Source organism: bacterium, assembly GCA_024226335.1.
Taxonomy (GTDB): domain Bacteria; phylum Myxococcota_A; class UBA9160; order SZUA-336; family SZUA-336; genus JAAELY01.
Genome location: JAAELY010000054.1, coordinates 1 through 54,461, shown reverse-complemented (window position 1 = coordinate 54,461; position 54,461 = coordinate 1). Strand labels below are relative to the sequence as shown.

Genomic DNA, 54,461 nt, shown 5'->3' with positions numbered 1-54,461 from the left:
GCCGAGCGCGCACCGATCGCGATCGGCACACTGCCCTCGCGGATGCGCCGCCACTGGTCGAAACGCTCGCCCGCCGAGAGCCCACTGTGCAAGACGGCGACGCGATCGCCGAAGCGCGCGCGGAAGCGATCCACCAGTTGATGGGTCAGTGAGATCTCCGGCACCAGGATGATCGACTGACGCTCGGATTCCAGCGCCTTCTGAGTGGCGCGCAGATACACCTCGGTCTTTCCGCTGCCCGTGATGCCGTACAGAAGGAAGGTGTCGTCCATGCGCTCGTCGATCGCGGTGACGATCTCGGCGACGGCTTCGCGCTGGTGTGGGGTCAACTCGGGAATCTCTTCGGGCGCCGTCATCGGAGACGATTGTTCGCCGCGCATCACCTCGCGTTCGTCGAAGCTGACCAGCGAATCCTCGCGCAACGCGCGCAGTGCCGCACTCGCGCGCAGAGGTGCGGGTTGGGCGAGCAACTGTTCGAAAATCTCCAGCCGTCGGGGTGCGCGGAGCAGATTTTCGCGCGCGGCCTCGACGTCGACTCCGTCGGCGATCCGGTAGACGCGCTCGGTGCGCATCTTCACACGCGGGGGCTCGGTCGCCAGTTCGCGCGAGACCCAACCCACACGCTCCAGGTGATCGAGCGCCGGCACGGCCGCGGGAAATCGCGAGCGCAGTGTCGACTCCGGCAGGGGTCGCTTGCCCAGCGCCCAGAGCACCTTGCCCAGGGTTCCGCGCGCCTCGCCGCGTTCCAGCGCGCGCCGCCCCGGAGACTCGAGCTGTACGCGCCGACCCGGACGCGGCGCCGTTCCCGGAGGAATCGCGGCGGCCAGCGCAGTGCCCGGCGGGCAGAGCGCGTCCCGGGCAGCCCGCAGAATGATCTCGATCAGCGGCGCGGGCAGGACCGGCTCGGCGTCCAGGATCTGCAGCACCGATTTGAGCTTGCGACCGCCAAACGCCAGTGGCTCGACGCCTGCCACGACCACCCCGACCAGGCGCCGGCTGCCGTAGGGAACCAGCACGCGCACGCCGGGCTCGGCCGAGGTTCCCTCGGGCAGCGCGTAGCGGAACGTCTGCTCGACGGGAACGGGGATCGCAACTTCGACGGCGCGGGCACTCACCCGATCTTTGTACTCCCCACCGAGCCTTCCGGCCAGCGACGCTTGCCGAGTCGGCTGGTTCCGACTACCTCCTCGGCATGCGCGATATCGCGGTCGTCGGCAGCCTGAATGTCGATATATCGATGGAACTGCCCCGCCTGGCCCGGCCCGGCGAGACGATCCGAGGGCAGAGCCTGGAGATCGGCCCCGGGGGCAAGGGTCTCAACCAGGCCGTGGCGGCGGCCCGCCTGGGTGGACGGGTGCACATGATCGGCTGCATTGGAGACGATGTCTTCGCCGATGTGCCGCTTGGCGCATTGCGCGAGGCCGGAATCGATACCGATCACGTGACGGCACTGGACGGTGAGCGCTGCGGCGTCGCCATGATCTGGGTGGATGCAAAGAGCGGCGAGAACATGATCGGCACGATTGGCGGCGCCAATCACCGGGTTTCGCCCGCGCACGTCGAGGATGCCGTGGCGATCTTCCGCGCTTCAGGCGTGCTTCTGGTGCAGCTCGAACTCCCGCTCGAGGCGGTCGATCGCGCCCTGGACCTGGCCGCGCAACACCGCGTCACGACCGTGCTCGATCCCGCACCAGCGCGCGAACTCGACGACGCCCTGCTGCGCAAGGTCGACGTGCTGACGCCCAATGAAAGCGAAGCCCAGGCCCTGTCGGGCATCGAAGTGGTCGACATCGAATCCGCTGCGCGGGCCGGGGCCGAGTTGCGCGAGCGAACTCAGGGCGATGTGATCGTGACGCTGGGCGAGAACGGTTGCGTGTGGAGCTACGCGACGGGCTTTGAGCACATCCCGGCTCCACGGGTTCGAGCGGTCGACACCACGGGCGCGGGCGATGCCTTCAACGGCGGTCTGGCGCTGGGCCTGGCGCGCGGCGAAAACCTGGGCAGTGCGTTGCATCTCGCGCTGCGTGCGGGTTCGGCCGCCACGCTGGCGCGCGGAGCGGCCGCGGCCATGCCTCGACCCGAAGACCTGAATCACCTGCCGGGCTGAAAATCAGGAGAACTGACCGGAGACGAAGCGACTGATCAGCCGGTTCACGCGCGGTGCCAGCTCGGCGACCACCAGGTGTCCGGCTTCTGGAATCGGCACCAGGTGGGAGTCGGGAATGCCATCGGCGAGTTCCCGAGCCTGCGAGACAGGAGTCAGGATGTCCTGCTCCCCGCAGACCACCAGCGTAGGCGCCTGGATACTCTCCAGGCGCTCCAGTGCATCGTGCTGAATACAAGCCTGAGCCTGACGCGCGTAGACCTTGTCGTCGAGATGCGTTTCCTCGATGAAGTGGCGCCGGAGACGGTCGATCAGATCCGTCTGTTCCATGGTGGTGTTCGAGACCGTCCAGCACAGCAGGTTCTTGACGCGCAGCTCGGCCGGAACACCGAACTCGGCCATGCTCTTCCACAGATCGAGGATCGCCCGGCGGCGCGCGTCGGGCCGGGCATACGTACCGATCAGGATCAGATGATCGACGCGATCCGGATGCGCGATCGCGAGTTCCTGGGCGACCATCCCACCGAGAAAGCCCCCCATCACGTGGGCCTTGGCGATGCCCAGTTCGTCGAGCACCGAGAGCGCGTCCTCGGCCAGGTCGGCGGTCGAAAAATCCCCACCGGGATCGCCCGATCGACCCGCACCGCGATTGTCCAAGATCACACAGGGGCGTTCCTTGGAAAGCTCGGGAACCGTGACCACATTCCAGCCCTGACAGGTTCCGCCGAGCCCCATGATCATCAGCAACGGAGTGGCAGCGCCATCGCCGTGCTTTTCGTAGTAGATGGGGAATCCGCGTTTTTCGGTGGTCGGCATTCGCGGGATTCTACTCCTCGGCTCAAATTGATGCCAAAGAGCTCCGAACGCCCCCGGAGCAGCAAATAACGAGCGTCGAAGGAAAGGGGAAAGACCCGGTCGGTCCTAGCGGCCGCCCTTGCGCAGTTCCTGAAGCACTAGCTTGGCCAGTGCTTTCAGGGTTTCGAAGACTCCCTGGCCCGACTGGGCCGCCGCTTCGAAATCCAGGATCTTGCCGTCGGGGTTGAGAACTTCGCGGAGTTCTTCGACCGAGACGGCGTTGGGCAGATCCCGTTTGTTGTACTGGATCACCCAGGGAATCTTGTTGATGTCGAAGCCCTGCTCGGTGAGGTTGGCCTTCATGTTCTCGAGTGATTCGATATTGGCTTCGAAACGCTCTTCCTGGCTATCGGCCACGAAGACCAGACCGTCGGCGCCCTTCAGGATGAGCTTGCGACTGGCGTCGTAGAACACCTGTCCGGGAACGGTGTAGAGGTGGAAGCGCGTCTTGAAACCGCGAATCTCACCGAGGGCGAGCGGCAGGAAGTCGAAGAACAGGGTTCGTTCGGTTTCCGTCGCGAGCGAAATCATCTTGCCCTTGGCGTCCGGGCTGGTCTTTTCGTAGATCGCCTTCAGATTGGTGGTCTTCCCGCAAAGGCCGGGACCGTAGTACACCAGCTTGCAGTTGATCTCACGCGCGGAATAATTGATAAACGCCATGGGTTATTCAGTCCGAGAACAAATTGTCAATGTCGTCGTCACTGATCTCGGTCAGAGGCGATGCTGGGCCGTCATCTGCGAACTCGGCTTCAGCCCTCTTGAAGACTTCGTCAAAGATCTGTGAAAGCTTTTGACCCGCGCGTCTGACGCGTAAGCGCACCAGACCCAGCGAGCTGCGGTCGTCAAAAATCACCACCAGGATCACGCGCTGCGCGACCGTGGTCATGTGCATATTGTCGCGTTCGCCCTGGTGAAAATGGATCGGGAACTCGGGCTCGCCGATAATCTTCGCCAGCCCGCACGTCGCGGCGACATTGCCCGCCACCAGCGACGCGAGAGACACGGTATCGATGCCCGTGAGTTCGCCGGACTCACCTACGAGCTGTCCGTTCTTGTCGACCAGAAAGACGGCCTTGGCGTTGGCGTCCTCGACCAGACGGTCGGTCACCTCGAGGAGCCGGTTCTGGTCTTCCTCGTAGAGAACTAATTGTGGCAGCATGGACATCCGGTCCGTTCCCCCAAACAACCGCGTATTGCGCAGTCGGAATCAACCCCGGGGCCCCGAGCTTTTCCCATCCGTCGTCCAGCGACCGACAGAGTTCTGCCGGACGTCCGTAAGACTTCGAGAATGCTCTGGAAATCCCCCCCCTGGCAGCGATGCTAGCAGAGGTCTTTCCAAGGGCACAAGAGCCGATTCGCCATGCCTGATCGGCGCTCCGGTCGGGATCTTGAGCGTCGGGGGTCTGTCTGGCAGTTGATGGGCGCGAGAGTCGCCCGCTGACGCTCAACTGCTGAACTGGCGGCGATTCTCGAGTGATTTTCTCACGGTGACCGAATCGACGTACTCCAGATCGCCGCCGATCGGCATGCCGTAGCCGATGCGCGTGACCTGCACGCCAAAGCGGCGCAGTTGCTCGGCCACGTAGAGCGCCGTGGCCTCGCCTTCCGGATTGGGATTGGTGGCGAGGATGACCTCTTCGACGTCCCCGCGTTCGACGCGCTCGATCAGGGGTTGAATGCGCAGCGCCTCCGGACCAATGCCGTCCATGGGCGAGATCGTTCCACCCAGCACGTGAAAGCGCCCGCGAAACACCCCGGAGCTTTCGATCGATGCCAGGTCCGCCGGCTCCTCGACCACGCAGATCTCGTGAGAGGAGCGCGACACGTCACTGCAGATGCCACAAGGGGACTTCGCAGTCAGATTGAAGCACTCCTCGCATAACATCACTTCGCTGCGCAGTCGCAAGATGGCGGAGCCGAGTTCTTCGGGAACGTTCGCGGGAGCCGAAAGCAGAAAATACGCGAGTCGCGTCGCCGTCTTCTCGCCGACACCCGGAAGACGTCGAAAGGCCTTGACCAGGCGCTCGATCGGACCGGGCTGGCGATCGCTCACTCGCCGCCACCCATACCCGGGAGCACGCCGTCGAGCATACCGGGAGGCATGCCCGTCAACTGTTGCATCTCCTGCTGCATCATCTCTTTCGCGCGCACCATGCCCTGATTGACCGCGGCGCGGATCAGGTCCTGCAACATCTCGACATCGCGCGGATCCACGGCCTGGGGATCGATGCGCAGGTTCACGAGTTCCATTGCACCGTTGACGGTCGCTTCGACCATTCCGCCGCCGACGGTCACGTCGACGCTCCGGTGCTTGAGCTCTTCCTGCAGGCGCTTGAGCTTTCCGCCCATCTCCTGGGCCTGTTTCATGACCTGATTCATATCGAACGGCGGCTGACTCACGACGGATCTCCACTTATAGGCGCGCGCGGTGTGCGGATTTCGCGCAGCTCCGCGTCGAGTGACTCAATCATCTGCAATACGAGAGGATGGCTCTTCGATTCCTGGCGCAGGCGTCTTTCGAACTCGGGATCGCGACGCGGAAGGGGGGGGGCAATCGGCACGGGCTCCGCGTACGTGTCCGGCGGCGGTTCCTGCGGAATCGGTATCTCTTCGATTTCGGGCTCTGCGATTTCCGCCTTTACGGCTCCGGACTCTGCGGCTCCGGACTTTGCAGTTTTGAACTCTGCGATTTCGGTAGTTGAGATTCCGGACGAAGCGCTCGCGCGAGGCGGCTCGGGCACGGCTCGGGCGCTGGGCGGCGGGTTCGCCGGCTTCGCCGATGCGGAAGCCCCGCTGCGTCGCGGGCCTGGGCCGCCGCGCCTGGGAGCACCGCCGCGCGTATCCAGACCCGCGGGATCCGAGCCACCGGACCCGCCATTCTCGAGCGCTTCGAGCCTCTGGATGAGCGAGCCCAGGGCCTGGGCACTCGGCAGGGTTGCGAGTCGCACGATCGCCATCTCGAGCACCTGCTCGGGCCGCGGTGCGAAATTCAAATCCTGGTTGCGCGAAAGCAGTACGCGGAACAGACGCTGGAGCGTCTCGGGTTCGTGAGGTCTGGCGCGGGTGCGGAGTTCTTCCAGTTCGTCGGGAGCCACGTCGATCAGCGGCTGCGAATCGTCGACGAGACGCGCCACCAGCAGGTCGCGCAACGAGGCCAGAAGATCGGCCGCCAGACGCGCCGGCTCGATCCCCTTGTCGAAGGCACGCCGCACCGCGAGCAGTGCCGCAGCGGGATCCTGTTGCAGGACCGGATCGAGGATGTCGGCCAGGATGCGTCGATCGATCAGATCGAGAATCGCCATGGCGTCCGCCTCGTCGATCTGATTGCCGAGCGCACTCGACAGACGGTCGAGCAGTGTGAGCGCGTCGCGCAGACTGCCGTCGCCCTCGCGCACGAGCGCGCGCAGAACCGACTCGGGAATCTGGATGGCGTCGGTCGTGACGATCTCGGTCAGGCGTTCGAGGACTTCGGCGGGGCCGATGCGCTTGAGGTCGAAGCGCTGCACGCGCGAGAGCACGGTCGCGGGAATCTTCTGGGGGTCGGTGGTCGCGAGCACGAACAGGCTGCCGGGCGGCGGCTCCTCGAGCGTCTTCAACAGGGCGTTGAAGGCCGCAGTCGAGAGCATATGCACCTCGTCGATCACGTAGATGCGGTGCTTGCCGGGCGCGGCGGCGTAGCGGATCGACTCGCGCACCTCGCGGACGCTGTCGACACCGGTATTGCTGGCGGCGTCGATTTCCTGCACGTCGAGCGAGGTACCGGCGGCGATCTCCTTGCACGGCGTGCACTCGCCGCAGGGTTTTTCGGTCGGTCCCTGGTCGCAGTTCAGGGCGCGCGCCAGAATGCGCGCCAGCGTCGTCTTGCCCACGCCACGCGGTCCGCACAGCAAAAGGGCATGGGGCATGCGACCCAGACGGATCGCATTGGCCAGGGCCGTGGTGACGTGCTTCTGACCGTAGACCTCGTCAAAGGTCTGCGGCCGCCAGCGTCGTGCGAGAACCTCGTAACTCATCGGGGGGCATACTCCAAGGCTGCGTCCATCTCCGTCGGTGATCGCTGGGCCGATCCGACTACCTGAAGCGAAACGCTGCCGTTGCTTCCTTCCGGACCTGGCGGATTCACGATCTCCCCACCAGCCGGGACCCAGCGATCACCGCCGGAGACGGACACGAAACTTTACCGCTCGCTCCCATCCAGGTAAAGCAGGCGCCGGAAGAGCAGTGCCGCGAGCGCCGCCCGCTCGGGCAGACTGCTCAGGATCACGAATTCCCGGTCCGTGTGGGCGAAACCACCGCGCGAGCCCATCGAATCGAGTACGGCCAGTCCGACGCCCGCCATCAGCGAGCCGTCGGTGCCTCCCCCGGCGTGGATCGCCCGTGCGGTGGGCGCGCCGAGGTCTTCGGCCACCTGCTCGTGGGCGCTGAGCAGGCGGCGCACGGCCTCTGTTTCGATCTTGGGCGGGCGGTGCAGGGTCCCCCAGATCTCGGCCCGGGTTCCCTCCACCGTCGTCTGAGAGGTGATTTCCTCGAGGCGCTCGCGCACCTGCTCGCCGAGATCGGGCGCGTCGTAGCGCACGTCGACCCAGGCCGTGGCCCGCTCGGGAACGATATTGCGCTTGGAGCCGCCGTTGGCCGTACCGATGTTCAAGGTGACGCCACGGTCGTAGTCGGTGAGCGCCTCGATGGCCAGGATCTCGTGGGCGAGTTCCCGGATTGCGCTGCGACCTTCGGCGTGCGCACTGCCGGCGTGCGAGGCACGCCCCTCCACCGTGATGAAGAACTGGCCCAGGCCGCGGCGCGAACGGACCATGGCGCCGCTCTCGCGCGAACTCTCGAAAACGAATCCGTAGTCGGCGCTGCGCGCCATTTCTTCGATGATCGGGCGCGAGGCCAGCGAACCGATTTCCTCGTCGCCGACCAGAAGCACCGTCCAGCGGATGCGCTCCAGATCGCCGCTATCGGCCAGCGCGCGCAACGTGTGCATCAGGACGACCAGCCCGCCCTTCATGTCCGACACGCCGGGACCCATCGCGCGGTCTGCGCGCCGCTCGTCGATGCGATAGCCGGTAAACGCCGAGTCGGGTTCGAAGACCGTATCGTAGTGGCCGTTGAGCAGGAGGTGGAGCGCTTCGGGATCGCTCGATCCGCGCCGCGCCAGCACGATCGGCGCGGTCTGCAGTTTGCCGCGTCCGGGATAGTCGATCTCCGGACCCGGCCGGATCTCGACTTCAAAGCCCAGGTCGACCAGGGGTTGCTCCAGTTCGCGCGAAAACTGCTCGAGTCCGGCGAGATTGAAGCTGCCCGTGTTCAGACCGACCCAATGCCGAAGCTGTGACTGCATCTCCGCGCTGCGCTCCTGCAGCGACGCGCGAATCTGCTCTTCCGGAGCATCCAGATCGGCGTAGGCGCTTCCCGTGCACAAGCCGACAAACAGCCCGACATACAGCCGGGCACTCAACCCCAGAACTCCGAAGCCCGATCTCGCGAAGGGTCTCAACTCGAACACCTCCTCAGCCACCAGCCTACGCCAAAGCGCCCGCCAAAACCGCATCGCCGCTGCGCCCGGGCACCCGCCTGCCCTGCTCAGCCCTCCGGAAGAGTGTCTGGCAGTCGGGAGGCCTCACGTCGTACACTATGCGCGCATGGCCGCTCCACGTGTTTCCGTCCCGATCTGGCTGACCGTCGGACTCGTCGCGATCACCATCTCACTCACCGTGGGCTGGCAGATCCTGGTCGCGCGGGAATCCGCGGCCTTCACGGGCGGTTTCACGGCGATCCACTGGTTTCTGATCATCCTGGGTTCGCTGTTTTTCATCGCGATCATCACGACCGTCATCCTTCAGACCGTGTGGCTGGTTCGCGAGATGCGCACCAACCAACGCCAACAGAACTTCATCGATGCGGTCACGCACGAACTGCATACGCCCCTGGCTTCACTTCAGCTCTACCTGGACACTCTGCGCCAGCGCTCGATCGACGAAGAGAAGCGCGAAGAATTCCTGGGCGTGATGAGCGAAGACCTCGACCGACTCCAACGTACGATCAACCAGATCCTGGGTGCGGCGCGTTCCGAAGTGCGACGCGTGAAGCGCAAGCAGGTCGACCTGACGCAACTCCTGGCTGAGTGCGCGGCCGACGCGCGCGAGCGCTACGGACTCGAAGAACAAGCCGTGCGTCTACATATTCCCAAAGGTGCGCAGGTGCGCGGAGACGTCGAGCAGTTGCGTTTCGCATTCCGAAACCTGATCGACAACGCGATCCGCCACGCGGGCGAGGAAACGCGTGTCGATGTGCGCGTGCGCACGTTTTCTTCGCGCAAGCTCGAGATCGAAGTCGAAGACCAGGGACTCGGGATCCCCGCCTCAGCGCTCGGTCGCATCTTTTTGCGCTTCCAGCGACTCTCGCAGGATGCGGTGCGCAATCCGCGCGGCCTGGGACTCGGTCTGTACATCGTGCGCAACGTGATGCGCTCGCACGGCGGCAATGTGCGCGCCGAAAGTGAGGGCGAAGGCCTGGGCAGCCGCTTCATCGTCACCTTGCCAGGACAGTTGAATGGACGCGCGCATCCTGCTGGTTGAAGATGAGGAGCACCTCGCCCGGGTGCTCACCTTCAACCTGGAAGCCGAGGGCTATCAGGTCGAGAGCTTCGACCGGGGCGAACCCGCCCTCGAACGCGTGGGCGAAGACCCGCCCGTCGATCTGCTACTGCTCGATATCATGCTCCCGGGCATCTCGGGCTTCGAAGTGCTCGAGCGCTTGCGCGCCAGCGAAAACCAGGTCCCGGTGCTCATGCTGACGGCGCGCGATGCGGAAGCCGACGTCGTCCAGGGTCTGGATCTGGGCGCCGACGACTATCTGACCAAGCCGTTCTCGCTGCCGGTCCTGCTGGCGCGCGTGCGCACCCTGATGCGCCGGGCCGCCCGCAGCGATGACAGCGTCGGCGAAAGCCCGTTCACGATCGGCGATGTGACGATTCACCCCGATCGCTTCGAACTGGAACGGCACGGACAACGAAGCAATCTGACGGCCAAGGAACTCGCCCTGATCTCCCTGCTCTGGGCCCGCCGCGGCAACGCCGTGAGTCGGGGAGACATCCTTCAGGAAGTCTGGGAACTACACCGGGAAACGAAGACCCGAGTGGTCGACACCTTCGTACTCCGGCTGCGAAAACTCCTGGAACCCGATCCCTCCGAACCCCGCTACCTGCTGGCCGTCCGCTCCTTCGGCTACAAACTGGTGGAGTGATCTGGCTGGTTAGGAACAGTCGGGCCACGACTCAAGCTTTTCGCCCAGCTGCAAACAACACGACGAGTGCCAGAGCCATCCCACTGGCGAAAGCCATCGGGAAGGACCAGCTGGTGAGCCAGATCGAGGGCAGGTAGCCGGCGAGCAGGGCCAGGACGGCGACGGTCAGTGCGTAGGGGAGTTGGGTACGCACGTGGTCGATGTGGTCGCTTCCGCTTGCGATCGAGGAGAGTACAGTCGTGTCGGAGATCGGTGAGCAGTGGTCTCCGAAGATCGAGCCTTCCAGGACCGCTCCGATGCAGATCGTGACCATGCCGAGTGAACCGAGGGCGTGCTGCTCGCCGGCTGCGGCGGCCAATGCGACCACATTGGGGAGCAGGATCGACATGGTTCCCCAGGACGTTCCAGTCGAGAAGGCGACCACACAGGCGACAAAGAACAGCAGGACGGGAATCAGTCCGGGTGCGACGTTTCCCGAGGTGAGTGCGACCAGATAGTCCGCGGTGCCGATTTCGACGCAGACGGCTCCGATCATCCAGGCCAGGAACAGGATCGCGATCGCGAAGCCCAGCGCGCTGGTGCTCGAAAGCGCGGCGGCGCGGATTTCGCCCCAGGCCAGATGGGGGCCCGGTGTCGTCAGGCCGCGGGCCGCGAAGGCTGTGGCGGTCGCGGCAATTCCGAAGATCAAGCCGTGCGCGGCGTAGCTCGCCAGCCCCTCCGGTAGCAAAACCGAGAGCCGGGTTTCGAGAGCCCCCGCCCCGAGCGCGGCAGCCAGTACAGCGAGCGCGACCGACACACGCAGAACGCGACTGCCCACCAGGCAGGCGCCGACCACGAGCGCGACACTGGCCGCGCGAAACAGCGGACCGGCTCCTCCTCCGGCAAAGAGAATCTGCGTCCAGCCCTCGAGTGTGGCGAGTTGGCCGGGCTCGCTGGCCAGGACGGCGAATCCTCCGCCCGCGCGAAAGATCTCTTCGAATGTCAGCACGATCACCAGGGCGATCGGGATCAACGCATTGCGCGAGCGCGGACGCAGCGCGGGACTGGGTTCGATCTGGGCGACGCTCTCGCTGACCAGCGGCTTGCCGCCAGGGCGCACCAGCTGTCCGGTCGTACGCGCGCGCCGCTCGGCCGTAAGCATCGGCCCGAAATCGCGCCCGGTCCAGATCACCAGTGCCACGAAGCTCAGCGCGAAGATCGAGTAGAAGCGAAACGGCAGCGAGAGAAAGAAGATCGCGTACGCGCTCTCGTGAATACCGGCACCCGGAAGCTGGGCCGCGTAGGTCGAAACTTCAAACGCGATCCAGGTGGAGAGCAGGCTCAGCCCGGCGACGGGGGCCGCCGTACTGTCGACGATATAGGCCAGCTTCTCGCGCGAAATGCGCATGCGATCGGTGACGGGCCTCATGGCATTGCCCACCACCAGGCAGTTCGCATAGTCGTCGAAGAACAGCGAGAGACCCATCGCAAAGGACACGGCCAACGTCGAGCGCACGGAGTGGGCGAAGTGAAGCACGCGTTCGACCAGCCCCTGGATTCCACCGGCGCGCGTCGCGATCCCGACGATGCTCAACAAGGCCAGCACGAAGCCGATCACCTCGATGCGAAACGAATCAACCAGTTCGTTGACGAAGAACTTCGCGAACACGTCCCAGAAGCCGAGTGGCAGGCTTGCGGCGAGTGCCGAACCGGCACTCACGCGCAATAGAACCGCTCCCAACCAGACTCCGGCGAAAAGCGAGACCAGAACTCGCCGCAAGGCGAGGGCCAGGACGATTGCCAGCAGAGGCGGTAGAAGCGCGCGGGCGTCTGGTAGTACTTGCGGGCCGTTGCGCAGACTGCGCAGCACCCGACCTCCATCCCGGAGCTCAGCCGATAGTTCCAGCGCACCGTCACTTTCAGCCAGGCTGATGGCCAGGCTGATTTTCGCGCTTCCCGATTCCAGAAGCTCGAGTGGGCGAAGCCCGCGCGCGCGACGCGCAGCGTTGTGCACGTTCAACTGGGTGCGAAAACCGCGCTTCGCGCGCGAATCCAAGTCTTCCGCAAGTGCGAAGCGTTCCTGCTCGGCGAGTTCGTCGAGTGCGACGAATAGCGAGTCCGGCGCCTCGCGAGCGCGTTCGAGCAGGCGCGACGCGGCCTGTGCGATCAGCGCGTCGCGATCCGGCGTCGGATAGAGCACCACCAGCGCGATCAACGCACCGGCGAGCAAGCGAATTATCAAGCGAGCGTTCCTGGCCGGCTTAGAAGAGGTACCACGGCCAGATTGCGTTGATCACCAGACCGGCGACGAACAGGCCGCCCGCGGTGCGCGTGAGCAGGAACGCCCACGCCACGTACCACAGTGGCCAGATGGGATAGTCCTCGGGCGGCGAGTCGGGCCTGGGCTTCGAGAAGGTCTCGAGCACTTCGCGCAGCTTTGGGATGCCGAGCAATACCACCAGACCCCAGACGCCGAAGACACCCAGGAGCACGAGCCCCGTCGTGAGCACGAAAAACGCGATCATCAGGCCGCGTGTCCAGGCGAGCGCCTTTTGCTTGCCCAATACGACCGGCAGGGTGTGGATGCCCTTGGCTTTATCCGCATCGAACTTGTCGACGTGTTTGCCCAGGAGCACGGCCATCACGAGCAACGAGTAGGGAAGGCTCGCGAGCAGAACCCAGAGAGGAAACTCGCCGACGGTCGCAAAATAGGTACCGCCGATCATCAGCGGTCCCCAGACGATCGCCACGCCGGGTTCGCCCAGACCGCGATGCTTGAGCTTGAGTGGAGGCGCCACGTAGAACACGCTGATGAACAGACCGGCGAGCGAGAATACAACGATCGGCCAGCCGCGGGCGCTGTACAGGTACAGCATGATGGCGAGATCCAGAAGATTGACGACCGCTATGGCCAGCAACAAACCCTTCTTGCTGAGAAGGCCCGAGAGGACCGGATGGGGTGCGTACTGGCCGCGCACGTAGTCTTCGGAATCGACCCCCTGCTCCAGGTCGAAATAGTCGTTGATCATATTATTGGCCGCGTGGGCCAGGACGATGCCGATCAGCGCGACGCTGAAGTAGAAGAAGCTGGCATCGCCGGTGCCACTCGAAACCGCCAGGAGTCCACCGATCGCGCCAGAAATGAACGTCATGGGAAAGACGCTTGCGCGCGTGATCAGCAGCCACTTGCTGACCGGGTCCATCTGACGCTCTGAGCTGAGGTTTTGGGTCTTGAGGATTTCTCCCCAGTTCTCCAGCGACGAAGCCATGTTCTTCCTCCGGTTCGGGTCGTTCGAGAGCCTAACCGAGACGGGTCACTAGAAGCCAGCGGGCCCGATCGGAGTCTCCTCTGCCCGCACTCGCCGAGCAGATAGCCTCGGTCTGCTGGAATTTCATACTGATTTCAGAGAGGTCTGCCGATTCGTCAGGTGGATGATTCCGATTGTTCTAAAAGACGAAATTCCGCGCCAGCTGGCCTATCCGATCGGTGAGGGCTACCTCAGCAGCCAGCTCCTGGGCGATGCGGAGGAAGAGGACTTCGGCCTCTTCTATCTGTTCACCTCCGGCATCCAGCTGGATTACTACGATCCGCTCACGAGTCGCGAAAGCGTGTACCCGGTACTCGCACTCGATCGCAACCCGCCGCCACTCGTCGGGCATGCCCAGGCGCGCCTGGGGGAAGCCCAGCGCCGGCGCGCGGAACTCGCGGGACTGGTTCACGCCTCCCACGACGGCAAGTGCAAGAAAGCCCGCGTCGAAGAGGCCAAGGCCATCGCTGAATCGACCTTCAAGGTTTCATTGGTCATCTTCCCGGTGAAAGCGCGCATACGCCAACGGGTAACCGACGCGATCGAAGACAACGGCATGGCGCCGATCCGCAACTGGCTCAACGCCGCTCTCGAGGGACAAGAAAACCAGAAGCCGTTGGTATTGCTGTTCGACGAGATCACCTGCAAGCTGACCGCGACCTTCGCCAAGCAGACCGGACCCAGGCGCCTCTACACCTGAACTGCTGTGCGGATCGTCTGTCGCACTCGCGGAGGCGAGGCTCAGCCCAGCGGGTACAGCTCCTGGCGTTCGACCTGATCGCAGGCCAGCAGCACTTCGTCCGAGAGCTTCACGTCGCCCGCAGAAAGCGTGTCTTCGAGCTGCTCCGTATGCGTCGCGCCGATGATCGTCGAGCCCACGAAGTCGTGGGCGAGCGACCAGGCCACCGCGAGTTTGGCGACCGACATTCCGGCATCGGAGGCGATCTTCGCATAGCGTTCGGTCGAAGCCAGCGTCTTGGGATTGATGAAGCGCGCCGTCATGGCCTTGGTGCGCGCGTCGTTGTCCCGGTAGCGCGAGAAACGCGCGCCCTCGGGGAATTCGCCGTTCAGGTATTTGCCCGATAGCACGCCACCGGCGATCGGGCTGTAGGGCAGAAGACTGACCTGCTCGGCGCGACACACCGCTGCGAGTTCATCGCTGAAGCGTCGATTGAGCAGGCTGAAGTTGTTCTGGATGGTCTCGTAGCGGGCGAAGCCGTTGAGGTCGGAGGTCCACAGGGACTTGGTCAATCCATAGGCGTTCTGATTGCTACAGCCCACGTAGCGCACCTTGCCGGACTGGACGAGGCGGTCCAACGCTTCCATCGTCACCTCGAGCGGTAGCTCGGGATCGGGCCAGTGCGTCTGGTAGAGATCGATGTAATCGGTCTTCAGGCGTTTCAGACTGCCTTCGAGCGCGCTCTCGATCGCATGGCGATCCAGCCCGGTCAGTCCACCGCGCACCGGAGCGCGAAACCAGCCACCCGTCGGTCCCGCGGCCTTCGTGGCCACGAACACCGAATCGCGCCGGCGACCCTCGAGCCACTTGCCCAGGATCTCCTCGCTGCGTCCCCAGTGCTTCTGATCGGGCGGTACCGGGTAGATCTCGGCGGTATCGAAGAAATCGACCCCCGCTTCATCCGCTCGATCCAGAATCTGCAGACTGGTCTTCTCATCGGCCATGCTGCCGAGAGTCATGGTTCCCATACAGATTTCAGAAACCGTGAGCGCGGTCTTGCCGAGGCGTCGAGACTTCAATGGGGGCTCCTTGGAAGTTCAGCCCCGAGGATACAAGCTGACGGCCCCGTCTGCTGAGTGCTCAGGAACGCTCGCCGGACCCCGAACCTCCGGGACCTCCCGGTCGTCGCCGTCGCCGTCGGCGCCGCCGCGGAGCTTCGCCATCGTCGGAATCGGCTCGCGGTGCGCCATCGCTCGAGTCGCTTCGGGCGCGGTTTTCCTGCCCACCTCTTGCTTGACGCGGTTCGCGCTCTTGTTTCGGTTGCGCGGCGACCTCTTCTTCTTTCGGCGCGGAAACGTGTTTCTTCTCCAGATAGGCGGAGATGATTGCCGCCAGGTCACGCTGACCTTCGTCGGTGGCCGACAAGTGTTTGACGACCGGCAGGTGTTCGTCCATGCGCATGCGCTTCTCGCGGTCGGACAGATCCCGCAGACTGTGCTCGACCTCGACCTGGATCCGTTGCGCCAGGCGCTCCGCCAGGTCTTCCTCACTGGGAAGTGCGCGCTCGGGAATGGTCATGCGATTGACCTTCATGATCGAGCGGAAGTTCCCGATGTCGAGACCGGAAACCAGCGAGATGGCCGTACCACTCTTGCCGGCGCGTCCCGTTCGACCGGTGCGATGCACATAGCTTTCGGGCGAGTCTGGCGACGTGTACGAAATGACGTGTGAGAGATCGCTGATGTCGATGCCGCGCGCCGCAACATCCGTCGCCACCAGCAGACGCAGATCACCGGCCTTGATGCGCTTCATGACGGATTCGCGAGCCGCCTGGGTCATCTCACCCTGGATCATATCGGCGTCGAGTTTGTTGCGTTGCAAGAAAGCGGTGACGAAACGCGTGTCGTCGCGCGTATTGCAGAAGATGATCGCGGAGTCGGGATCTTCGTACTTCAGGATGCGCAACAGCGCCTTCTCTTTCTGATTCGCCTGCACGATGTAGTGCAGGTGCTCGATCTCCTCGGGTGCGCGCACGCCCCCCTCGGTCAACGATACGAACTCGGGCTCGTCCAGGAAGACACGCGCAAGCGACATCACACGCTGCGGCATGGTCGCAGAGAACAGACCGCAGAGGCGCTGCTTGGGTACGTAGCTGTTGATCTCCTTCATATCGGGCCAGAAACCCAGCGAGAGCAGCTCGTCGGCTTCGTCGAAGATCAGCGCGCGCAACTCGTTGAGCTTGAGACGGCCCGATTTCAGATGATCGAGCAGGCGCCCCGGTGTTCCGACCACGACCTGGGCACCGCGTTCGAAAGCGTCGAGTTGCGGACCGTAGGCAGTTCCGCCGTAGACCGGAACGGCTTCGACATCGCAGTACTTACCCATCAGGGTGACTTCGCTGCAGATCTGCTGAGCCAGTTCGCGCGTGGGCGCCATGATCAGGACCTGGGCGGCCGCTAGTTCGGCGTCGATGATCTCGAGGATCGGCAGGCCAAAGGCCCCCGTCTTGCCACTACCCGTCACCGCCTGCACGATGATGTCGCGTCCTCGACGCATGACCGGGGTGGCCCGACGTTGAACGGGCATGGGGTCGACCCAGCCCAGTTCGTCGATACCGCGTTTGATTTCGGGTGAAAAGCTGTCGAAGCTCTCCAATTCGTCGACCTCTTCGGACGGTGTGTAGATCGGTTCATCGCTCATGTGGCGGGATCAATCCTTTCGCGCTGTGCGCGTCCCAGCGCCGCTTCGACCATTCCACTCACATCAAACGCGCGTTCCAGCCGTTCGATGTGCTCGGCGTGGGTCCGGGTCGCCGGGTTCCGAGGCATGAGGTAACTGCAGCAGTCTTCGTCTGGCTCGATCGAGATCTCATACGTACCGATCTGTTCAGCCAGCTCAATGATCTCGGCCTTGTCCATACCAACTAGAGGCCGCAGAATCGGCAGGGTAGCCGCCCGGTTGATGGTGTCGAGGTTCGCCAGGGTCTGGGAAGACACCTGCGCCACGCTTTCGCCCGTTACGAGCGCCAGTGCCCGTTCGCGCAAGGCGATCTGCTCGGCAATCCGCACCATCATGCGGCGATAGAGCACGATCCGTGGATCCGCCGGAGCTTCGCTGACCAGGACCTGCTGGATCTCCCCGAAAGGCACCGAGTACAGGCGCACCGGCCCCTGGTAGCGGGCGAGGATGCCGACCAGATCTCGCACCTTTTCCTGGGACGCCTCGTTCGTAAACGGCGCGCTGTGGAAGTGCACGTAGATGAGTTCGCAACCGCGTTTGAGCATGCGATACGAAGAAGCCGGAGAGTCGATTCCACCCGAAATCAAACTCACGACTCGACCCGCACTGCCCACCGGCATGCCGCCCGGTCCGGGCTGTCGCCGGTGCAGAAGCAGGACGCGCTGCGAAAGCAGATGCAACTCGACCCAGAGATCGGGTTTCGAGAGATTGACCCGCGCGCCGCTTGCGGACTGGATGCGCGAGCCCAGTCGAGTCGCCAGTTCAACCGACTTCCACGGGTAGCTCTTTTCTACGCGTCTCACCTTGACGCCGAAACTCTCGAACTCCCGCTGCGAAACGAATTCGTCGACCGCCGCCTCGATGGCTTCGAGCGAGGGTGCGATTTCGGTGGCCCGGCTGAAGTAGGCCACGCCGAAGACCTTGCTCAGGCAACTCGCCGCATACTCCGGATCGACGTCGTCCGATATCTCGACCAGCAGGCGGCCGTACAGATTTCGGACCTGGACCGAGCCCGCTCGGGCGAGTGCACGCGTTATGTTCTTGCGCAGACGGCTCTCGAAGCGCGGGCGGTTGCGACCCTTGAGTCCGATCTCGGCGTAGTGGACGGCGAAATTCACGCCCGGGAATATACGCGTCGCGCGGCTTCAATGCTGGCAGCTGGGGCAGAAGTGGCTAGCGCGAGCCCCGAGGACGGAACGCTTGATCGGCGTATCGCAGACCGTGCACGGCTCGCCGGTGCGGGCGTACACGTGGCGCTCATCCTGATAGGCACCATCACTGCCGTCGGGGGCCACGAAATCGCTGATGCTGGAGCCGCCCATTTCGATGGAACGCAGCATCACCGCTTTCGCGGCTTCGAGGATGCGCTGGCAATCGGGGCGCGTGAGCCGACCGGCGCGTTTCGAGGGACGGATGCCGGCGCCAAACAGCGCTTCGTCGGCGTAGATATTGCCGATGCCCGCCACGATCGACTGGGAGAGCAGAAGGGTCTTGATCGCGAGCTTGCGGCCGCGGGTTCCCTCGTAGAGGTGCTCGCTCGACGCTTCCAGTGCATCGACACCGAGCTTGTCGAGACGCGGATCGGATTGGTCGGGCTTCAAGAGGCGGATCTTCCCGAATTTGCGCACGTCGCGGAAGAACACCCGCTGGCCGGCGTCATCGAACCCGATCTGGACGTGTGTGTGCCGATCGGGCTGAAACTGCATCTGCTCTTCCGGCGAGAGAGCTGCGCGCGCGGTCGCGGACATCAGCCTCACACTGCTCGCTCCGTCGGCGAAGAGCTGTCCCGTCATGCCCAGGTGCAGGAGCAGTCGCTGATGATCGTCCAGCTCCGCAACCAGGTACTTTCCCCGACGGACCAGTCGAACGACAGTGCGACCGGTCAGGCCGCGGCGCAGCTGTTCGGGTCGGGTCAGGAAGAAGTAGCTATTGGAGGTCGTGCGCACTTCGGCGATGCGTCGCCCCACCAGAAAAGGCGCGATGCATCTGCGCGTGACCTCCACCTCGGGCAGTTCGGGCATTTGCAAAGCTTAGCAAGCCTGGAAGAATTCACTCCCGGCCCAGAACCCTCTACACTGTAGAAATGAGGCAACGCGTCGTTGGAATCGAAACCGAATACGCCCTGATCTACCACCCGGGGAATTCGGATCTTCCAAGGCCGACGAACTTGCAGCTTTACAGGCACTTCGAGGCGGTTTTGCTGCGCCGCATCGGCAGTCTGCCCCACGCTTTTTCGCCGCTGCGTTCGAAGGGAGGTCGCTTCCTGGAAAATGGCGGCACCTTCCACTACGAGGCGACGGCCCAGGAGTACGAGCACGGACTGCTGGAACTGGCCAGCCCTGAGTGTCGCGATCCCTACCGGCTGATCCACTACGAGCGCGCCAAGGACGAACTCGTGGAAGACCTGGCCGAGGACGTGAATCGGCGTTTGCAACTCGCCGGGTATACCGGTGAGTTGCGCCTGGGCAAGAACAACGTCGACAGTCAAGGCCACACCTTCGGCTCACACGAGAGCTACTGGGTAGAAGATCCGCTTCCCTTGGGACGGCTGGCGCTGTTCCTGCCGCCGTGGCTTTTGCTCTGGGCGATCTCGGCGCCAGTCATCGCTGCGGTCTTCGCGCTGCAGATTGCTGTGCTGATCGCGGGCGGTCTGCTCGGATTGAGCCTGCTCCTGCTCGGGAGTCTCTTGCGCCGAGTGTGGCCGCGTGCGGGCTGGTCGATCCTCGACGCGCTCGGTCGGTTTTCACGCGATATCGAAACCCAGCCGGGTCGTTATGCGCGCCGTCTGCAATGGCTCGTCGGTCCACTCTACGGACTGATGCGAGTGCACTCGCATCTCTACAATCTGTTCTTCTTGCGCGACATCCGGCGCAATCTGACTGCACACCTGATCACGCGCACATTGTTCACAGGTGCCGGAGCCGTGCGTTTCGACGGCGGACCACTGGTGCGTCTGGCGCAACGACCCCCGTTCCTGAAGTCACTCGCCCGCATCTTTCCCGAAGGCGATGATCGGCCGATCTTTGAAATGCGCGATCTGTTCTTCTTTCCCTGGTCGCCCTTGCGACGCCATCGACGGCTACATCTCTTGATCGGCGACGCGAACCTCTCGGAATGGGCGCAGGTCTTGCGCGTGGGCACGACAGCCCTGGTACTGGAAGCGATCGAGGCGGGGAAGGTGAGGGATTGGCCCGAACTCGCCGATCCGATGGACGCACTCATCCGGGTCAACGACGATCCGCAACTGGAGACCCGCCTCGAACTCCTCGACGGCTCGAGCGCCACGGCCCTGGAGTTGCAACGCCGTTACTACACACTGGTGAGTCGCGCACTGTCCGAGGAAGGTGCGACGACCGATGCCTGGAAGAACCGCGTGTTGCACAGCTGGGGCGAAACCCTGGAGGCGCTGGAGCGCGATCCCGAATCGCTTTGCGATCGCATCGACTGGCTGGCCAAACGGCGCCAGGTACACGCGCAGGTACCCGACCCCGCCGATCGCATGGAGTTGGAGCAGCGGGGCGAACGGCTGACGGCTCGAGCGGTGAATACAGATGCGGAGCGAAGGCTTCGGGATCTGGCGTTTCGCGCCTGGAAGACCGACCTGCGCTACCACGAACTCGGCCCGCGGGGCGGCTACAGGCGCCTCGAGCGCCAGGGAGAAATGCTCCGCATCAGCCAGCCGACCGAAGTGGAGCGCGCGCGCACCGAGCCACCGCGCAATACGCGCGCCTGGGCGCGGGGTCAGGCGATCAAATGGGCGCACGCACATGCGGCTTCGGGCCACGCCGCCTGGCATCGCGTAAGGCTTGGGAAACTGGACTGGCGCTTCTTCCGAGACCCACTCGACCCCCAGGACGACGAGGACCGCTAGCCCGAATCCAGAACTCGCCCCGCAAGCCCTTGGTCGGGCAGGAGCCTGCGCGGCCAAAGGCGCTATTCTGCCTGCCGATGAAGATCAATCTCGACACCGTTTTGAGCGTCGCGCAGCTAGCCAATCTGAATCTCGACGAGGGCGAGGTGGCCGGACTGCAGCGCGACATGAATCAGATCCTGGAATACATGGCGAAGCTCGAAGAACTCGACACGTCCGAAGTCGAAGCGACGACCCATGTTCTGGAGATCGAAACTCCCCTGCGCGCCGACGAAATCTCGGGTGTACTCACACCGGAAGAAGCCGTTCGCAACGCGCCCGAACACACCGACCACGCCATGGTCGTACCCAAGGTGCTCGATTGAGCCGGCTCTCGGCCAGAACCCTGAGTTCGCTGAGTGCGAGCCTGGAAAGTGGGGAGCTCTCCAGCCGCGAGATCGTGGCGGATTGCCTGGAACGGATCGAATCCAGCGATGACTTGCTGGGGGCATTCTCCGAAGTGCGCGCCGAGGCGGCGCTTCGGGCTGCGGACGAAGCCGATCGCGAGCGCTCTGCGGGCGAAGTCCGCTCGGCGCTGCACGGATTGCCGATCGCCATCAAGGGCATCCTGGCGAGTCCCGAATTCGAAACCACCTGCGGCTCGCGCATCTTGAAGGGCTTCCGCGCCCCCTACGAAGCCACGGTATTGCGCAAACTGCGCGAAGCCGGAATGATCGTGGTCGGCTCGACAAACATGGACGAGTTCGCAATGGGCTCTTCGTGCGAGAACTCCGCGTACGGACCCACGCGCAATCCCTGGAACACCGACTGCGTGCCCGGCGGTTCGAGCGGCGGCAGTGCCGCCGCCGTCGCCGCGCGACAGGTACCGGCAACCCTGGGTTCGGACACGGGCGGTTCCATCCGGCAGCCGGCGGCACTTTGCGGCGTGGTCGGCATCAAGCCGACCTACGGACGGGTGTCTCGCTACGGGTTGGTCGCGTTTGCCAGTTCGCTCGACCAGATCGGAACATTCTCACACTCGGTCGAGGATTCGGCGCTCCTGCTCGAAACGATCTGCGGGCACGATCCCAAGGACGCCACGTCGGTGCCACGCGAGGTGCCAAGGTTCTCGGCAGGTCTCGACGGTTCCGTCGAAGGCCTGCGGATCGGGATTCCCGAAGAGCTCTTCAGTGAAGAGGGCATCGATCCCGAAGTCCTGCTCAAGGTGCGCGAGGCGGTCAGCACTCTGGAGAGCATGGGTGCCAAGACGGTGCCCGTTTCGCTGCCTCACAGTGAGTTCGGCATCGCCACCTACTATCTGATCTGCACCGCCGAAGCCTCTTCGAACCTGTCGCGCTACGACGGTGTGAAGTTTGGCTTTCGCGCCGAATCCGATCAACTCGACGAGATGTATCGCCGCACGCGTTCCGAAGGTTTTGGCGCCGAGGTCAAGCGGCGGATCATCCTCGGCACCTATGTACTGTCGGCCGGTTACTACGACGCGTACTACCGCAAGGCGCAACAGGTGCGCACACTGATCCGCCGGGATTTCGCGCGCGCCTTCGAGGTCTGCGACGTTCTGGCATCTCCTGCGACGCCGGGACCGGCCTGGCCACTCGGCGAGCGCACGGCGGATCCCCTGCAGATGTACATGTCCGACATCTTCACGGTCACGCTGAACCTGGCGGGGCTTCCGGGAATCGCCCTGCCCTGCGGATTCACTGCCTCGGGCTTGCCGGTGGGCTTCCAGTTACTGGGGCGAGCGCTCGACGAACAGACTCTCTTGCGAATTGGAGACGCTTTCCAACGTCAGACGGACTGGCACAAGGCCGTGCCTTCTGGAGATTCCGAATGAAGCCCGTTTCGCAGCTTCCGATACGTCAGTCATGAAGCGCATCCTAATCGTTCTGGGCGTTTTGGCGGCCGGATTCGCAGCCGTACTGGTTGCAGCCTTCCTGTTGATCGACGCCGAGGACTATCGAGAACCGATCACCGAGTACGCCTCTGAAGCACTGGGACGCAAAGTTACACTGGGTGGGATCGACCTGCGCGTCTTCCCGACCCCTGCGGTTCGCGTGCAGAGTCTGAGCGTCGCGGGCCACGAAGCGGGCGCCCCGGCCCTGGCCGACGTCGCGGAACTTCAATTGAAGATCGCTGTCCTGCCGCTGTTCACCGGGCAGGTAGTACTGCGCGCAGTCGAATTGGAATCACCCAGGATCTTCATTCCCTTCGATGAGAATGGCGATCCGATCCTTCCGACACCTGCACAAGGACCGGATGCAGCGCAGAGCCCGGGTGCGCAGGCGAGCGCGCCCGCCCAGGGTGAAAGTGAATCGGATCCCGCGAAGCCCGCACTCGCGATCCAGAACATCCGAGTTCGAAACGCTGACTTGCAGGCCGGCCCCTATGCCTTCAGCGGCGGGAAGCTCGACGGCCGCTTCAGCTTGGGCGGATCGACGGCCCTGAAGTTCGACCTCGCCGATGTCAACTACGCACAGGACGAAGTAAAGCTCTCGGGTCCCGTGCGCGGAGACCTGAAGATCGGCGAGAGTTTCGAGATCAATCTCGATGACGCCGCGCTGGTATCGGGTGATTCGTTTCGAAAGCCAGCTGGCGATCGACTGCGGATCAGCGGGCCTTTGGGCCAGGAGCTGAGTGCAGGGGTTTTGAAGGAAGCGAGCATCGAACTGGGCAAAAACGAGTTTCCGCTGCGCCTGTTGCTGGAAGCTGAACCCATGGAGATCCACCTGACGAGCACCGAGATCGACCTCGCCGCGTTACAGCCCTTTCTCGGCCAGGACACTCCCCGTCTTCGAGGCGGTGTCGCCGTCAAGGAGTTCCGCGTCAAACTCGAGCCACTTTCGATCGTCGGAACGGCGACACTCCATAGTGCCGGTGTCGACCTCGAGCAGGGTCCGGTGTCTGTTTCCGGCCCACTCGCGGCGCGCGGAACCGTGCTCGCGCTACAAGATGCGAGCGCGAAGATCGGCCAGAACGAGATCGGTGTTAGGGGTAGCTACGATCTGGAACGAGGTCGTTCTGCGTTCGAATTCGACGCCAGGGAGCACAAGATCGAAGACCTGATCGGCTTTTTCGCCGGCGACTCCAAGCTCCTGGGCGCGTTTGCCGCGGGTGGCAAGTTCCGCATGAGTGGTGACCTCGATACGCTTTCGGGCAGCGGTCATTTCGCGATTACACCGGGCCAGTTGCGCGGCTTCTCTCTGGTCCAGGAACTGCTCGGCCCGCTCTCGGAGATTCCGGTTCTGGTGGCTCAGGTCAAAGGCAAGGACCTGTCCCGCTACGAGCAGGAGGATTTCGAGAACCTGTCCGCGGACTACACCATCGAGAATGGAGTTCTGCACACCGACAATCTCGTGCTCAACTACCGCTACGCCACTGCAAATCTGCGGGGCACCGTCGGTCTGGTCGACCTTGCCCTCGATCTTTCGGGCGAGGTCGTACTCGGCGACGAACTGGCCGAGGAACTCTCGGGCTCAAAGCCACGACGTAGACGCGTCATTCCGATCTCTTCAATCGCCGGTACCGTCGACAATCCGCGGCTCAGACTCGACAGAGTTCAACTGACGCGGGTGGCCGCAAGTCTTGCGGCCGAGGATCGGGCGCGCGAAAAGTTGAACGAGAAGCTCGATGGCCGCCTGGGAAGAAAGCTGGAAGAGAAGCTCGGACCCGGGGCGAAGGAAGCGGTCCAGGGGATCTTCGGAAGATTGCTCGGCGGGCAGCCCGAGGAGTCCCCTCCTTCCGAACAGGCACCCGAACCACCGGCGGCAGAGGAAAAGAAGCCGGAGTGAGTTTCTTCACACTGCGCCTCTGCGATTCCGGGCTCGAGTTGCTCGACCAACGCCTGCTACCGAGCCAGGAACACTACCTGCTATTGAAGAGCGGAGAGGAAGTTGCGCGCGCGATCGAAGACATGGCCGTGCGCGGTGCCCCGGCGATCGGTGTAACTGCGGCGATGGGCGTGGCGATCGAAATCTCGACTGCCGCAGACGATCAACTCGAGCAGACTCTCGAGCGGGTCGTACAACGGCTCGCGCGTACGCGCCCCACCGCCGTGAACCTGACCTGGGCGCTCGAGCGGATGAAGACCCGGCTCTCCGAATCGCTCGGGGCTGGCCGTCCAGCCGCTGAAGTCAAACAGGAAGCTCGCGAACTAGCGCAGCAGATCCTTGACGAAGATGTCGCCAACTGTCGGGCCCTGGGGGATGCGGCGGTCGAACTCTTCGAGAAGAAGACGCGCGTGCTCACACATTGCAACGCGGGCGCACTCGCGACGGCGGGCTACGGCACGGCCCTGGGCGTGATTCGCTCGGCGGCCCGAGAAGGACTTCTCGAAGGCGTACTCGCCTGCGAAACGCGCCCGTACCTGCAGGGTGCGCGGCTCACGGCCTGGGAGCTGGACCGGGATGGAATTCCGGTTCGGCTGATTACCGACTCGATGGGCGGCGCAATGATGGCGCGCGACGAAGTCGATATGGTCGTGGTGGGCGCGGACCGGATCGCGGCCAATGGCGATGTCGCCAACAAGATCGGCACCTACACACTGGCGGTGCTCGCACACCATCACGGGATTCCGTTCGTCGTGGCGGCGCCGATCTCGACGATCGATCCGGAAACCGCCAGCGGCGCCGAGATCCCGATCGAGCAGCGCAGCTCCGAAGAAGTCGTCGAATTTCGCGGGTCGCGGATTGCTCCCGAGGGCGTTGAAGCTCTGCACCCTGCCTTCGACGTCACGCCGGCCGAGTTCGTAACGGCGATCGTGACCGAGCGCGGTGTCATTCGCGCCCCTCTCGCCACCGGTATCGCGGAACAACTCTCGCGTTGATGCGATTTTGCAGCAGTGCCGACGCTGAGTGCATCGCGAAGACTCAACACGACTCCATTCGAAGCCGATAGATCAGCCTAGAGAACCTGTCCTCTCTGGGAGCTCGTTTGGCGAAAGAAGTGCTCATTGTCGACGATGATCGCGCATTGGCGCGTTCACTGGTACGCGCTGTCGAGAGTCAGGGCTACACCTGTCGCCAGGTACACGACGGAAACGAAGCCATCAAGGCGATTTCCGAGAACGTTCCGGACCTGATTCTCCTGGACATGCTGCTGCCGAAGAAGGACGGCTACGGCGTCATGGAGTCACTGAAGTCTCGCGATGCCACTCGTGACGTAAAGATCATCGCGATCAGCGGCATCTATCGCGGGCGCGATCACGTGGCTACGGCCATGAAGGCGGGCGCAGACGAGTACCTGGAAAAGCCGTTTTCGGCTTCGGATCTGACAGAGAATCTGGTGCGCCACCTTGGCAAGGCAGAGGTACCCGGAGAGGCGGCTGAACGTGCCGACAAGACCTCCATAAAGGAGCAGACGCCGGCAGAGACGATCTGGCGTGCCATCCGCGAAGACTTCAGCGGAGCGATCCATTTCCAGGACGGCAAGCGCCACAAGATCCTGGTGCTCGACAAGGGCACACCGCGCTTTCTGCGTTCGAACCTGGCGAAAGAGGCGCTCGGTCAGCGTCTGCTGCGCTCCGGACGGATCGGCGAGAAGACCTATAGCGATTCGCTGCGACGAGCCAAGGCGACCGGTCGTCGCATCGGTGAGATTCTGGTCGAAATGGGTGCGGTTCAAAAACCCGAACTGGATCGCGTGCTCGCGGAGCAAGCGGAAGACAAGATGCTCGAACTGTTCTCGTGGGCAGAAGGTGACTCCTGGCGTCAAGCGGGCGTTCGCTCGCTCAACCTGGCCAGCGAACTACTGCCGTGGGGACTCAAGGAAACGATCTTGCGCGGCGCGATGCGCATGCGTCCGGAAGTCGTTCGCGAGCAACTCGCGCGTTTCTCGGATTGCACGGTCAGCAGTGCAATCACCGAATTCGACGGCTTTGAACACAATAAGGCCGTCGCCGATGCACTCGCGGCCATCGACGGCGAAAAGACTGTGCAAGAGCTCTCAGAAGGTTTCGGAGCCTTGCTCTTTGCCCTCTATCTGGTGGGTGGTGTCCGTTTCGACGAACGGAATCCGGCCACCGAAGAATCAAAAGCGGCCTCCACGGCAGAGGCTGTCGGGCCGACATCGTCGACGAATCCGGTCGCGACGACGCATACGAACCTGGACACCGAGCTCAAGGCGATGCTCGAGCGTATGCGTGAACAGAACTTCTTCGAGATTCTCGGTCTGGAACCGACCGCTACCACATCCGAGATTCGCAAGGCGTTCATCCGCAAGGCCAAAATCTACCACCCGGACAAGGTGGGCGCGGTCGGACTGCAGGAGGTCGCCGGAGAGGTCTTCGCCCTGATCTCGGATGCCCATCAGACCCTGGGCAATGAAAGCGAACGCGAAAGCTACCTGCAGAAGCTCGAGAGCGGAAACCTCGGGGTCGACGACTCCGAGGTGGTCGAACGCATTCTCGGTGCTGAAGTCCTGTTCAAGAAGGGCCTGGAACTCGTTCGCGCTCGTCAGTACGACGAGGCGCTCGAGCGTCTGCAAGAGGCGATAGATCTCGACCCCGAAGAAGGCGAGTTCCACTCGCTGTACGGCTGGGCCTTCCTGCTGGTGAACCGGGGAGATCCCAACGCCCGCGCAGAAGGAATCCAGCATCTAGAGAAAGGAATTTCCCTCGCTCCCAAGGCTACGACCGGCTACTACTACCTGGGCCTGGCGAGAAAGGCTTGCGGAGAACAGGCCGAGGCGGAGAGAATGTTCCGACAGGTTCTGGAACTGCGCCCGGACCACGTCGAAGCCGCCCGCGAACTGCGCCTATTTCAGATGCGTCGGGCTAAAGGAAACTAGAAACAAGTGCCCGTCGAGAAGACCGAGAAGGTCTGGATGGACGGCGAGTTCGTCCCGTGGGACGAAGCTCGTGTCCCAATCCTCACCCACACATTGCACTACGGACTGGGAGTATTCGAAGGCGTTCGCGCCTATAAGTCCCCAGATGGTCACAGCGCGGTGTTTCGCCTGCGCGAACACGTCGACCGCCTGTTCCGCTCCGCTCGCATCGTCGAACTGGAGATCCCGTTCACACGCGATCAGATCGAAACGGCGCTGATCGAAACGCTACGGGTAAACCAGTTGGCCGAGGGCTATATCCGACCACTGGTATACCTGGGCGAAGGCGCGATGGGCCTGCTTCCGACCGACAACCCGGTGCGGGTGTCGATCATCGTCTGGCCCTGGGGTGCCTACCTGGGTCAGGACGGACTCGATAACGGAATCCGCGCGAAGGTCTCGTCCTACACGCGACACCATCCCAATGTGTCGATGACGAAGTCGAAGACCTGCGGTGAATACGTCAACTCGATCCTCGCCAAGCGCGAAGTCACGCGCTCCGGCTACGACGAAGCCATCATGCTCGATACGACGGGCATGGTCGCCGAGGCCAGTGGTGAGAATATCTTCATCGTGCGCGACGGTGTGCTGAAGACACCGCCACTCGGTTCGGTACTCGAAGGCATTACGCGCGACTCTGTGATTCGAATCGCCCACGACAAGGGAATCGATGTCGCCGAACAGGCTTTCACCCGCGACGAACTCTACAGTGCCGATGAGGCCTTTCTGACCGGTACGGCCGCCGAAGTCACACCGGTGCGCGAGGTCGACGATCGCTCGATTGGCGAGGGGACACGAGGTCCGGTCACCAAGACGATCCAGACCGCCTACTTCGACGCAGTTCGCGCCAAGGGCAGCAAGTACGAAGCCTGGCTCACCCGCGTCTGATTCAGCCGATCGCGTAACCGAAGATCGCGTCTAGCAGGCGATCGGTCTGCACATCCTGGAACTCTCCGTCGATGGGCAGAAGCAACCCATTGCTCCGAACGCTCTCCGTCGCGGGAAGAGCCGCGAGTTCGCGTTCGCGCAGCGGTACGAGCAGACGTCGTGTCTCGATACCGGCTTCGGCCATGAGCTTGCTCATATCGTCAGCCGATGTGCGCGCAAAGCGCGTCAGTCGAAGCAGATAGTTGCTGTAGATTGACAGAGCACCCTCGGGCGTAGCGGGCACGCGAAAGGCATCGTAACGGCTGAACTCCGCGGAATAGGTGCTCGCGTTTCTCCGCCGGACGGCGATGCGATCGTCGAGTGTCGTCAGCTCCTGACGCGCGCATCGGGCCAGGCCGTCGCCCAGACGCAGTCCTTTGACCAGCGGTTCGAAGCGCTCAGCCAGTGCGTCGGACAGCGTCACGAGTGTGGCGTCGGAACTCGGCGCGGTCGTCGTAAGAGGAAGACGAAATACCGCTGTGCTGGGACTACGCCCGAGCCGCGAGTCGCCGAAGCACGCGCCCAGGCTGTCTCCCGCATCCTCGATCAGTTCGATGTTCTTGCTCGCGGCCATCTCGTAGAGGAGATCGAGATCCGCAGCTTGTCCGAGTGGATGCGAAACGTAGAGCACGCGGGTCGAAAGATCGATCGCCGCCTCCACACGCTCGGGGTTCACCGTCAGTCGGTCGGGAAGGACATCGGCAAAAACTGCCCGCGCCTCACTCTCGCGTACCGCCTCGGAGAGGCTCGCCGACGCGAGACCTGGAAGCACCAGATGATCGCCATTGCCGACTTCCAGCGCCTCCAGTAGCAAGCGGTGGGCATCGATTCCGGAGCGCATAGCGAATACGTGCTCAGCGCCGGTATACGCCGCGACCTCGCGCTCCAACGCTTCCGTCTCGCGCCCGGCATCTGCGTCGAGTTCCGAAGTAGGTATCGAATGCATGAGAACGTTTTCCGGACGGTAGGGAACGCGCACGGGAAGCGTGGCAACCGGGGGTGCGATCTCGTCGAGGTATTCGCCCAGACAACTCAGCGCCTCATCGAGCATCCGCAGATAGGCGTCTCCCGCATCCTCGTCATCGTCCGACTTCTGGAGATCACGCTGCATGACCACCTGTCCTCGCTGGCGCAAGACGACACCTGGGCACTCTTCCGAATGGAAGGAATCGATGACTTCGACGAGTCCGTGCCTGCAGTTTCCGCCGATTGCAACGGGGATGTCGGCGTTCACGCCAACCGCGATCACCAGTTCGGGACGAATTCGGTCCTCGAGCCAGCGGATCACCTCTTCACCGAGTTTGTGGCCACTTCGCGCCGGAATAGAAGAGCGATCGCAGATATCCATCACTTCGGGACAGAAGTCGCGCTCACCTGGATTTCCGCCTTCCAGTCCGATGAAGGCGACGACGCGGTCACCTCGCTCGAGCAAGCGCTCCAACACGCACAATGCGCGATAGGTGCCGCCAATCAGCAGAATTCTGGGTCGATTTTCGTTCATATCAGTACCTCTTCACGCTCCTCTTTCAGAGCCTGAGTTGACTTTGGAGCGTGAGTCTCACGATCTGGTCTTCGTCTTCGGGGTGGAGTTCCTCAAAGCAGAAGGAATTGATTCGCGGATCTTCGGCGGTTGACGCAACGGCCCGCGCAATGGCTGGAATGCACGGTAGACCGGACTCCCAGAGATCCAGGTCGACCTCGACGAGTTCGTCGGAGTCGATCGACAGCTCAAAGGGTCCGGAGAAACCCGCCCCCGACAAGGAGATCTCGACGGGCGCGTACTTGCAGGCACCCAGCGCTGTGGCCGAACGTCGGGCGAGAGTGTCTTCCATGCGGCGATCGATGCGCTCGAGAGTGAGCGCAATATGGCGTAACAAGTCGAGTTCAATGCGTCGTTCCGCCGAAAGTCCCGCCTCCGTCGTCGATCCCGGACTGAGTATGGCCGGCACATTCCTTGCGCGAATCCGGCGGCGTGCACTATCGAGGTCCCCGACTGCGAGCGGACGGAATCCAACGCGCGCGAACGCGTGGATGCGGAAATACTCGCGTCGTTCTTCCGTCCTCACGGGCGGTCCAGTACCTCCTGAAAGTGCTTCAGAGCTGCGGGCAGCGTGTAACCGGTTCGATCGGCCAACAGGACCGGATCTGCGTCCTTCAACTCTTCGAACAAGCCCTCGATCGATGAGCAGAGACCCTTTTCAGCTTCGGACCAGACGCATTCGAACTCGCTGCGCTCCGCCTCGGGTATCTCGATGAATTTGTTGATGCCGCTCAGTAGCGGGACCAGCACCTGGAGCGCATCGACGACATCGACGAGACGGCCCGTGCCCTGGGCCGTTCGACCCAGACGATAGTCCTCGGCAATCTCCGCCAGCACTCCGCAGATGCGACCGATCCACTCCGACGTTTCGGCCAGGCTTTCGTACGCGACCGCTGAAGTGCTCGAACTCTGCACCGTGACGGTATTGAGTCGCGTCAGATCGACCTCTTCCAGTTTGGCCTCGTCGAACTGCCCACCGTTGACGTCGATGCGGCGAATCACGTGACCGCTTGGAAGTTGCTTCTCCACGAGCGAGCGAAGCTCTTGCGTAGTGGAGGGCTCCACGTTCTGTCGATGGCCGTTGACTTCCAGCTCGATCATTGTGCCGGACCTCCTTGGGAGCGTTGTTCTTTGGGGGCGTTGAAGAGTTTTCGCAATGCAAGTGCTTCGTTGACCAGTGCCTGGTAGTAACCGGAACTCATGGAAGAGAGCAGAGGCAGATCGCCGTCGGGAAGACCTTCGAGGGAACCTTCGAGCGAAAGCCCCGCAGGTGCGAGAAGAGGCTCGCTGCGAGCGATTTCCAGAATTGCTTCGTCGCACTGCTCGAGGCGGGAGCCGATCTTGGATATCTCCGGATGGCTCTCCCGTAATCGACTCAACTCACTCGCCATCTTGACGGCCTCTCGTCCGAGCGCTTCGAGGCGATCGAGATCGGCGTTGATGGTCTCCGGCAAGATGGAGCACCATTCCCACGGTGCGATGCCATAGCGCAACTCGGCGCGCCTCCAGATCCGATTCACATCGACGGGAATTCGCGCGAGATGTTCGAGAAAGAGCGCCCGCCAGGCCAGGCCCATCAGATCGTTGGGTGTCGCTGCGCGCTCGTGTTGGGGAACCAGATCCAGGAGTCCGTCTTCGTCGAAACACGTGCGAAACAGGTCGGCGCGCGGTGCAGCCGGAAGTTCGTCGATGCCTTTTCCCAGAAGGAGACGCTCGATCAGCTCCGCAAGCCACTCCGTGGGAATATCCGTGTGACAAACCGGATGACCACATTGTCGATCGTGCTGGCAGGGCGCGCAGTCGATACGCGACATCAGGGCGTAGTTCCCTTCCGCGTAAACACCCGTCTCCCAGGGTGTACCGAGCCCGACGAACACCGCGCAGGTTTTTGTACCGACAGCGCCAGCCAGGTGCATCGTGCCGGTATCCCCGGTCAGAAGCAGGTCGCAACGCTCGATCACCGCCGCCAGCTGAGCGACCTCCGTCTGACCGATGAGCCATATGAACTCCACACCCGGGCACTCCGAGACCAGGCGCTCAGCTGCATCGGATTCGGACCCGACACCGACGAGCACCACCTGAAGTCCGTCGAGACGCTGTGCGAGTGCTCGCAGAGTCGCGGCGTAACGCTCGATCGACCAGGTCTTGGTATCCGAACTGGCGCCGAGCTGGACGGCGAGATAGTGGGGTCCGTGTGGAAGGATCGCTTCCGCGAACTCGCGAGCGGATGAACTGATCCTCACCGACATCCGCTCGCCGCATCCCAGCAATCCCGCTGCTCCCAGATACATATCGACCAGGTTGAAGCGGTTCAGACGCCGTGCACATACCAAGGTACCCATATGGGCCAGCCACGGGTTCTCTACGTGCCTGAGACCTTCGCGGTCGATCGAGTACCCGACTCGCTCCTTGGCTTCGAGCAACGAAAGCAGGACGGCCGATGCTCGCGAGTGCGTCAGGTTGTACATGACGTCGACCTCGATCTCGGCCAGACGATCGACCACGGAAGTGATCTTCTCGTACGCCTCCACGAAGCTCGATTCCGGATCGGCCAGGGCTCGAGCCAGCTCGTCACCATCGATTTCGTGGATTGCGTCGACACACGGGAGCATGTCGGCCACCAGACGAAACCGGGACTTCACGATCAGGTGAAGCTCGGCGTCCGGATAGCGCTTGCGCAGCCCACACAGAACCGGTGTCGTCTGCACCAGATCGCCGAAACGGGTCAGGTTGAGGATGCCGATGCGCTTCACGCGGCGACCTCCTGATCCGCTTCCTCTGGCGGGTTCTCGACCACACTCACTTCGCTGCGCAGCTCGCACATGAGGAGCAGGATCTTCTCCTCGCGACTCAGCGGCCCCTTACCTGCGGAGACGGCCAGTGCGATGCTGTGGGAATCGATCACGGTTTCGGGATTCAGACGCTGGAGCACCTGCCCCAGAACTTCGTCGTCGCCCAGGTGACTGGAGATTGCACCCGCGGTGGGCAGCAATCTACTTCGCGGCACCAGCGGAACAGGAGCCGCTTCCAGGGCCTGGATCGCCAGCTCCATACGATGCCGGTATGTGTGTTCGTTCAGCGCCCGGGTATAGGCGTGCTCGGCCATCTCGCGTTGTTCGTCTTCGTGTTCCAGGTAGTAGCGGATCTTCTTTCGGCACTCGTTCACATCCGAGAACGTCTCCACTTCGACACCGGGTTCGAACGAATTCGGAAGGTCGCGTCGGACATCGACCAGCTGGAATGCGCGGGCGCCCGCCAGTTCGAAGGTTCGCGGGTTCAAAAAGTCGCCAGCTGGATTGACACCATCGCACCAGGGCGATGAGTGCAGATTCAAGTTGATGCGGGTGCAGTTGAATATGAGGTTGGAGTTTTCGCTCGACTGACGCTGATTTGGTTCCGGCATCACCCGCTGGAATGGCCGAGTCATGGGCCACTCGGTTCCGTAGATCCGCAGCCCTTGAGAAAAGAGAGACTGCAAGAGCTGTACGCGATTGTGATAACCCGCTCCGATGAAGCTCAGATCGCACCCGTAACGATCCACTGCTTCCGGATCTGGTGTGATCGGTCGATGCAGTTCGGGATCAAAACCCATGGGCAACGGAAAACCGTGAACACCCGCTTCGCGAAGAGGGCCGGAAAAGTCGTCTGGCTGTACGTGGAAGATCGTGTCGTAGAAGCGAGAAATATCCCGCCAGTACGACATGACGTGAAAGTCCTCACAGAACCAGAATGCGCGCGTGACTCCGAGTTGACCCATACGCTCGAGAGTGGGCTCATCCAGCGGAGCCTGAGCGAGCGCAAACACGAGATCGGGTGGGTCGATCTCGAAGTCTGAGAGAACGGTCTCGCCGATCACACGGATCAGACTCGCGATCAAGCGAGAGCCGCGCGCGCTCAGGCGATCATCTTCGGACGCGCGAAGAATCTCACGATACGCGGGCAGGAAAGGTGATAGGTCGACTTCGCGGACCCGGTGTCCGAGGCTGCGAAAAGCGCTCGCGCAGGCCTTTGCCACCGGTAGCGAGCCACCGTAGAGAGGCGGAACCACGACGATGTCCAGCTTCGACGAGACCCCGTGTGGGTGGAACCTCGAGGCGATGCGATCGAAAAACTCTCCAGCGCGACTGCGTGCAGCGGGATGCTCGACCAGCACACCCCGGGTCGTGGCCGCGAAAACCGGATGGCGCAGGACCGCCGCTACGTCATTGCCAATTTCAAACTCGATCCGACCGAGCACACTGCTCAGATCTATGTGTTCGAACACGCGGCGACAGAGTTCGGTGCTGGGTTCCACGACCAGGATATCGCCGTCGAAATCCTCCAGGAAGCGCAGAGTGTGAACACCGATACCGAACACAATGAGTCGCTCGGCACCGGCTGCGCCAGCCCGTTCGAGAAAGTGACGCGCCAGTGCACGAGCTTCCGCCTCTGGATCCTGGGCGCTGGCTTCGAGGCGTCGGTCGACGCGTATCGAGGGTCCACCAGAACGAGACGCGACCAGCTCGATGGACGGGCGCGACGCGCACGTTTCCAAACGCCGCGCGAGTTCGGGCTGCGCGGGTCGCAGAGCCGCAAGATTTGAGTGCAGGTATTCCATCTACTTCCGGGGAAGTGCTAGGGAAAGCGATGGAATAAAGAGCAAGCGGCGTGCCGTAGTCAGCGGCGATCGTGGCTGCACGGCGATGCACGGCTGCGCCAGGAGGCGGGCAAAAACTGCCGGGTAGGTGTCAGAGATCAGCCGTCTAGAAGGCTGCGAGTCACCGCTAGGGCGGGGAATTCAGACGGATCGGGAGATGAATGCGGGACGATTCGCCCGCGTGGGGCGATATCCGCAATTCGCTTCGCGGATCAGATGGAGCTCATCGATGCGGGACCGAATGGACTCCTCGAGTCCGACCAGGCGCTGCGAGAGATCGGTTTCGGATGCGCTGAGTTCCGCTGCGAGTTCTGCCGAGACCGGCGCGGACGGTGGTTCACTCTCGAGGGAGCGCTTGAGCTCTTCTCGCCGCTTCGCCAACTCGTCGAACTTCTGTGGCGAAACGGATTGCTTCAATAGAGACCGTGTTGCCTCGAGCCACTCGAGCAAGCGTGGATCGTTCAAACACCCTGCTCCTGGGTCCGGTGCTTCACTTCAACTTCGCGCCAACCCGAAACCAGTGTCTCCATGACATCGATCACCGACAGGAGACTGTCACGAGCCCCGTCAATATTCGCCTGGAGGAGATTGTCGAGGATATAGCGGTAGAGACGATCCAGATTGGCGGCCACTTCTGCACCTTCGTCTCGGTTCAGAGCGAGCTGCAACTCAGACACGATTGCGTGCGCGCGTCCAAGCACCTGCCCTCGAACCGCCGGGTCATCAAAATGTTCATAGCCTCTCCGCGTGAAGCGAATGGCTCCATCGTAGAGCAGAACGATGATACGCACCGGATTGGAAGCGTTGACCTGACCTTGCTGGTATGCCGCATGTGCGTGCTGTGTATTCAGACTCATCGCTTCCCCCTACAGCCCCTAACGGTTCTGCGAGAGCATATACTGACTCAGGAAATCCCCCTGCTGGCGCAGCTGGGATACTATGCGCTCCATCGCCGAGAACTGTTGGATGAGAGAAGCTTCGATATTTTCGATTCGACTCTCTGCAGCATCGACGCTCTTATCGAGGTCGGCAATGGATAGATTCGTTCCGTTGATTCGCGCAACCAGAAGCCCATCGACCGGATCGACGTAGGTATCCGCCAGCGAACGCAATTGGTCATTCAGAGAGTCGGTTCCAGAAAAGAAGGAAGCGACCGCACTGAAGTCGGACGAAAAGGCGGAGCGCAGCTCCGCTTCGTCGAGAGATAATTTCCCGTCCCGACTCAGCGACAAACCAACCTGGCTTGCGGACGTGATACTCCCGCTACCGATGGCACTGGAAAGGATCGATGAAAGCCCCTGCTTCAACCTGACCAGGGTGGAATCGCCCAGGAGAACCCCGCCGCGATTCGTGGTCGGGTCGACCTTCGCCTGTGCCTCGATCACATCCGTGATCTCGTTGTAGCTCGTGACCAGATCTTGAATGCGCGCGACGATCGCATCTTCGTCGCGTTTGATATTGATGGTCACGTTCGTGCTCAGATCGACCTTCTGGGCCTCGATCGTCACGCCATTGATCACGTTGCTGAAAACATTGCTCGAACTGGCGATCTGGAGTTCAGCCGCGGAGTCCGGATCGAGAGTGATCTTCGCATCCTGCGCGGTCTGGGTCTGAGTAAACGTGGGTGCGGTCCCGCCAGAAAGTCCGGAACCGTCAAGCACGATGGTATTCGACGCGCCGGTCTCATCGGCAGTCACGGCAATTCGATAGGGTGTTGCGCTGGCTCCACCATCGTTGATGATGAAGGCCGTGGCACCGACGTCAGCGTCGTTGATCGCCTGGACCAATCCCTCGAGCGTGTTGTTGCTCGTATCGATGGTGAGCGCTTGAGCGCCTGCGCCAGCTACGTTGATCGTGAAGGTTCCGGTTCCGATGTCGGAAGTGCTGGTAAGATAGGCGCTGGAGAGTTCGCGCTCTTGCTGAGCCAATTGGTCCACTCGGATCAACAGGCTTCCGCGAGTGGCCGAGCTGGTTACTGTTGCGGTCGCGATGGTATCGCTGGTCGACGTAGCCGTCAGCTGAGCGTACTCTTCGAAGGCAGACGGACCCGAACCGACGAGGTCCATGTTGTCGATGTCGCGCAACAGATTGCGGAAGCTCGTCGCCTTGGTGTTCAGATCCTGGTAGATCTCGAGCTTCGACGCGAACTCGGTCTTGCGCTTTTCGAGCAGATCGATAGGTCGACGCTCGAGTTTGAGGATGTTCGCGATGACATCCTCAGTCGGAAATCCAGAAGCCAGACCTCCGAACGTAAGCGAACCAATTCGGGTTCCCATAATCTTCCTTTCGTTCGCGATCACCTTCGAGTTGAGCTTTACGCTCGGGTTTGATTAGGCGACGACTCGCGAAGCAGGAGCGAGATCCCTCCGGTACTTACACACGCAGATAGGCGGGGAGGGAAAGTCCCTCCCCGCCTTCGACTCAGCTATGTTGAGACGATTGCGAAAGGCCTACTCCTACTGGAGGAGGCTGAGAGCCGCCTGCGACGAAACATTGGCCTGAGCCAGGACGGCGATACCGGCCTGCTGCAGTACCTGATTTCGTGTCAGTGCTGCAGTCTCGGCCGCGACGTCTACGTCTCGGATCCGAGAATTAGCAGCAGACAGGTTCTCTACCGAAGACTGCAAGTTGTTGATGGTAGACTGGAGTCGGTTCTGGGCCGCACCCAGATCACCGCGAACGGTCGAAACGGACGTAAGGGCCGAGTCGATCGTGGCGAGTGCCGATTGCGCCGACGTTGCCGTAGAAACTGCGGCATTGCTGGACGTAATCGCCAAACCACTCGCCGTCGAATTACCGACCGAAAGAGAAATTCGATCGACACTCGAGTCGTTGTTGATGCCAACCTGGAAGGTCAGAGCGTTGCTCGTACCCGACAGAGTTCCATCGAGCAGAGTTCGGCCGCCGAACTGAGTAGCATTGGCAATACGAGTGATCTCACTCTGTAGAGAGCTGAACTCATTGTTCAGGAAACTGCGCTCCGTATTGGAAACCGCGCCCGAAGACGACGATTGCACAGCGAGCTCTCTCATTCGGATCAGGATGTTGGCGATCTCGTTGAGTGCGCCTTCAGCGGTCTGAATAACGGAGATACCGTCATTCGCGTTGCGCTCTGCCTGCTGCAGACCTCGAATCTGAGCACGCAAAGACTCCGATATGGCCAGTCCGGCCGCATCGTCTCCCGCACGGGTAATTCGCAGACCCGACGAGAGCTTGTCAAGTGATCGCTCTAGTGCGCTTTGTGTTCGTCCGAGGTTCTTCTGCGCAGTAAGCGAAGCGATATTTGTATTGATCCGGAGACCCATACGCATTCCTCCCTGAGTGGTTATCCGCAGGGCGTCCTTGCCCTACGCCCCCCCCTTAGCTGGTCAATGCGGCCGAGTATTGGTCGCAGTGAACTCTTCGGGGGCACCAGAATTGATCTTTAGTGATACTGGAATTCTCTAGAATAGACGGAAGATCCTAAAGGGGGCGCAGAAAGGCGCCGAAGTAACCGGAATATGAGTGGATATTCCCAGGATTCAGGTATGGCCTCCCAAATCCGTCTGGACTCTTATCGACGTGAAATTGTCGAGTTTCTCGACTGTCACTTCGACGGAACACCAGGAGTGGTGGACGAGTTCCCTACCCTGATGGGCCCGGGCGGGCGCAGCTTCGTATTGCGCGGCGAAGCAGACCAGGTGATCGCACATGCGGCCTGGCGCCCGTGCACGCTTCGTTGCGGTGAAAAGCGCGTGCGAGCGGCAGCGATCGGACTCGTAACCACCTCTGGGACAGAGCGACAACGCGGTCACGCTTCCCATCTGGTGAACCACTGCGTACGCAACGCGAGCACGACGAGTGCCGAAGTCGTCTTCCTGTTCGCACCGCCGCGCTCGCTCTATACCCAGTTGGGTTTCGTCCCAGCCGGTCGCGAGCGCGTGATTCGCCTCGAAGGCGGACAGTTGAACGACGACAAGCGCGTTCGGCAAGGCGAACCGGAACGGGCGGAAGAACTGCTGAGATTGCTTCGCGCACATCCGGTTGGAGTTGAGCGCAGCGTGAACGAATTCCAGCGGCTACTGGCCGTGCGCGATACGCACTTGTGGGTATTGGAAAACGAGGAACAGATCGAAGCCTATTGTGTAGTGGGCAAGGGCCGAGACCTACAGGGAGTCATCCACGAGTGGGCCGGTGAACCCGCCTCGGTGGAAACGCTCCTGTGCGCGGTTGCGGCGCGCACTCAGGAACAGGTCTGGGTACTCTCACCGGTCGCGGAACCCGCTCCGGTTCAGGGTCCCACGACTCTGGGGCCGGTGGCGCAGTTCCGGATCTTGAAACCCGAGAGCCTGGGAAGCGACGACCCGCGTGTATTGTTCGGACACGCCGAGGACCCGGCCCAGCTTCCTCTTTATGTATGGGGACTGGACTCGGTCTGACCCGGGCCTTCGCGAGTGCTAGGGTGCGCCCGTGACCCCTGGAGAATCCCGAAACCCGACCCGAGAAGTACGCGCCGGAAGAGTCCGGATAGGCGGCGGAGCGGCCATTTCGGTCCAGAGCATGTGCGCCACGCGCACTCAGGACGTGGAAGCGACCGTTCGGCAGATCGAGACTTTGCACCGCGCGGGAGCCGCTCTGGTGCGCGTTGCGGTCGACAGCAAGAGCGACGCTGAAGCCCTGGCCGAGATCCGCAAACGCACGGAAGCCGGCCTGGTGGTAGATCTTCAGGAACACTACAAACTCGCGGAACGGGTCGCACCCCAGGTCGATAAACTGCGCTACAACCCCGGCCATCTGCACCACCACGAACGGCATCGGCCGATCGCCGACAAGGTGGCCTGGATTGCGAACGTCGCGGGCAGCCACGACTGCGCACTACGCGTGGGTGTGAACTGTGGGTCCGTTGCTCCGGAATACGATGAGCGCTTTCCAGGGGACTCGATCGGCGCCATGGTGGCGTGCGCCGTCGATCACTGTGAAATGCTCGACGCTCTTGGCTTCACGAATTTCGTGGTGTCGCTCAAGGACTCGGACCCCGCAAAGGTCGTCGAGGCGAACCGGCGTTTCAGTGCTCAACGCGCCGACGTACCACTGCACCTGGGCGTGACCGAAGCTGGAATGTTGCCGGACGGTGAGAACAAGACCCGCATCGCGTTCGAGCAGCTGATCCCGAAGGGGATTGGAGACACAATTCGCGTCTCGCTGACACTTCCCAACGAACGAAAGCAGGAGGAAGTGGAGGTGGGCTTACGCATCCTCGACGACATCCACGCAGGCCGTTTTCGTTCGGTTCCCGATCTCTCGGGACTCAACATCATCTCCTGTCCCTCGTGCTCGAGAGTCGAGAACGAGAAGTTCATCGAACTGGCGGCGAAGGTGAAGGAGTCGACACAGTACGCCAAAGGGCAGGACGTGACGATTGCCATCATGGGCTGTCGCGTAAATGGACCCGGCGAAACCGATAGCGCCGACCTGGGTCTGTGGTGCGGCCCGAACTACGTCAACCTGAAGCGCGGTACCGAAAAGCTGGGAGCCTTCGGCTACGACGAAGTTCTACCCAGGCTACTGGAAGAACTCAACCAGGTGATCACCCGGTTGAAGCAGTAGAAACGCGTCAGGCAATCTCCCAGCGCTTGGAGGCCAAGCTTCGGTAGGCCGCATGTAGCCAGGCGAAGCTCTGTGCGCCGTGATCGTTCTGGAGCTCAGGCGACATCCGGCTGCGCATGAAATAGCTCAGCACCTCTTCGGTGCCTTCGCTTTCGAGGTATCCGGGACCAAAGGCCTCTTCGTAACCGTCGATGGAGCGCAGCGAAGCCTGGGCGTTTCCGAGCACGATCTCTCCCTTGTCGCCGATGCAACGCACGACGGGACCCGCGAGTTGTTCGTTCCACGACACGTCGATGCGCGTACAGAGTCCGTGTTCGTGTTCCGTCTCCACGATTGCCTCGTCTTCGACTTCCGCACCCTGAACGTGGGTTGCCCGGAGCATGCGGATGCTGTGGATCGGACCGGCGAGGCGTTCGGCGATATCGATCGCATCCGAGCCGTGCTCCATCCAGGCACCGCCACCGGAAAGTTCTGGGTTGCCGTACCAGCTCGCCGAGGCATCGCGCTTGCTCGAGAGCGTGACCTCGATCTGGCAAAGCCGGCCGATGCGCGCTGCACTGATGCGTCGCTCGACTTCATTGAGCGCGGCGTGTGTGCGAAAACGAGAAGCGGTGCACGCGACACGACCCAGGCGTTCGGCCAGAGCGGCGATCAGGTCCGCGTCTGCCGGAGTCGTCGCGATCGGGGGCTCAACAAGAACATCGATATTGGCCATGAGTAGTGGGCGCGCTACATCGAGATGCGTCGACGGCGGAGAGGCAATGATGGCAATGTGAGGAACGCAGTGGGCAGCGAGCATCTCCGTAACGCTCGCAAAAACTCGGACACCCTCTCCCAGGCGCTTGCGCGCACGACCGGTGTCACTCGAGATGACGGCCTCGAGTCGCACTTCGGGAAACTGGCTTAGCGCTTCAATATAGCCGAGTCCGACTCGACCCAATCCCACGATGACCAACCGCTTCTCCATCGATGCCGACATCCGCTACCTCCACTTGTTGAACCCGGAGATAAAGCAGATTCCGTGCCACGAACAGAAGCGGATAGACGGCGCAGCGATCTCCAGAGACAGGCACTTGGGAAGCAAATGGGAACAGGGCAGCGGGGGCGAGAGGAGTAAAGGTTACCCGTGCTGGCTGCGAACGACGCCGGCGACTTCGCGAGCCAGAGTGATCTCCGCGTCCCAGCCGGCGTTGCGCGGATACGCCTGTGCCGGAGTGCACAGGTACAGAGGAACGCCGTTGGCGCGGAAGCCGGGACGTCGGTCGTGAAGATTGTCGACCGTGAAGATGGGCTCGGCTTCGGCCACACGCGTGACGTGGATGGCCTCGAGATCGGCCGGGTCGAAGTCGCTATAGCACTTGACCAGGTTCTCGACCACCTGCTTTCGCACGACGTCATCGGGCAGCGTGAAACCATCGTCCGACGGATCACAGTGACTGATCAGATAGGTCAGATGCTTGCCGCCGCATTGTCGAGATGGAATCACACGGGTGGATTCGAGAATCGTGCGGAACGGAACGTCCTCGTCGAGCACCAGAGTGTCGTGATACGGGGACAGGGAATGTCGCGAGATCGCAAGGGCAATGATACTGCCCTGCTGCGGTAGCTCGGACGCCTTGGCGATACGCTCGACATGACCTCGAGCGAAACGCGAGAAGGTATCGGGCGTCATGGTGTTGATCAGAGCGTCGAAGTGGCGCGTCCGACCGTCGATCTCCACGGTGCAACCATTGGAATCGGCATCCACCCCGCCCAGCTGCGCGTGGAGTCGAACTTCTCCACCGGCCTCTTCGATATTGCGCCGAAGTTTCTCGGCGAGCCAGCGCGGGCCGCCGCGAACATACCCCGATGCCCTGCGGCGCTGAGTGTGGATCCTCTTCAGCTCCTGCCAGATCTGATAGGCCGGAACCCGATCGGCATACTCGCCGTAACGTCTCTGCAGATAGGGAGCCCAGAGATCGTCGAATGCGTGCTGGCCGAAAATCCGCGGCAACCATTGGGCGGCGGGAATATTGCTCAGGTGAAGCGTGTAGCCCTGTAGGCGGGTCGCGTAAAGCAAACCGGCGGTCAGGCGCGCGCGTTGCGTCAGGGGCATCGAAGTGGCGCGTATCACGTCCAGAGGCGACTTCGCCTCCCAGGCCTGGCAACCGACCAGGACACCGGTCTTTGTAGGTCGCCAGGTCAACCGACCGATCGCGCCGAGCTCGGCGAGCAGTCCGCAGACCGCCGTGTCGGTATTGAGAATGGAATGCGGTGTGCGGTCAACCAGCACACCCTCGTGATCAATCTGCGGACGCAGCCCTCCCAGGTCGGAGGATGGCTCCATGACCACGGGTTTGAACCCAGAACGGGCCAGGTAGTACGCGGACGTCAGTCCGGCGATTCCACCTCCCAGTATTCCAATTCTCGTTCTGTCCACTGTCACTCAACTCCGCACTACAACGCAGCGAGATTCTCATTCGCAAGCAGGATGCCAAGATCTACCTGGTCAGAATCAAAAAGCTGAAACTTCTTCGAAAATGCTGTTCTCGAAACAGCGGAAAAACCCTGTGACCGGGGGAAAAGCCCGGACATACTGCCGTCCTACTTTACACGATTCGGGCCGTCTTGGGACTCTCATGCCCTGCCCGCCTGCTTTTTCAGGGACTTATCAGGAGGAAGCAGTTTGCTCACTGTGGGTTGAAAACCCCCCTTTCTCTCCATCGCGATGGATCGCGATGGATTGCGGTGGCATCGCACAATAACTCTTCGACGAGTGGCATCTTGCGCGCAATTCCAGCCCCTAAAGGCCCGACCCAGAACCGGAACGCCTGTGGCCAAAGTGCGCATTTGGCGCCGTGCGTGGTCAATCCGCTCCGATCAGCTTCCGATGACGAAAGAGGGATTGGACGCGCCGATTCGACTCCGGCAGAGGGACATGGAGTGCTCACTTCGTACACAAAAAGGCTCTCCCTGGCGGCCAGAATCAGCGCACTGGTACTGGCGATGAGCTTCATATCTGCCTGCTTCATGCTCGGGTCATCGCTCGAAGCCACCCGATCGATCTTGAAACAGCAGGTCGAATTCGAGTTGGGTGCCGGTATCGAGCACGCCGCCAGCCTGGTCGAGCACTGGTTCCTGGCTCGGGAACTCGAGATATTGGCCCTGCGTCGCGACCCGCACCTGACCCGCGCGACCGCACCCGGCGAGGCTCTGCACCAGCTTGCCGCCGGTTCGCCGGACTTCAACAGCCTGATGCTCGTCGATGCCCGCGGACAGGTGACCGCCCGCGGCGGAGTCAGCACGGCATTCCAACCGGCGGACGAGAAACCAGCTGGTTCAAAGACGGGCGGGGTCATCGAAACCCCGGCCGGACTCGCGCAGATCTTCTGGGCCTCCCTGCCCAGTGAAGAAAATGGAGAACGCGGCTGGATCGGCGGGCTGGTACTTCTGGATCGCCTCGAGGAATTCTTGCGCACAGAGCATGCAGACAACGGCGGGAGTTTGAGCCTGGTCGATGCGTCGGGTCGAATCCTGATGGGAACGGCCGGCGGCACGACCCCAGAAGCAGACGCGCTGGGCGAGCGGCCAAAAGAGCTCGAGAAGGGAGCCGAGTCAGGCGAAGCACCACGGGTTTACAAATGGCGCAATCCACAAGGTCGCGAGATGCTCGGTGTAGCCGTCCGCATTCCGCGCATCGCCTGGACCCTGGCAGTCGAAAAGGCTTCCAGCCCGGTATTCGCTCCGGTGTCCAGCGTATTCTGGCGACTGGCGCTCTTCCATCTTCTGGTCGCCGCTGTTGGCTGCGCGATCGCCGTGCGCTTCGTTCGCTCTCTAGTGGCGCCCTTGCAGGCTCTATCTGCGGCGGCCCACGCGATCGCGCAGGGCGATATCACGCCCGCGATCTCGGTGCCAAGAGCCGACAGAGAAATCTCGACGTTGGTCGATGCCTTCAACCAGATGGCGGATCGATTGAAGACGAACAGGCGCGAGCTTCGGAAAGGGCGGGAGAAGGTCGAAGCCGCCAAAGCCCGCCTGCGCGCACGCAACGAAGAACTGCATCGCAGTGCCGAGCAGATGGAACAGCTCTCGATCACCGATGGGTTGACGCAGCTTTACAACCATCGCCATTTCCACGAACACCTGGGCCGGGAGATTTCCGCGGCCAGACGCACGGGAACGGGACTATCGCTGATTCTCGTCGATCTAGATGACTTCAAGAAGCTCAACGATCGCTACGGCCATGCCGCAGGCGACATGATCCTGAACCGCGCCGCAAGAGTCATGGCAGAAGCCGTACGCGAGAACGACCTGCTCGCACGCTACGGAGGCGAGGAGTTCGCTCTGGTCAGTAGCCAGAGTTCCCTCGAGGGTGCGGCACGAGTCGCTGAGAAGCTCAGACTCGCCGTATCGGGTGCCGACTACCGTTACGAGACTGACGAAGAGGGCCTGGTCGAGGTGAGTGTGACCATCTCCGTGGGTGTAGCCATGTTCCGCAGCGATACCCAGACGCTGTTCAACGACGCTGACAAAGCCCTGTACGAGGCGAAAAGCGCGGGCAAAGACTGCGTGATGTTGAGTCAGCCCGACTAGCAGACAGCCTCTAGGGAATCTCTGCACAGGGAGGATTCGAGCGAGAAGCGGGAGTCGCCGCCTGCGCTGCATCGCGCTTCGCAGCCGCAGCCTCCCTGTGCAGAGGTTCCCTAGCCCTGTCCCGGAAGTCCATGGCTCATTCAGGCTAGAATGCGCTCCTCATCGTTGTCAGGAGAATCTCATGCCATCGGTTCCGCTTCCCGCCCTCAGTCTTGCCGCCGTCCCCGGTCGCCGCGCCGCGACTCTGGATCTGGCTCGGGAAATCGAGCGACGAGGCTTCGCCGGCATCTACTGTCCGAGCTTCGGCGATGGACTCGGCCTATGCGAGGCGATCGCGATGGTCACCGAACGCATCCCCTTCGGAACGAGCATCGTCAATATCTATCTGCGACACGTTTCCGAGTACGCCTCGACGGCCGCGCTGATCCAGGAACTTTCAGGCGGCCGCTTTCGCTTCGGTATCGGAGTCAGTCACGGTCCAATGCTGGACCGCCTGGGAGTAAAAGCCGGGCCCCCGCTCTCGGACATGCGCGAGTTCGTCGAGAAGCTTCGCGGAATTCCGCGCGTGGGTGAGCTTCCGCCAATCGTGCTCGCGGGCTTGCGCAAGCGCATGGTCGCCATGTCGGGTGAAATCGGCGACGGATTGGTATTCGCGAACTGCGCCCGTTCACACGTTCCCAATTCGCTCGCCGCGCTTTCTGATTCGCAACGCGCAAATCCGGATTTCTTCATCGGAGACATGATTCCCACCTGCATCTCTGAGGACGTGGCAGCTGCAGCAGCCGTCAATCGTCGCACCTTGAGCGGCTACGTCACGATGCCCAACTACCGGGCCTACTGGAAGGAAGCCGGTTACGTCGAGGAAATGGAAGCCATCGAGCAGGCGATCTCTGCCGGTGAGCGCGACAAGATTCCCGAACTGATGAGCGATCGTTGGCTGTCGGACACCACTCTCTACGGACCTCCGTCGAGCATCATCGAGGGCCTGGAAGCCTGGTACGAAGCGGGCATACGCACGCCGATCCTCGTACCGTCGTCGGCCGCAGGCAACCAGATGAAGGCTTTCGAGGAGTTGTTCGCGCTGTTTGGCTGAGCGCGCCTCAGCGTCCCTTGAGTTGCAAACGCCGGGTCGTCTGGAAGCGGCTCGCCTCTTCCGAACTCGGTGGATGCGCTTTCAATTCGAACGACTCGCGCACCCAACCGCCTGAACCCGAGACGAGGAACGTCTCGGCGACCGACAGTATCAGACCGTAGTTTGCCTGGTTTCCCTGCCACTCAGTCGCCATGGGATCCTCTGAACTATAGCGACCGACGAAAATTCCCACCTCTGCGATGCTTCCATTCGATCGTCGCGCGATCAGATACAGAGGTGCCAGCGTCTGAGCATCGGCGTACAGAGTGATCCGCGCGATATTGCCCTCGCGTACCTTGCGCACACCGCTGAGCACGACAGCGCGGCGCAGTTCCCAGCGATCGCTGGCAACCGACAGACCGCTGGGACCGTAGCTGCGTTCGTCTACCGTCGGATAGCCGGGATTGTTCGTATTGATCGGCGCGAGAACGTCCTTCACGCCAAGCGCCTCGAAACGATAGGCGTTGGGACGGATCATGAGACCCACAAAGCCCTTGCGCACAGGTTCCGCCGCAGTCAAGGTCACGTCGGAAATATTCGTTCCGTCGGGCAGGGTCACGCTCGAGGCATCGATGGTGTTCGCGCGTGTGTACGAAGGCAGGTAGACGCCTTCTGCATTCTGGGGCGGTGCTCTGCGCACTTTACGGGAACTCGGAATGTAGACGAATACGTCATCGGTCTCGGAGTAGTCCTGATCTACACTCGCGCGCCGAAACTGCCTCCAGCTGAGACCACGCGAAATCGTTGGCTTTGTGAACTGGCCACCCGCCACGAAACGATTGCGTTCATCGCGGCTCTCCACTCCGGGATAACCGTGCAATGGAAGGAAAAAGAAGCGGCCTTCAAAGCGCTCGACCTTGTGACCGCGATTCATCACATCGCGTAGACGGAAGCGCCCGCGGAAGCCAGCGCCCTGGTAGCGGTAGCGGAAGTTCCAGGCCCACTTGAGCGCGGCGTCGGCGGCTTCGTCGGGAATCGACTCGATTGGAAACGGCAGTCCCGTTCCGCTGTAGTCGATCAGGTCGAAGTCCTCGTTGAGTGTTGCTTTTCCGGCGTGCTCTGCGGTGGCGGCTTCGAAATAGGGCGCCACCGGATAACGGCGATAGCAGGGACCGATCTGCATCATCTGCCCCTCGAAGAAGAAGCTCTGGCGTCGCTCCCAGACTTCGGGCGGCAGGAAATCGGACAGAGGCGCCAGCTTTTCCAGGTCGAGGATCTGTCCGGGATGGATCCGGGAAGGCACGGCGTCCTCTGGGAGGGAATCTTCTTGCGAGGAATTCGAAAGCGTGTGTGGCGGACAGGCTCCTTCTGGTGGCAGTTCTACCGCCTTGGCGGTAAAGGCCACGAAATAGGCAAGAAACAGGCAGTATGTGATGCGCATGAGTGAATCCATCACAGGAAATGGTATCTGATCAGCAGGGCCGGGCGCTTATCTATATCGGGAATTTTCCCACTCATCAGCATGGTTCATCTTTACGGATCATCAGTATGGATCGCTGGAAGCCCCACCCCATTCGAAGAAAGAGCGGGAAGCGAAGAGAAAGCAGGAAGCGAGCGGGTGAAAATGAGCGCGCATTCAGAAATCGACACAGCTGTAAAGACAGGGAAACCGGTCCGATTGCACACCTGTGAAGGTGAGGTCCTGGTGGCAAAGGTTCTCGCGTGCGACGGAGACGTGCTGCGCTACACGGTCGTGCGTTCCTCTCAGCCCGAACGCTACGCGGTCTGCGACTCGACGGGCTTTCGACTGCGCATCGAAGACATCGAACGCGCCACTGTCTTGAACTCGGAACAGGCCGAACGCAGCGGTCGCCGCCGCGGTCGCTAGAACGCACTACTCCCCGGCCAGGATTCGCAGAGCTTCCCCGTGCAAGGCCGAATTGCCGCTGACAAAACTGCCTGCGTAGATTGAACGCTCCCCGCTCAGTGAAGTTGCACGTCCGCCCGCCTCTTCGACCAGGATCATCAGCGGTGCGATATCCCAGGGCGCGACGATCGGGTCGACTGCGATTTCACCCGCACCTTCGGCGACCAGGCAGTGCTGCCAGAAGTCACCGAGTCCGCGCTGCCTTCGCGTAGCGTGGGCGAGCGTCATCAGGGTCGGCGGTGTCTTCAGCGCTTCGACACCGCCCACACTGCCGTGAAACAACTGAGCCTCCCCGAGTTCCGCGACGGCTGATACGTGTAGCCGGCGTTGACCCGCGAACGCACCGAGACCACGCTGAGCCGTCCAGCGCTCGTGCAGCATAGGTGCGCTGACCAGACCCGCGGTAATTTCGCCCTGCTCCTCGATGGCCAGCAGCGTGGCGAATATCGGAATACCGCGCACGAAATTGCTGGTCGCGTCGATCGGATCGATGATCAATCGGGTCGCGTCGCTGCCAGCGGTCTCTCCCTGCTCTTCCCCCAGGATCGAGAGCTGCGGGAAGCGCTGGAGCGCCAGGCTTCGGGCCATTTCTTCGATCGACTCGTCGGCTTCGGTAACCCAGGTGGTATCGGCCTTCGAATCGACGCGCAGATCGCTGCGACGGAAGAAGCGCGTCGCGATCGCGTCGGCTTCGTCGGCGATCTCATTCAACAAGTCGAGCCACGGCGTCGTCATTACGCGACCTTATCGCAACTCAGAGAGACAGGCGATCCTCCTGTACGCGCGCGCGTTCGAGCGCCCCGTCGAGGCTCTCGAGCAACCCTCCGAATTCGCCTCGGCTGGAACGGGGGACGACGAACGAAGCGCCGATCACGATGCGCAGACCCTCGGGCGCACCGCTGAATTCGATCTCGTCGAACTCGATCTGCTCGCGGATGCGCCGTCCGGCGGGCAGGAGATCCTCGCCCCCGCAGTCGGGCATCAAGATCGCGATCTTGTCCACGCAATAGCGGGCGAGATCGTCTTCGTCGCGGATCACGCGCTGCAGACGATCGCCTAGTTCGCTCAGGATCTGCTCGAGCACGACCGGCCAGTTCTCACTGGAAAGGGCAGGATCCTTGGCCTGCTCGATCTCCAGGACGAGCATTCCCAGGGCGCAGCGGCGCTGGCCGGCACGCGCGTAATACGCCTCGAGCAGGCGCTCCATGGAACGGTGTTGCAGGAGATTCGTCGACTCATCGAGACCGAGAGTCGGTTTGAGCGCCTGGCGAATATCTTCGAATCCGCTGCGCCCGCCGCCCGTCGCCGCGGCGTAGAGGTAGGCGCTTCGATCGGCCTCGATCGCGATATTGCGCAGGATCTCACCGGCATCTTCGAGCAGATCCCCGAAACTGCGTTGCCGGGAAGGCGGAATCTCGAAGGGTTCCGCGGTCTCGCGCAGTTCTTCTGGCAGAGCGTCCAGAACCCGCTCGGCGACGGCCGGGGCAATTCCGGTGATCTCCTGGAGCCTCTGAGCCAGATCGCTGGCTTCGTGGGCGAAGCCTTCGACGGTCATGACACGTGCGCACAGCCATGCGCCATCGAGGAGTGCAACCGGCCCTTCGCCTTTCGCTGACGCCCCACCCCCGCGGTGGTGCTGCCCGATGGTGCGGCACAAGTCCTTGGGCAGATTCCACGCGTTGAGCAGCAGCGCACCCACGCGCGCGTGGTCGCTTTCGAGTTCGGAGCGCTCGAGTTCGATCAGATCGGCCTCGCCCGCCAGGAATCGTCGAGCCAGGTCCCGGTATTCGGGCAGCACCTCGTACATCCACGGCACCGCCGCGTCGCAGAGCAGACCGGCGCTGAAGGCTTCTTCGGGTTCCCAGCCACCGCACTCCTGAGCCAGACGACGAGCGGCCAGAGCGGTCATCAGTGATGCGCGCCAGAGCTGGTCCATGACGCGAATGGATTCCTCATCGTCCCGAAGGCGGTCGGCAAACGAGAACGAGAGCGCGATGCTGCGCACCGTGTTCAGACCCAGCCGGTTCAGTGCGTCCGGCAGTGCTTTCACCTCGCGGGACATGCCGTACATTGGTGAATTCGCCTGGCTGAGGAGCCGAGCCACGATGGCCGGATCGACACTGATGGCCTCGGCGAGTTGCGCACTGCCCAGATCGTCGCGTAGTAGACCCAGAAGTCGCTGGGCAACCGATACTAGCGTCGGTAGCTTCGCGGACTCCAGGAGTCTGGCTTCAAACTCGTTCAAGGCGTGCCTCCGGCCGCACATCAAGGCGCGACTCAGCGATCGAATCGGCCTTTGCGAGAGCCGAGTTGAGGCGATAGCAGCCGTTTCTGAGCGAGGCAAAGTATGGGGTTCGTCGTCGAGCATTCGCTCGTCCCCTTGCTCCAGGCGCAGCGACGGGGATAATCAGTGCGCCGACGCGAACCTATCAAGGAGTACCGCCGTGTCATCAGGCGTCCCCGCCGCCTCCGCAGAGCAGATTGCAGCCGCCGCCCGCACCATTCGGGTACTGAGCGTCGACGCCGTGAGAGCCGCCGGAATCGGGCATCTGGGCCTACCGCTCGGATGCGCCGAGATCGGTGTCACGCTGTTCGCCGAGAGCCTGCGTCACGACCCTGCAGACCCGAACTGGCCCGACCGGGACCGCTTCGTGCTGTCCGCTGGTCACGGATCCATGCTGCTCTACTCCCTGCTCCACCTGTCGGGCTATCCGCTGACGATCGACGAGATCCGCAAATTCCGACAGCTGCATTCGCTGACGCCGGGACATCCCGAGTTCGGAGTGACGGCCGGCGTGGAAGTCACCACGGGTCCACTGGGCCAGGGTTTTGGCAATGCCGTCGGAATGGCGCTCGCGGAACGCATTCTGGCGGCGCGCTTCGGCTCCGAGCTGATTGATCACCGGACCTTCGCGCTGGCCAGCGACGGAGATCTGATGGAGGGAGTGGCCTCGGAAGCCGCCTCGCTCGCCGGTCATCTGGCGCTCGGCCGACTGATCGTGCTGTACGACGACAACGGAATCACGATCGACGGTCCCACGAGCCTGTCTTTCTCGGAGAACGTGCCCGGGCGTTTCGAGGCCTACGGATGGGACGTGCAGACGATCGACGGCCACGATCCCGCCGCCATCCGCTCTGCGATTGCCAGCGCTCGCGCGAGCGAGGACCGTCCGCATCTGATCGCTTGCAAGACCCACATCGGCTTTGGCTCACCCGCTGTCGACCAGTCGGCGGCTCACGGCTTCGGCATCGGCGACGAAGGCTCGGAGCAGACACGCCAGAACCTGGGCTGGAGCGCCCCACCCTTCGAATTGCCCTCGGATGCGGGCGAGGTCTTCCGCGCCAATGCCGAACACGGTGCCCGGCAGCGAAGCGAGTGGCAGGAGCGCAAGCGCCTCGCACTCAAGGATCCCGAACTCGCCGAACTCTGGAAGTCGATGCTGGAGCGCAACCTGCCCGACGATCTGGATCGAATCCTTCCCGACCTGCGCGGCGAGAAGCCGATGGCCACGCGTCAGGCCTCGGGCAAGATACTGAACTCGCTCGCGCCCAGGGTACCGGCATTGATCGGAGGCTCGGCCGATCTGGCGGGCTCGAACAATACGACCCTCAAGGGCGCAGGCGATGTCGTTCGCGACAAGTTCGAAGGACGCAATCTGCACTTCGGCGTGCGCGAGCACGGCATGGCCGCAGTTGCGAACGGACTTTCGCTACACGGAGGCGTGCGCCCGTACGTCGCCACATTCCTGGTGTTCAGCGACTACATGCGTCCGTCGATCCGACTCGCGGCGCTCATGAATCAACCGGTCACGTACGTGTTCACGCACGACTCGATCTTCGTCGGCGAAGACGGTCCCACCCACCAGCCCGTAGAGCAGATCGCCGCACTGCGCGCGATCCCGGGATTGAATGTCTGGCGACCGGCCGACCCGCGCGAGACGGTCGCCGCCTGGAAGGCTGCACTGGAACGCGAAGACGGACCGACGGCTTTGATTCTGACACGCCAGGCCCTTGAAGTGATCGAACTGGACGCGGTGGAAGAGAAAGCGACGCGGGGCGGCTATGTGCTGCACGCAGAGTCGGGAGGCCCTCCGGAACTGGTCGTGGTAGGAACGGGTTCAGAAGCGCAACTGGCACTGGCTGCGGCGCGAACTCTGACAGAAGAGGGACGGCGGGTTCGAGCGGTCTCGATCCCCTGTCTCGACACGTTCCTTCTCCAGGACCCGGCGTTCCAGGGAGAGATCCTCGGTGACGCGCCCCGTCTCGCTGTCGAGGCGGGAGTAGAACTCGGTATGGCAGCGCTCTTGCGTCCCGGCGATCGCTTCCACGGCATGAACGGTTTTGGGGCGTCTGCGTCCTACAAGGTTCTGGCCGAGCACTTCGGCTTCACCCCGGAAGCAGTGACCGCGATCGCGCGCGAGATGCTCTGAGCACTCCGAACTCTCCGGTCGGGTGAACTACCGGGTCGGGCGACAGATGGCGGTGCTCACGCCGTCCAGGGCCCTCGTAAGCAGGAGCAGATCGGCAGCGTTGATGATGCCGTCGGTTGGGCCTCCCGATTCGGGTGCCACGTCGAGCAGGATGTGCTGCAACTCGCTGATCGAGTTTGGGTCGTCGAGGAGATCCAATGCCATCGCTACGTCACCAGAATCCACGATTCCGTTGGAATTTAGATCGCAGAACAGGGTGTCCACATCGCAGGCGTCCCCGATTCCGTCGCCGTCGCTGTCGATTTGCGAAGCGCTCATTTCCAGGCAGATATCGAGTGGACCGAGTGTGTGCGCGGGAAACAGCAGACCGGGAATCGCGTCGACCAGACCATCCTGGTCGCGATCGTTGGTATCGCGCGCCTCGCACAGGAAGGCCGGCGCGGGATCCGGCGGGGACGGGTAGCCGAAGGTGTGGTCGAGGATCGCCTGGACGCGCAGGCGATCGTTCTCCGTCATCACGCCATCCCCGTCCGTATCGGCCAGAGGACCCGGAGCGCCGCAATCGAAGTCGGCGGGGAGTCCCGCGGGCGCCGAAGCCTGATTGACACAGTAGTCGAAGGCATCCGCGTCGCTCTGGTCGATCAGCCCGTCGGGCACCAGATCGGCACACTGACAGGCGTCGCCGATCCCGTCTTGGAAATACGTAGCTCCGACCGGTGGAAAGAAATTGATCGGGCCACCGCCGCTATCGGGTTCGGGCGCAGCAGTCGGCCAGTCCGGGCAATTGTCACAGGCGTCGCCGATCCCGTCACCGTCAGAATCGATATTGGTGCGTGAAAACGTCGTAGAGCAAAAATCTTCCGAACCAAAGCCGTCACCGTCGAGATCGTCGTCACACAGATCGCCGATACTGTCGCCGTCGAGGTCTTCCTGGTAGCGATTCTGATCCTGGGGGCAGTTGTCGCAGGCGGCTCCGGCGAAGTCACCATCGACGTCCACCTGATCCGGATTCGGAACCTCAGCGCAGTTGTCATAGGCGTTGGCCGTTCCATCCTCGTCCGCATCGTTGTGGATGCTGAACTGGGTCACGGAAAGAACCGGATTGGTTCCGAGAACCGACGGGGAATAGTCCACCGGATCGGGCACCGTGTCGATCGTCAGAGCCTCGACCTGGTCGAGCGTACTCGCGTTCTGATAGAAGCGCACCAGCGCGAGCAATCCGGCGCCATCCGATCCAGTGTGGTCGACGGTCGTTTCCAGGTACTCGAATTGCGGATTGTCATTGGGATCGAGCGGATCGTCACCGGGATCTATTGGATTGTCCGGAAATGCCGAGAAGCGCAGCGTCTTGTCATCGTTGACGATATGACCCGCCGCCGTCATGAACAATTTCTGGGCGGTGGACATGTAGTTCGGGTCACTCGAAATTTCGGCGACGAGATCACCACCGCGACTACCCGGTTGCAGATCATGCGTCAGCAGGATCGTCGGATACGGCGACGCCAGGAAACTCGCCTTGATCCAGTCCGACCAGACCAGGCGGGTGCTGTACTCGTGAATATCCCAGGGCGGCGCAACGACGCGCACGGGTTGTGCACCTAACTGGAACTCGAAGATATGCCCCATGGCGTTATCGCACTCCGAGGGAATGCTCTCTCTGCAGTAGGGCGTGGCATCGACGATCTTCGTCTCGATCAGCTTGAAGGCGCGATCAGCCTGCTCGAACTGTGTTTGCAGCGCCTGGAAATGAGCTTCGCCGAAGTAGCTGGAAAAACCGGGAACTGTGAGAGGGGAAGCCGGCGACCCGTAATTGTCGTGGTTGCCACGCACGATGCCGTACGGAATATCCGCGCTGGCGATCTGTGCCCAGAAATCCTCGACTCGCTGCCACTGGCTCTGTGCACCTTCATAGACGTCGCAGCAGGAAAAGCACGATCCGTTCGGGTCGGAGCCTCCGGCAATATTGAAACACAGGTCATCGCATCCACCGACCGTGTCGCACACGCCTGGATCCTGCGAAACACTACAACCCGGATCGATGCGATTCGCAATGCAGTAGGTTGAATTGACTGTCGGACACAGACTGGGATCGCAGGTATCGGGCAGAGGCAGGTGATGTCCGGATGCGATCGAATCACCGACCTGCAATACGAAGTCGATACCCTCGCT

46 protein-coding genes and 1 other RNA gene are annotated in these 54,461 nt (G+C 62.3%); 17 read left to right on the top strand and 30 right to left on the bottom strand.

All coding sequences use genetic code 11. The annotated features are described in order from the left end of the window. Positions 1–1,115 (bottom strand): DEAD/DEAH box helicase family protein (locus GY725_02850; GenBank protein ID MCP4003114.1); only part of this gene is annotated, 1,115 nt, incomplete at its 3' end. A gap of 122 nt (positions 1,116–1,237) precedes the next feature. On the opposite strand from GY725_02850, the gene GY725_02845 reads away from it, so the two are divergent. After that, complete coding sequence (locus GY725_02845; protein MCP4003113.1) at positions 1,238–2,107, top strand: ribokinase; 870 nt, start codon at positions 1,238–1,240, stop codon at positions 2,105–2,107. 3 nt (positions 2,108–2,110) lie between these two features. Here the strand turns inward: GY725_02845 and GY725_02840 are convergent, their stop codons facing one another. From GY725_02840 to GY725_02805, 8 genes are all read right to left on the bottom strand, one after another. Next, positions 2,111–2,920 (bottom strand): alpha/beta fold hydrolase, encoded by an 810-nt coding sequence (locus GY725_02840; GenBank protein ID MCP4003112.1) that lies wholly within the window; start codon positions 2,918–2,920, stop codon positions 2,111–2,113. Between the two features lie 105 nt (positions 2,921–3,025). After that, positions 3,026–3,619, bottom strand: coding sequence for a GTPase domain-containing protein (locus GY725_02835; GenBank protein ID MCP4003111.1), 594 nt, complete (start codon positions 3,617–3,619; stop codon positions 3,026–3,028). Positions 3,620–3,626: 7 nt separating this feature from the next. Then, positions 3,627–4,118, bottom strand: coding sequence for a roadblock/LC7 domain-containing protein (locus tag GY725_02830; protein ID MCP4003110.1), 492 nt, complete (start codon positions 4,116–4,118; stop codon positions 3,627–3,629). Between the two features lie 285 nt (positions 4,119–4,403). Further along, entirely contained in the window at positions 4,404–4,988 is a 585-nt protein-coding gene (recR, locus tag GY725_02825; GenBank protein ID MCP4003109.1) for a recombination protein RecR, read from the bottom strand. 20 nt (positions 4,989–5,008) lie between these two features. Next, positions 5,009–5,338: a YbaB/EbfC family nucleoid-associated protein gene (locus GY725_02820; protein ID MCP4003108.1), complete on the bottom strand. Its 330-nt coding sequence runs from the start codon at positions 5,336–5,338 to the stop codon at positions 5,009–5,011. A 17-nt stretch (positions 5,339–5,355) separates the two neighbouring features. Beyond that, positions 5,356–6,972, bottom strand: coding sequence for a DNA polymerase III subunit gamma/tau (gene dnaX / locus GY725_02815; protein ID MCP4003107.1), 1,617 nt, complete (start codon positions 6,970–6,972; stop codon positions 5,356–5,358). Between the two features lie 39 nt (positions 6,973–7,011). Beyond that, positions 7,012–7,109, bottom strand: an RNA gene (gene ffs / locus GY725_02810) — signal recognition particle sRNA small type. 27 nt (positions 7,110–7,136) lie between these two features. Next, entirely contained in the window at positions 7,137–8,417 is a 1,281-nt protein-coding gene (locus GY725_02805; protein ID MCP4003106.1) for a M20 family metallopeptidase, read from the bottom strand. A 184-nt stretch (positions 8,418–8,601) separates the two neighbouring features. Here GY725_02805 and GY725_02800 point away from each other — a divergent pair, with 184 nt between their 5' ends. Both GY725_02800 and GY725_02795 read left to right on the top strand, forming a co-directional pair. Continuing rightward, a complete protein-coding gene (locus tag GY725_02800; protein MCP4003105.1) occupies positions 8,602–9,537 on the top strand; it encodes a sensor histidine kinase in 936 nt (311 codons plus the stop codon). Next, positions 9,512–10,204: a response regulator transcription factor gene (locus GY725_02795; protein ID MCP4003104.1), complete on the top strand. Its 693-nt coding sequence runs from the start codon at positions 9,512–9,514 to the stop codon at positions 10,202–10,204. Before GY725_02800 ends, GY725_02795 begins: the two co-directional genes overlap by 26 nt. 31 nt (positions 10,205–10,235) lie before the next feature. Here the strand turns inward: GY725_02795 and GY725_02790 are convergent, their stop codons facing one another. Together GY725_02790 and GY725_02785 are read right to left on the bottom strand one after the other, a co-directional pair. Then, the gene (locus tag GY725_02790) at positions 10,236–11,282 is read right to left on the bottom strand and encodes a hypothetical protein (protein ID MCP4003103.1); all 1,047 of its coding nucleotides are present in this window, start codon (positions 11,280–11,282) and stop codon (positions 10,236–10,238) included. Between the two features lie 1,162 nt (positions 11,283–12,444). Next, on the bottom strand, positions 12,445–13,452 hold the full coding sequence (locus tag GY725_02785) for a prenyltransferase (GenBank protein MCP4003102.1): 1,008 nt from the start codon (positions 13,450–13,452) through the stop codon (positions 12,445–12,447). Between the two features lie 163 nt (positions 13,453–13,615). Between GY725_02785 and GY725_02780 the strand changes: the two genes are divergently transcribed. Further along, positions 13,616–14,191 carry a hypothetical protein gene (locus tag GY725_02780; protein ID MCP4003101.1) on the top strand — a complete coding sequence of 192 codons (576 nt, stop codon included), beginning with the start codon at positions 13,616–13,618 and terminating at the stop codon, positions 14,189–14,191. Between the two features lie 41 nt (positions 14,192–14,232). On the opposite strand, the gene GY725_02775 is transcribed toward GY725_02780, so the two are convergent. From GY725_02775 to mutM, 4 genes are all read right to left on the bottom strand, one after another. Next, positions 14,233–15,249, bottom strand: a complete 1,017-nt coding sequence (locus tag GY725_02775) for an aldo/keto reductase (GenBank protein ID MCP4003100.1) — start codon at positions 15,247–15,249, stop codon at positions 14,233–14,235. Between the two features lie 61 nt (positions 15,250–15,310). Beyond that, a complete protein-coding gene (locus GY725_02770; protein MCP4003099.1) occupies positions 15,311–16,870 on the bottom strand; it encodes a DEAD/DEAH box helicase in 1,560 nt (519 codons plus the stop codon). Beyond that, positions 16,867–18,027: a tRNA 4-thiouridine(8) synthase ThiI gene (thiI, locus tag GY725_02765; protein MCP4003098.1), complete on the bottom strand. Its 1,161-nt coding sequence runs from the start codon at positions 18,025–18,027 to the stop codon at positions 16,867–16,869. The genes GY725_02770 and thiI overlap by 4 nt, the downstream gene beginning before the upstream one ends. Positions 18,028–18,054: 27 nt before the next feature. Further along, positions 18,055–18,930: a bifunctional DNA-formamidopyrimidine glycosylase/DNA-(apurinic or apyrimidinic site) lyase gene (gene mutM, locus GY725_02760; protein MCP4003097.1), complete on the bottom strand. Its 876-nt coding sequence runs from the start codon at positions 18,928–18,930 to the stop codon at positions 18,055–18,057. A gap of 62 nt (positions 18,931–18,992) precedes the next feature. Here mutM and GY725_02755 point away from each other — a divergent pair, with 62 nt between their 5' ends. The 7 genes from GY725_02755 to GY725_02725 all read left to right on the top strand — a co-directional run bounded on the left by GY725_02755 (position 18,993) and on the right by GY725_02725 (position 28,490). Next, on the top strand, positions 18,993–20,780 hold the full coding sequence (locus tag GY725_02755) for a hypothetical protein (protein ID MCP4003096.1): 1,788 nt from the start codon (positions 18,993–18,995) through the stop codon (positions 20,778–20,780). Positions 20,781–20,857: 77 nt separating this feature from the next. Next, entirely contained in the window at positions 20,858–21,145 is a 288-nt protein-coding gene (gene gatC, locus GY725_02750; GenBank protein ID MCP4003095.1) for an Asp-tRNA(Asn)/Glu-tRNA(Gln) amidotransferase subunit GatC, read from the top strand. Then, positions 21,142–22,614 carry an Asp-tRNA(Asn)/Glu-tRNA(Gln) amidotransferase subunit GatA gene (gene gatA / locus GY725_02745; protein MCP4003094.1) on the top strand — a complete coding sequence of 491 codons (1,473 nt, stop codon included), beginning with the start codon at positions 21,142–21,144 and terminating at the stop codon, positions 22,612–22,614. The genes gatC and gatA overlap by 4 nt, the downstream gene beginning before the upstream one ends. Positions 22,615–22,645: 31 nt before the next feature. Next, positions 22,646–24,568, top strand: a complete 1,923-nt coding sequence (locus tag GY725_02740) for an AsmA family protein (protein MCP4003093.1) — start codon at positions 22,646–22,648, stop codon at positions 24,566–24,568. Next, positions 24,565–25,602 carry an S-methyl-5-thioribose-1-phosphate isomerase gene (mtnA, locus tag GY725_02735; GenBank protein MCP4003092.1) on the top strand — a complete coding sequence of 346 codons (1,038 nt, stop codon included), beginning with the start codon at positions 24,565–24,567 and terminating at the stop codon, positions 25,600–25,602. Before GY725_02740 ends, mtnA begins: the two co-directional genes overlap by 4 nt. Before the next feature lie 107 nt (positions 25,603–25,709). Beyond that, positions 25,710–27,563 (top strand): response regulator, encoded by a 1,854-nt coding sequence (locus GY725_02730; protein MCP4003091.1) that lies wholly within the window; start codon positions 25,710–25,712, stop codon positions 27,561–27,563. A 36-nt stretch (positions 27,564–27,599) separates the two neighbouring features. Beyond that, on the top strand, positions 27,600–28,490 hold the full coding sequence (locus GY725_02725; protein ID MCP4003090.1) for a branched-chain amino acid transaminase: 891 nt from the start codon (positions 27,600–27,602) through the stop codon (positions 28,488–28,490). Between the two features lies 1 nt (position 28,491). Here GY725_02725 and GY725_02720 read toward each other — a convergent pair whose 3' ends face one another. The 9 genes from GY725_02720 to GY725_02680 all read right to left on the bottom strand — a co-directional run bounded on the left by GY725_02720 (position 28,492) and on the right by GY725_02680 (position 38,010). Then, a complete protein-coding gene (locus tag GY725_02720; protein ID MCP4003089.1) occupies positions 28,492–30,030 on the bottom strand; it encodes a hypothetical protein in 1,539 nt (512 codons plus the stop codon). Between the two features lie 25 nt (positions 30,031–30,055). Then, positions 30,056–30,595, bottom strand: a complete 540-nt coding sequence (locus tag GY725_02715; GenBank protein MCP4003088.1) for a hypothetical protein — start codon at positions 30,593–30,595, stop codon at positions 30,056–30,058. After that, positions 30,592–31,170 (bottom strand): hypothetical protein, encoded by a 579-nt coding sequence (locus GY725_02710; protein ID MCP4003087.1) that lies wholly within the window; start codon positions 31,168–31,170, stop codon positions 30,592–30,594. The genes GY725_02715 and GY725_02710 overlap by 4 nt, the downstream gene beginning before the upstream one ends. Beyond that, positions 31,167–32,822, bottom strand: coding sequence for a hypothetical protein (locus GY725_02705; GenBank protein MCP4003086.1), 1,656 nt, complete (start codon positions 32,820–32,822; stop codon positions 31,167–31,169). Before GY725_02705 ends, GY725_02710 begins: the two co-directional genes overlap by 4 nt. Beyond that, complete coding sequence (locus GY725_02700; protein ID MCP4003085.1) at positions 32,819–34,666, bottom strand: glycosyltransferase; 1,848 nt, start codon at positions 34,664–34,666, stop codon at positions 32,819–32,821. Before GY725_02700 ends, GY725_02705 begins: the two co-directional genes overlap by 4 nt. Positions 34,667–34,846: 180 nt before the next feature. After that, positions 34,847–35,170, bottom strand: a complete 324-nt coding sequence (locus GY725_02695; protein MCP4003084.1) for a hypothetical protein — start codon at positions 35,168–35,170, stop codon at positions 34,847–34,849. Continuing rightward, positions 35,167–35,562 (bottom strand): flagellar export chaperone FliS, encoded by a 396-nt coding sequence (gene fliS, locus GY725_02690; GenBank protein MCP4003083.1) that lies wholly within the window; start codon positions 35,560–35,562, stop codon positions 35,167–35,169. Before fliS ends, GY725_02695 begins: the two co-directional genes overlap by 4 nt. Before the next feature lie 18 nt (positions 35,563–35,580). Further along, positions 35,581–36,981: a flagellar filament capping protein FliD gene (fliD, locus tag GY725_02685; protein ID MCP4003082.1), complete on the bottom strand. Its 1,401-nt coding sequence runs from the start codon at positions 36,979–36,981 to the stop codon at positions 35,581–35,583. A gap of 180 nt (positions 36,982–37,161) precedes the next feature. Further along, on the bottom strand, positions 37,162–38,010 hold the full coding sequence (locus GY725_02680; protein MCP4003081.1) for a flagellin FliC: 849 nt from the start codon (positions 38,008–38,010) through the stop codon (positions 37,162–37,164). Positions 38,011–38,232: 222 nt separating this feature from the next. Here GY725_02680 and GY725_02675 point away from each other — a divergent pair, with 222 nt between their 5' ends. Continuing rightward, positions 38,233–39,123 carry a GNAT family N-acetyltransferase gene (locus tag GY725_02675; GenBank protein ID MCP4003080.1) on the top strand — a complete coding sequence of 297 codons (891 nt, stop codon included), beginning with the start codon at positions 38,233–38,235 and terminating at the stop codon, positions 39,121–39,123. Between the two features lie 31 nt (positions 39,124–39,154). Next, positions 39,155–40,291 carry a (E)-4-hydroxy-3-methylbut-2-enyl-diphosphate synthase gene (gene ispG / locus GY725_02670; protein ID MCP4003079.1) on the top strand — a complete coding sequence of 379 codons (1,137 nt, stop codon included), beginning with the start codon at positions 39,155–39,157 and terminating at the stop codon, positions 40,289–40,291. Between the two features lie 7 nt (positions 40,292–40,298). On the opposite strand, the gene GY725_02665 is transcribed toward ispG, so the two are convergent. Beyond that, on the bottom strand, positions 40,299–41,270 hold the full coding sequence (locus GY725_02665; GenBank protein MCP4003078.1) for a Gfo/Idh/MocA family oxidoreductase: 972 nt from the start codon (positions 41,268–41,270) through the stop codon (positions 40,299–40,301). Between the two features lie 141 nt (positions 41,271–41,411). Further along, complete coding sequence (locus tag GY725_02660; protein MCP4003077.1) at positions 41,412–42,710, bottom strand: NAD(P)-binding protein; 1,299 nt, start codon at positions 42,708–42,710, stop codon at positions 41,412–41,414. Positions 42,711–43,213: 503 nt separating this feature from the next. On the opposite strand from GY725_02660, the gene GY725_02655 reads away from it, so the two are divergent. Next, complete coding sequence (locus GY725_02655) at positions 43,214–44,863, top strand: diguanylate cyclase (protein MCP4003076.1); 1,650 nt, start codon at positions 43,214–43,216, stop codon at positions 44,861–44,863. Between the two features lie 181 nt (positions 44,864–45,044). Continuing rightward, positions 45,045–45,956 carry an LLM class flavin-dependent oxidoreductase gene (locus tag GY725_02650; protein ID MCP4003075.1) on the top strand — a complete coding sequence of 304 codons (912 nt, stop codon included), beginning with the start codon at positions 45,045–45,047 and terminating at the stop codon, positions 45,954–45,956. 7 nt (positions 45,957–45,963) lie between these two features. On the opposite strand, the gene GY725_02645 is transcribed toward GY725_02650, so the two are convergent. Further along, complete coding sequence (locus GY725_02645) at positions 45,964–47,376, bottom strand: DUF1329 domain-containing protein (GenBank protein MCP4003074.1); 1,413 nt, start codon at positions 47,374–47,376, stop codon at positions 45,964–45,966. A 183-nt stretch (positions 47,377–47,559) separates the two neighbouring features. Between GY725_02645 and GY725_02640 the strand changes: the two genes are divergently transcribed. Continuing rightward, positions 47,560–47,823 (top strand): hypothetical protein, encoded by a 264-nt coding sequence (locus GY725_02640; protein ID MCP4003073.1) that lies wholly within the window; start codon positions 47,560–47,562, stop codon positions 47,821–47,823. 6 nt (positions 47,824–47,829) lie between these two features. Here GY725_02640 and GY725_02635 read toward each other — a convergent pair whose 3' ends face one another. Together GY725_02635 and GY725_02630 are read right to left on the bottom strand one after the other, a co-directional pair. Beyond that, entirely contained in the window at positions 47,830–48,597 is a 768-nt protein-coding gene (locus GY725_02635; GenBank protein MCP4003072.1) for a histidinol-phosphatase, read from the bottom strand. A gap of 19 nt (positions 48,598–48,616) precedes the next feature. Next, on the bottom strand, positions 48,617–50,107 hold the full coding sequence (locus GY725_02630) for an HDOD domain-containing protein (protein MCP4003071.1): 1,491 nt from the start codon (positions 50,105–50,107) through the stop codon (positions 48,617–48,619). Here GY725_02630 and tkt point away from each other — a divergent pair. Next, entirely contained in the window at positions 49,986–52,292 is a 2,307-nt protein-coding gene (gene tkt, locus GY725_02625) for a transketolase (protein ID MCP4003070.1), read from the top strand. The two genes, GY725_02630 and tkt, sit on opposite strands and share 122 nt — an antisense overlap. A 27-nt stretch (positions 52,293–52,319) precedes the next feature. On the opposite strand, the gene GY725_02620 is transcribed toward tkt, so the two are convergent. After that, the coding region (locus GY725_02620) for a hypothetical protein (GenBank protein MCP4003069.1) at positions 52,320–54,461 on the bottom strand (2,142 nt) is incomplete at its 5' end.

Bases quoted from the DNA above. Each gene is read 5' to 3' on its own strand.
- dnaX (MCP4003107.1), bottom strand. From the start codon at position 6,972: ATGAGTTACGAGGTTCTCGCACGACGCTGGCGGCCGCAGACCTTTGAC.
- GY725_02665 (MCP4003078.1), bottom strand. From the start codon at position 41,270: ATGTCGGCATCGATGGAGAAGCGGTTGGTCATCGTGGGATTGGGTCGA.
- GY725_02675 (MCP4003080.1), top strand. From the start codon at position 38,233: ATGGCCTCCCAAATCCGTCTGGACTCTTATCGACGTGAAATTGTCGAG.
- fliD (MCP4003082.1), bottom strand. From the start codon at position 36,981: ATGGGAACCCGAATTGGTTCGCTTACGTTCGGAGGTCTGGCTTCTGGA.
- GY725_02830 (MCP4003110.1), bottom strand. From the start codon at position 4,118: ATGCTGCCACAATTAGTTCTCTACGAGGAAGACCAGAACCGGCTCCTC.
- GY725_02650 (MCP4003075.1), top strand. From the start codon at position 45,045: ATGCCATCGGTTCCGCTTCCCGCCCTCAGTCTTGCCGCCGTCCCCGGT.
- GY725_02755 (MCP4003096.1), top strand. From the start codon at position 18,993: ATGAGGCAACGCGTCGTTGGAATCGAAACCGAATACGCCCTGATCTAC.
- GY725_02725 (MCP4003090.1), top strand. From the start codon at position 27,600: ATGGACGGCGAGTTCGTCCCGTGGGACGAAGCTCGTGTCCCAATCCTC.
- GY725_02820 (MCP4003108.1), bottom strand. From the start codon at position 5,338: ATGAATCAGGTCATGAAACAGGCCCAGGAGATGGGCGGAAAGCTCAAG.
- GY725_02780 (MCP4003101.1), top strand. From the start codon at position 13,616: ATGATTCCGATTGTTCTAAAAGACGAAATTCCGCGCCAGCTGGCCTAT.
- GY725_02785 (MCP4003102.1), bottom strand. From the start codon at position 13,452: ATGGCTTCGTCGCTGGAGAACTGGGGAGAAATCCTCAAGACCCAAAAC.
- GY725_02680 (MCP4003081.1), bottom strand. From the start codon at position 38,010: ATGGGTCTCCGGATCAATACAAATATCGCTTCGCTTACTGCGCAGAAG.
- gatC (MCP4003095.1), top strand. From the start codon at position 20,858: ATGAAGATCAATCTCGACACCGTTTTGAGCGTCGCGCAGCTAGCCAAT.
- GY725_02720 (MCP4003089.1), bottom strand. From the start codon at position 30,030: ATGAACGAAAATCGACCCAGAATTCTGCTGATTGGCGGCACCTATCGC.
- GY725_02770 (MCP4003099.1), bottom strand. From the start codon at position 16,870: ATGAGCGATGAACCGATCTACACACCGTCCGAAGAGGTCGACGAATTG.
- GY725_02640 (MCP4003073.1), top strand. From the start codon at position 47,560: ATGAGCGCGCATTCAGAAATCGACACAGCTGTAAAGACAGGGAAACCG.
- GY725_02835 (MCP4003111.1), bottom strand. From the start codon at position 3,619: ATGGCGTTTATCAATTATTCCGCGCGTGAGATCAACTGCAAGCTGGTG.
- GY725_02795 (MCP4003104.1), top strand. From the start codon at position 9,512: ATGGACGCGCGCATCCTGCTGGTTGAAGATGAGGAGCACCTCGCCCGG.
- GY725_02710 (MCP4003087.1), bottom strand. From the start codon at position 31,170: ATGATCGAGCTGGAAGTCAACGGCCATCGACAGAACGTGGAGCCCTCC.
- GY725_02800 (MCP4003105.1), top strand. From the start codon at position 8,602: ATGGCCGCTCCACGTGTTTCCGTCCCGATCTGGCTGACCGTCGGACTC.
- GY725_02845 (MCP4003113.1), top strand. From the start codon at position 1,238: ATGGAACTGCCCCGCCTGGCCCGGCCCGGCGAGACGATCCGAGGGCAG.
- tkt (MCP4003070.1), top strand. From the start codon at position 49,986: ATGGCCTCGGCGAGTTGCGCACTGCCCAGATCGTCGCGTAGTAGACCC.
- GY725_02700 (MCP4003085.1), bottom strand. From the start codon at position 34,666: ATGGAATACCTGCACTCAAATCTTGCGGCTCTGCGACCCGCGCAGCCC.
- fliS (MCP4003083.1), bottom strand. From the start codon at position 35,562: ATGAGTCTGAATACACAGCACGCACATGCGGCATACCAGCAAGGTCAG.
- GY725_02840 (MCP4003112.1), bottom strand. From the start codon at position 2,920: ATGCCGACCACCGAAAAACGCGGATTCCCCATCTACTACGAAAAGCAC.
- GY725_02740 (MCP4003093.1), top strand. From the start codon at position 22,646: ATGAAGCGCATCCTAATCGTTCTGGGCGTTTTGGCGGCCGGATTCGCA.
- GY725_02635 (MCP4003072.1), bottom strand. From the start codon at position 48,597: ATGACGACGCCGTGGCTCGACTTGTTGAATGAGATCGCCGACGAAGCC.
- mutM (MCP4003097.1), bottom strand. From the start codon at position 18,930: ATGCCCGAACTGCCCGAGGTGGAGGTCACGCGCAGATGCATCGCGCCT.
- GY725_02645 (MCP4003074.1), bottom strand. From the start codon at position 47,376: ATGCGCATCACATACTGCCTGTTTCTTGCCTATTTCGTGGCCTTTACC.